This window comes from Nesterenkonia sp. YGD6 (assembly GCF_022565895.1).
Classification (GTDB): Bacteria; Actinomycetota; Actinomycetes; order Actinomycetales; family Micrococcaceae; genus Nesterenkonia.
This window is the reverse complement of record NZ_JAJOYY010000005.1, coordinates 284,046-339,567: the sequence shown is the minus strand read 5'-3', so window position 1 is coordinate 339,567 and position 55,522 is coordinate 284,046. Positions and strand designations below refer to the sequence as shown.

The window sequence follows — 55,522 nt, the reverse complement described above, 5'->3', positions numbered from 1 at the left end:
GGTGCGCACCAACGTGCATCATGTGGGCGGCGCCGAGGATCAGGTCTTCGGCACCCCGGCCTTCGACTGGAAGAACACCGCCGCTGCCGCCCGCCTGGATCTAGCGACCGTGGACAGCGACCTGGAGGACCGTGAGGCGGTGATCGATTCCGTGGTCGACGCCGCCGACGCCTATCTGGCGGTCCAGCAGGATCAGCCCTTCGGCCACCCCTATGCCCCGGAGGAATACGACTGGGGGTCGAACCATATGGTGCTCAACAACGCCGCGGTGATCGCCACCGCCTTCGACCTCACCGGCGAGACCCGGTACCGCGAAGCCGGGATCGAGGCCATCGACTATGTCCTGGGCCGCAACGCGATCAACAACTCCTACGTCTCCGGCTACGGCACGTACTTCTCTGAAAACATGCACAGCCGCTGGTACGCGGCCGATCACGAGCGGCTGCCGCCGTTCCCCGCCGGCAAGCTTGCCGGCGGGGCCAACTCCGTCCTCGGCGATCCCACGGCACAGGGCGATCTCTCCGGCTGCGCGCCGCAGTTCTGCTACATCGACGCGTCTGACTCCTGGTCCACCAATGAGACGACGATCAACTGGAACGCCGCCCTGGCCTGGCACGCCAGCTGGCTCGACGACATGGGTCGCGCAGGCTGATCTAGTATCGGGACCATGTCAGCTGTCGGGGAAGGTCCCATGAAGATCCTGGTGGTGGACGACGAGGCGCCACTGGTCCACCTGATCGAGCAATACCTCATCCGCGATGGGTTCCGCGTCGTGGCGACCGGAGATGGATCCCACGCCGTGGATATCGTTCGCGAACAGAGCCCCGCCGTCGTCATCCTTGACCTCGGCCTGCCTGGCCTGGACGGCGTGGAAGCCTGCCGACAGATCCGTACGTTCTCGGACTGCTACATCATCATGCTCACGGCCCGCGCCGAGGAGGTGGACCGTCTGATCGGACTGTCCGTCGGCGCCGATGACTATGTGACCAAGCCCTTCAGCCCACGAGAACTGGTGCTGCGCGTGAAGGCGATGCTGCGCAGGCCACGAAACGCCTCCGGCTCGGATCTCGTCACCTACCAGCTGGGGGACCTCCGCGTCGATCTGGCGGGACGTGAAGTTCAACTGCGGGGTCAGCTCGTGGATCTCACCTTGACCGAGTTCGAGCTCCTGGCGACGCTTCTCGCGGAACCCGGAGTGGCACAGAGTCGGAGCGCACTGATCACCAAGGTGTGGGGTGATGAGTGGTTCGGAGACAAACACCTGGTCGATGTCCATATCGGGCACCTCCGCCGAAAGCTGGGGGATGATTCCGCGAACCCCCGGTTCATCCACACGGTCCGTGGCATCGGGTACAAGACGGGACCGCCACGTTGATCGGGCAGAGGCGATTCACCGGGCTGGGCACCCGGATCCTGGCGGCGCTCATCCTTGTGCTGGGTGTGGCGGTGGTGACTGCCTGGGTCGTTGCTCTCATCGTGGGACCGGCAATCTTCGATGACCATATGGAGATGGTCGAAACCTCCAACCCCGATCCAGGCATCGTCGCCCACGCCGAGGAAGCATTCGATGCGGCATGGAGACTGTCCCTCCTGCTGGCCCTCCTGACAGCCTTCGGGACTTCCGTCGTCGTCACCGTGATCCTCGTGCGCCGGCTGGTCAGGCCGATCCGCAAGATCCGCTCTGCGGTCGTCGAGATCACGGACGGCGACTACTCCGCGAGGGTCCCGGAGAGCAGCATCGGAGCAGAGTTCACTGAGCTGATGGTCGCGTTCAACAGCATGGCCGCAGAGCTGGACCGCACTGAGCTCACTCGCAAGCGCCTGCTCTCAGATCTGGCCCACGAGATGCGCACACCGGTGTCCACGGTTGACGGATATCTCGAAGCGATGCAGGACGGGATCGCCCACGCCGACGACGAAACCCTGGTCATGCTCAGAGAACAGACCGAGCGCCTCACACGCCTTGCTGAGGACATCTCTCTGGTCAGCGCCGCAGAAGAGGGGTGCCTGGACCTGCGGCTCGCCCCGGTCCAGCTCGGTGAGCTCCTGGATGCCGCGTCTGCCCAGATCCGCGCTCGCTATCAGGCCGCCGGGGTGAACCTCGAGATCAAGATCGGCAACCGCGCAAGAGCCGTGACGATCACCGCGGATCGCGACCGCATCGGTCAGGTCCTGACCAATCTGCTGGACAACGCACTGCACCACACCGAGCGCGGCGACGAGGTGACCCTCAGTGCACGGGCATCCAGATCCCATGTGACCGTCGACGTCGTCGACACCGGCCACGGAATCGACCCGGCACACCTTGCCCACCTCTTTGAGCGCTTCTACCGCGTGGACAGCGCACGCGACCGCACCCACGGTGGATCTGGGATCGGACTCGCGATCGTGCGTTCCATAGTCACCGCTCATGGAGGATCCGTCTGGGCGTTCAGCGAGGGGACCGGAAAGGGAGCCGTCTTCACGGTCGAGCTGCCTCAGGGCACCCAAGACTTGATGAAGGTTCCATAAAGGATCTGATTATCTGCCGCCCCATCGCAGGCGACTCGATATAGTCAAGAGTTGCGTGGTCACCGTCACGGGACTCACCAGCAGATCAGACAGGGAGCCGGAGTGTCGTCTCAGCGAAAGACCTCCACGAAGAGGCCGCCTCGCTCGGGCGCACAGCGGATGCTCGCGCTGGACGCTGCACGCGGGCTGGCGATCATCGGCATGATTGCTGTCAACACTGGTCCCCGCGGCGACGACGAGCTTCTGGAGATGATCTACCGAGTTCCGTATGGTCGGGCGTCCCTGCTCTTCGTCCTGCTCGGCGGAATCGGCGTCTCCTTGATGACGCGCCGCTCTCGCGAACAACACGCTCCGCTCCCCTGGGTGTCGCTGCTCTGGCGCTGTGTACTGCTGCTCCTGGGCGGCCTGGCGCTCCAGGAACTCGCCCACGACGTCTCGGTGATTCTGCAGATCTATGCGCTGCTGATCCTCTTCTCTCTCCCACTTCTCCGGGTCTCCGGTGGCCTCCTGCTCCTGACCACGGGGATCAGCGCCCTCCTCGGCCCGGTGATCTGGATTGCGGTTCAGGCTCAGACCGACGGACGCTTCGATCGAGACCCCGTCTCAGCTTCAGGCCCGCCCTGGGAGATCTTCACCGGCATCGTGCTCACGGGCCCATACCCGTTGATCGTCTGGGCGGCGCCCTTCGTCCTCGGCCTCTGGCTGGGTCGACTGGAGCTCACAGACTCAAGAATCAGCACTCGACTGATCATCTGGGGCGCAGCTGCTGCAGTGGCGGCTCGCCTGCTCTCTGCGCTTCTGGTGGCCGCATTCGGCGAGCCGACGACCCATATGGCATGGGAGCGACTCTTCAGCGCGGTGGCCCATTCACAGATGCCGCTGTGGCTGATCGGCGGCACCGGGTCCGCAGTCTTCGTCCTCGGCCTGTGCCTGAAGATCCACGCGTGGTCCCACCCCATGGTGTCTCCGCTGATCTTCCTGGGTCAGTTGGCCCTGACTGCCTACGTCGGGCACCTGCTGATCCTCGCATTCGTCGTCCGCCCGGGACCGGACACGCTGGTCCAGGGGATGATCGCGAGCACCTGGACCGTGGCCGCGCTGATGGCGTTCGCCTGGCTCTGGCGGAAGCGCTTCAGCCGAGGGCCCCTCGAGGTTCTGCTGCGGGCGCCGAGACTGTCCCGGCGTCCTCGCTGAGAATGCCGGCGAGGTGGAAGGCAGAACATCCGGTCAAGAACGGGTCTGCACTTGATGAAGGTTTCTTCAAGATCACGCTTTCGGGCAATGCCGGGTCCAGCCATGCGGTTGACTCCTCAGCAAGCCACTGGTGATCTCAACATAGGAGGAACCCATGAAGACCACGACATCCGCAGCATTCATCGGCGCGTTCGCACTCACGGTCGCGCTGACCGGCTGCGCCACCGCCGAGGATCAGTCCGACGAGACCCCATCCGATCAGGGAGAGGCTGCAGAGGAGACCGCAGCGGAGTACAACGAGGCCGATGTCGACTACATCTCCGGAATGATCCCGCACCACCGACAGGCAGTCCACATGTCGGAGATGCTGCTGGACAAGGACGATGTGGAGCCGGAGGTGGAGGCCCTCGCCGAAGACATCCGCGAGGCCCAAGGTCCCGAGATCGAGCAGATGGAGTCTTGGCTGGACGCCTGGGGTCAGGAGGAAGCGGGCCCGGACCAGGGGGACATGGGGGACATGGACCACGGCGACATGGGCGACGGCATGGACGGGGGCACTATGCAGCACGAGGGCATGATGAGCGAGGAAGACCTCGACCAGCTCCAAGAATCGACCGGCTCGGCCGCTTCTGAGATGTTCTTGGAGCAGATGATCGTCCACCATGAGGGCGCCGTCTCCTCGGCGGAGCAGCATCTCCAGGACGGGGCGAACCCCGAAGCCCTGGAGCTGTCAGAGGACATCATCGACTCTCAGCAGGCCGAGATCGAGCAGATGGAAGAGCTCCTGGAAGACCTCTGAACCGGGTCCTAGGAGTCCAGCTCAGAGAAGACGTTCGGTGGTCTCCCCGCCGTCGAGGGTGCGAAGCACTGACTCGCCCACGACCAGCAGCACCTCGACGGCGCCGTCGGCAGTCGAACTCGCCCCCAGGGCAGAGACCTCACCGAGGGATTGCTGGCTGACGGTCCAGCTGTCTCCCACGTCGTGGCTGATCAGCAGGTGTCCCTCGACGCTTGCACCCACGATCGTGGTGTCATCGACCCAGGTCAGAAGCCGGATGAGCTGCGGTGTGTCCAGCAGATCCCATGCGGCGCCGTCATCTGATCGCAGGACGCCCGCTTCGGTGGCAGCCAACATCGCTCCTGAGCCCTCGGCGATCGCGACCGATGCGGGCATGGAATCGATAGGCAGGGTCTCCCATGTCCGACCATCCGCGCTGAGTCGCAGTTCGCCGTCGAAGCCGAGCACACGGTCAGAACTGGCCGCCAGTGCGTGGAAGTCAGATTCACCTCCCCGGGAGAGCACCTTCCAAGTCTCGCCCCGGTCGGTGGACTCGATGAGTCCGAGCGGCTCCGGGAGATCCACCCCCGGCCCCGGGTGGCCAGACGCCAGGTAGCGGCCGTCGGGGGTCACGGTGAAGCCCATCAGATCGATCTCGGGGCCGACTGCAATCGACTCCTGCTCCCGGAGCCGAAACAGGCCTTCGTGAGCGGCTAGCAGCACCACTGCCGAATCGGCCGGATCGCGGACGATCGCGTGGATGTGGGAGATGGGGGAGGTTGTGTTCTGGTCTGGGGCTGCCGGCGGAGCCTCCCGCGAGCAGGCCGCCAGGGCTCCCGCCCCGAGCACTCCCAGACCTCCGCCGATGAGGCGTCTGCGGTTCACGAGCTTCATCCGTACATCTCCTTCCCTCGTGGAATGACCAGCCCTCAACCCTATCTGCGCCGCATCGGCGGAGCGCGCTGGATCTCATGAAGATTCCATGAAGCTCGAGCCAGGCGTGGTCCACGCGTCAGGTGGGGTCACGCGCGCCCCGTGGACTCGTTCTACCCGACAGCCACACCTTGACTCATATACCCCCCAGGGGTATAAATGCAGACATGGACAATTCGTCGCGAGCACCCGAGCAGGCTGGACCTGGTCCCGCCGCGGACACCCCGCACCATGGCCATGATCATGGTCATCATCCGAGTCATGACGGCCATGAGGCTCCGTCGAGTCACACCGGACACGAAGGTCACAGCCACGACCATGGGGATCATGTCGGTCAGTTCCGCCGGCTGTTCCTGATCATGGTGGTGGTGGCCGTGCCGGTGGTGGGCTTCAACGAGATGTTCGCGCACCTTCTCGGCTATACGCTCCCAGACGCCCCCTGGGTGTGGTGGGTGTCTCCTGTGCTGGGCACCATCGTCTACCTCTGGGGCGGTCGCCCATTCCTGACCGGAGCAGCCTCGGAGGTCCGCGCCAGGCAGCCCGGGATGATGCTGCTCATCGGGCTCGCCATCACCGTGGCCTTCATCGCGTCCTGGGGTGCGACGCTGGGGATCCTGGACCATGAGCTGAACTTCTGGTGGGAGCTGGCCCTGCTGGTGGTCATCATGCTGCTCGGCCATTGGATCGAGATGCGCTCACTGGCTCAGACCACCTCTGCCTTGGACTCCCTGGCAGCGCTGCTGCCCGATGAGGCTGAGAAGGTCCAGGGCGACGACGTCGTGAAGGTCGCTCCGGCCGCTCTGGCCGTCGGCGATGTGGTGATCGTCAGGCCTGGCTCTTCGGTCCCGGCCGACGGGAGGATCATCGACGGAAGCGCCTCGATGGATGAATCCATGGTCACCGGTGAATCGAAGCCGGTCCGCCGCGGGACCGGCGAGCACGTCGTCGCCGGCACCGTGGCGACAGACTCCGGGCTGCGCGTCGAAGTCGCGGCTATCGGGGAAGACACCGCTCTGGCCGGGATCCAGAAGCTCGTGGCGGATGCTCAGGCTTCCTCCTCCCGGGCTCAGCGCATCGCGGACCGGGCCGCAGGCTGGCTGTTCTGGTTCGCTCTGGGGGCTGCGGTCCTGACTGCACTCAGCTGGGCCGCGCTGGGCATGCCCGAGGCTGCGGTTGTCCGCACGATCACCGTGCTGGTGATCGCCTGTCCCCACGCGCTGGGTCTTGCGATCCCGCTGGTGGTCTCGATCGCCACCGAGAGGGCCGCCCGGGGCGGCGTTCTCGTGAAGGACCGGCTGGCCCTGGAGTCCATGCGCACGGTCAACGCGGTGCTCTTCGACAAGACCGGCACGCTCACCAAGGGGGAGCCCACCGTCACAGGGGTCCACCCCGTGGGGAATCACCAGGACGACGACGTCCTTGCCCTCGCCGCCGCCGCAGAGTCAGACAGCGAACACCCGTTGGCCCGGGCGATCATCGGCGCCGCACGGGGCCGGGACCTGAATGTGCCGCGGGCCAGAGACTTCTCCTCATCTCCCGCCGTGGGGGTCAGCGCCACCGTTGACGGCAGCGTCGTGGAGGTCGGGGGTCCGCATCTTCTGGACCAGCGCAGACAGGACGCGCTCACGGTCACCGAGCAGTGGCGCGAAGAAGGCGCGATCATCCTCCACGTGCTGATGGACGGTGAGGTGATCGGAGCGCTGCGGCTCGCTGATGAGGTCCGACCCGAGTCCCACGCTGCCATCGAGGCGCTCCATGCCCGACGCGTCGAGGTTGTGATGATCACCGGGGACGCCCAGGCAGTTGCCGACACCGTCGCCCGAGATCTGGGCATCGACAGAGTCTTCGCCGGGGTCCGACCCGAGGACAAGGCGGCGAAGGTCGCCGAGCTCCAGGCAGAGGGAAAGAAGGTGGCCATGGTGGGTGACGGCGTCAACGACGCTCCTGCCCTGGCGCAGGCCGATGTCGGCATCGCCATCGGCGCGGGCACCGACGTGGCCATCGGATCCGCCGGGGTGATCCTGGCGAGCTCCGATCCTCGCTCCGTGCTCTCCGTCTTCAGGCTCTCCGAGGCCAGCTACAGAAAGATGAAGCAGAACCTGTGGTGGGCCGCCGGATACAACATCGCTGCGGTGCCGCTCGCCGCGGGCGTGCTGGCGCCCCTCGGATTTGTGCTCCCGATGAGCATCGGCGCGATCCTGATGTCTGCCTCCACCGTGGTGGTTGCTCTCAACGCCCAGCTGCTCCGCCGCCTTGACCTCTCCCCTGGGGCGAGCACTCCGGAGGTCACCGACCACGGCGCATAGGGCGGCGAGGGGAGAATCTGGGAGGACCCCCACCGGGACATACAGCCAGCCTCGATACCATGGTCGATCTGAGGCGGGCCACGCAGCGCTCGCCCCAGGTTCATACGACGGATCGAGAAGGGGCCCATGTTCTGGAGGACCGTATCCGCAGCCGGGTCCCGCACGAGGCGCCTGCAGGTCGGCGACCACGCCGTGGATGTTCACGGGACCTTCGCTCCGCAGCGACCCCAGGTCCTGTTGGTGCATGGACTCGGCATGTCCGGCGAGTACTTCCAGCCCCTGACCGACGTGCTCGCGGCCACCCACGATGTCTACGCGCTGGATCTGCCGGGGTACGGCAAGACGCCCAATCCGGAGCGGGCGCTGAGCATCTCGAAGCTGAGCGAGGTGGTGGCCGGGGTGGTCACCACGCTGGAGCTGGACTCCCCCGTCGTCGTCGGTCACTCGATGGGATGCCAGATCGTCGCCGACGCCGTCGCCACCCACCCGGAGATGTTCGCCGGCTACGTGCTGATCGGGCCGACAGTGGACCCGTCCGCGCGCAGCTTTCTCGCCCAGAGCTCACGGCTGATGCGCGACACCCTGCGCGAACCCCCACGGAACAACTTCATAGTGTTCCGCAACTATGTGCGGATGGGCCCGCTGCGCTACCTGCACACGGTCCGACACATGCTTGCCGATCGGACTGAGGAGTCCATCCAGCGCTGCACGATTCCGGGCCTGGTGGTCCGCGGTGAGAATGATCCGATCGCCTCGGCCGAGTGGGCGCGGCAGCTGGTGGACCTCGCCCCCGACGCGAGCCTGGTGGAGATCCCCGACGCTCCGCATGCGCTCCAGATCCACCGGCCGAAGGAGCTCGCCTCCGCGTGTGCCCCGTTTCTGGCAGCCGTCGACGGCGAGCGCCCGGGCCCGCAGACGACGGCGCCCCGCGCGTGACCAGCCTCCCGGCTTCGGCCACTCCTTCCTCCGGCGCGCGGGAGCGTCTGCGAGGGGCATCCGAGCTTGGCCGCAACCTCGGCGCCTGGGTCCACGACTACGCCTACGCGCTGCGCCGGCAGGCGTCCGGACTGCTGCGTGGGCCTGATCCGAAGGCCTACCGCCGGCCCGAGTCAGGGAAGCCCGCCGTGCTGCTGCTGCCGGGGATCTATGAGACCTGGGCCTTCATGCTCCCGGTGGCCAACGTGCTGCGGGAGCAGGGCTATGACGTGCACGCCGTCGTGGACCTGGGGTACAACGGCGGCACCATCGAGGACATGGCAGACCTGGTGGATGACTACATCCGCCGTGAGGGCGTTCAACGGTGTGTGCTGGTGGCCCACAGCAAGGGCGGGCTGATCGGCAAGCTGCTGCTCACCCGGCAGAGTGACGCTGACCCGGTCTTGGGGCTGGTCACGCTGAACACCCCGTTCGAAGGGTCACAGCTGGCCCGACTGCTGCCGCTGCCCGCGCTGCGGCTGTTCCTGCCACGCTCCCCGGAGCTGGCCGAACTGGGCGCCAGCCGGGACGTGGATGCGGACATCATCTCGATCTATGGTCGCTTCGACCCCCACATCCCCGGCGGGAGCCGCCTCGAAGGTGCACACAATGTGCAGCTGGAGACGCGGGGACATTTCCTGCCGCTGAGCGATGCTCGGGCGCACAAGGCGATCCTCGACGGGGTCCGGCGCATCACGGGTTGATGAGAAGGTACGTGCCAGCGCCGCTCAAGACCTGACCGGCACCGGCACATCGCAGAGCAACGGGCTCGGACACGTCACTGCCTGGGTCGGACCGTGAGCGCCTGGGTCGCTGAGCCGACGGGTCCCTTGAGGTCATGAATGATGGACTGTGTCAGTCCGCGCCCATCGGGTCCGAAGGAGACCGTCGTGTCATAGCCCACCCACTCCCCTTCTGGAGCACGGAAGATCTGGGTGGAGAGCTCCACGTTGGGGAAGAGCACGTCACCTGGGTCTGAGCGGACGGCGACCCCGTTCGCGACGTCGAACAGTCCGACGAAGCGAGACAGATCGCTCACCCGTTCGTCCGCGACGAGGGAGTGGGGGGTGCGGATCCAGGCCTGGGAGCGCCCTTCGCCCAGGACGCGGCGCTTGGATTCGATCGAGCGGATGAGCCCTCCGGGCCAGACTGTGCTCGCATCCCACGGTTCAAAGGTCGCCGGTCCGGGAATCTCCGCCAACGCGGTTCCCTCCAGCCGGGCGGTGTCGAACTGAGCCAGCAGCCAGCCGCGCAGGAGCACCGCCGGACGCGAGTCATGCCTCAGCTCGACCTCCACCAGCTCAATGGTCTTGCCGGGACGCAGCACGCGGGCGACGACGTCGACCTCACCCACCGGCAACGGTCCCAGGATGTCGTAGTGCAGCCCCGTGATGCGCAGCGAGTCCTCACGGCGTTGATCTCTGTCTCGCTCCATGACATGTGCCATCAGCCCCAGCGCAGGCGCGATGTGCTGCATGTCTTCATCCCAGGCTCCACTCGCATGTTCGGTGGCCTGAAACCGTGTCTCGTCGATCCGTTCGAAGTACGCCATAGAAGTCTCCTCGTGTGTTCAGTTCTGGGCGTCCTGGATCAGCAGGGCCTCGCCCTGGCCGACGCCAGACCGACTGCGGCGAAGGCGTCGTTGATCTCGAAGAGATCCAGCTCAGTCGGGTCGAGGGAGCCCTTTCGCTGCTGGAGGGTCACCGGGACGACTTACTCGTCATAGCACCCTTCCGTGATCTACGATCATCACACATGCTAGTGACATATAACGTACGTTATTTATATGTACAACGATATGTCGGTTAACTCTGACTAGAATGACATGATGAGCACCGCCCAGCAGGTCCCAGCGCGCACGCGGCTGCTCCAGGCTGCTGACCACATACTCTTCGAAGACGGCATCCGCGCCACGCCCGTGGACGAGATCCTCCGTCGGGCGCGCGCGTCTCCAGCCACCTTGTACTCACACTTCGGCAGCAAGGACGCGTTGACCGCGGAGGCCCTGCGTATCCGTTTCGCTGACTGGCGGAGCAGCTGGGACGAGCAGGTGATCTCCGCGAACAATGACACCGAGCGGCTGCTGGCCGTCTTCGACGCCTTGGCCGCCTACAGGGAGGACCGGCAGCACCCATCACGCTGGTGCGCGTTCCTCGCAGCCGCCACTGAGCTGATGCCGGAAGCCGGAGAGATCAGGGACGTCCTGGACGCGGACACAGCCTTGTTGCGCACACGGCTGGTTCACCTCTCCCGCCCCCTGGCAGCTGATCGAGCCCAGGATCTTGCCGAAGGAGTGCTCCTGGCCTACGACGGGACCTTGACCGCGTTCCTGCGCGGCCACCCTCGGTCGCCGATCGAGGCGGGTCGTCGTCTGGCCCTCGCAGCGGTTCAGGCCTACACCCAGGGCTGAGCGGGCCGTCGCGCCTGCACCGGTGATGACAGGGCGGGGACGCGGACCAAGCCGGGTGGCCACCACTGTCGGTGACCTTTCATCCGGCTGACTGAGACCCCGTGCTTTGTCCCGGTGCCAGGAGTAGTCTGCGAACGTCTCTACCTGCTCGAACCAGCTACCAGGAGATTGCCATCATGCGCGCAGCTCGTTACTACGATCGCAAAGACATCCGCATCGAAGAGATCGACGAACCTCAGCTGAAGCCGGGACACGTGGCCATCGACGTCGCCTGGTGCGGCATCTGCGGCACCGACCTCCACGAATACCTCGAAGGCCCGATCTTCGTCCCGGCCCACGGACACCCGCACCCCATCTCCGGTGAGTCCGCACCGGTCACTCTCGGACACGAGTTCTCCGGGACCGTCACGGCAGTCGCCGACGACGTCAGCGACCTCACGTCCGGCCAGAAAGTGGTGGTCGAGCCCTACATCATCCGCGAGGACGTGGAGGTCAAGCCCGGGGTCGATTATCAGCTCTCCCCGGACATGAACTTCATCGGCCTCGGCGGTCGCGGGGGCGGGCTCAGCGAGAAGATCGTGGTCGAACGCCGCTGGGTCCACCCGATCGCGGATCACGTCCCCCTCGATCACGCCGCACTGATCGAACCTCTCGCGGTAGGCCACCACGCCTTCGTCCGATCCGGCGGCAAGGCCGGTGGCGTCGCGGTGGTCGGCGGCGCAGGCCCGATCGGTCTGCTCACCGCCGCGGTACTGAAGGCGGAAGGCCTCACCGTCTTCATCTCCGAGCTCTCCGAGGCCCGCAAGGCCAAGGCCCGGGAGACCGGCGTCGCCGACGAGGTCTTCGATCCCCGCGAAGTCGACGTGGCAGCGGAGGTGCGCCGCCGCACCGACGGCCGTGGAGCCGACGTCGGCTTCGAATGCTCCTCGGTCCCGGTGGTCCTGGACATGCTCCTCGATGCGGTGCGTCCCGCCGGAGTCATCGTCAACGTCTCCATCTGGGGGCACAAGCCCGCCGTCGACATGCCGAAGCTGGTGCTCAAGGAGATCGCCCTGCTGGGCACCATCGGCTACGCCAACGATCACCGACGCGTGATCGAACTCGTCGAGGACGGCAAGATCGACCTCGGTCCGTTCATCACCGGCAGGATCGGCCTCGACGGGCTGGTCTCCGAGGGGTTTGAGCAGCTGATCAACAACAACGAGCAGCACGTCAAGATCATCGTCGACCCGCGGGCTTGACCCCCACGCGGACCTGCAGGTGGCCGCCGCGCGCCGAAGCGGACCGGAGGTCTGCGCAGTCACGTTCCACCGCGGCCCACGGGTGCGCCTCGATATCCGCCCCGCCCAGTCGGCACGCAGCCCTGGCCAGCGGGCTCAGCAGCGCGCTGACTCCGCTGGGCCGCTGCATGTCCAGCACCCCCAGCTCCGCCTCGGGCTCCGTCAGCTGCCACATGTTTCCCCAGGCTCGCACCCACGGGTCCATCAGAGACAGCGAGTACGTGGCCAGCCCGACGCGTGAGAGCCCGCTCCCACCAGCCTGCGTCATCTCCTCTGAGACCTCGGCGGCGACCATGGTGGTGGCGTCGGCCTGGATCAGGATCACGTTGTCCCAGCCGTGACGCTGCGCCCGCTTCCTGGCCTGGACGAGCATCTGGGCGCTGCGATCGATGCCCACGATGACCCCGCGCAGGCCCACCCGGTTCTGCAGCGGCCCGAAGTTCAGGCCGGTGCCGCACCCGAGGTCGAGAACCTGGTCTCCCTCGCGCAGTGCGAGTGACTCGATGAGCCGTCGTCGTCCGGCGCCGTAGACGGGTTGCTCGGCGGAGAGCAGATCGTAGAACGGGGCGAAGGCCGTGTACTTCTCGCGGGTGTATCTCTCGGCGCTGTCCTTCTGCAAGGCCCGGCTCCTCTCCCGCGTACGCTATGCACAGCACCTCCCAGGGTATGCGCTGACGCTGACGCCGACCCCTCTCGCCGCCGTTGAAGGAGTTCACCGTGGATGGTCTGATCGATCTGCTGGTCATCGGCGGGGGCACGGCGGGGATCGTGGGGGCTAAGACGGCAGCGCGCCTGGGTGCACGCACCGTCCTGGTCGAGCAGCACCGCACCGGCGGCGACTGTCTCTGGACCGGATGCGTGCCTTCGAAGACCATCCTCTCGGCGGCCGCCCACGCCTCCCTGGTCCGCGAGGCCGCCGACACCGAGCCCGATTTCACCCAGGTCAGGAAGCGGATCCGCGCGACCATCAGCACGATCGAACCCGACGATTCGGCGGAGACCCTGGAAGCCGCTGGGGTGACGGTGCTGCATGGAATCGCCCGGTTCACCGCCCCCGGGGTTGCCCAGATCTCTGGGGTGTCCGGGGGCGCGGGCGAGCGGATCCGCTTCCGTCAGGCCCTCATCGTCACCGGCAGCTTCCCTTCGGTGCCCGAGATCCCAGGTTTGAAGGACGCCGGGCACGTCACCTCCGACACGATCTGGGAGCTGACGCAGCTGCCGCCGCGTCTGGTGGTGATCGGCGGCGGCCCGATCGCCTGTGAGCTGGGCCAGGCCTTCGCGCGGCTCGGCTCAGACGTGACGGTGCTGGCCCGTTCGGGACTGCTCCCCAAGGAGGACCCCGACGCCGCCGCCCTGGTGCAGGCGAGCCTGGAACGCGATGGCGCCACCGTGCTTGTCAATGAGGAGCCCGCCCGCGTCCACCGTCGATCTGACGAAGCCGAAGGGGCCGACGGTGCGGACGGTGCGGACGGACACATGGTCACCACCTCGGCAGGCCGGCGGCTGGAGGCCGACGTCGTCCTGGTCGCCACCGGGCGGACCCCGCGGAGCGCAGGCCTGGGTCTGGAGCAGCTCGGGGTGGAATGTGACGAGGCCGGACACGTGCTCGTGGACGACACGATGCGCACCTCGAACCGCTCCATCTGGGCCGCCGGGGATGTCACCCCGCACCCGAAGTTCACCCACCTGGCAGCGGTCCACGCCAGCACCGCCGCCTCCAATGCGGTCCTCGGCCTGCGGCGCCGAGTCAGCCGCACGGTCCCGCGGATCACCTACACCTCCCCGGAGGTCGCCGCCGTGGGCCTCACCGCTGTCTCCGGCCCGGGCATGACCACCTCGACGGTCTCACCGGAGCACACCGACCGGGCGCTGACCGAGGACTCACCAGAAGGATTCGCCCGACTGGTGATCGGCCGGCGCGGCCGAATCCTCGGCGGCACCCTCGTGGGTCCCCGGGCAGGTGAGTCACTGGGAGAGCTGACCCTCGCGGTCGCACAGAAGCTGAGCACCCGGCAGCTCGCGGGAATCACCCACGCCTACCCGACCTACAACGATGCGCTCTGGGACGCCGCGATCGCCCATGCCCGCGACGGACTGGACTCCCCCGTGGTCAACACGGCGACCAGCGCGCTGGCTGCCCTGGTCCGACGACGACGCCGCGGCCCTGAGTCTCAGCCCAGCGCCCGGTAGCCCACGACCACGCGGTGCGCCGCGCTCAGGCCGACCAGCAGCGCCCACACAGCCGCGATCGGGGCGGCCGCGAAGGGGAAGATCAGCCACAGGCTGTGCACCAGCACGGTCTCGGCCCCCTCCGCCAGGCCACCGATGAAGGAGAGCGACCGGCCGTCGTCAAGCTGCCTGCCGTCCTTCTCCGCGATGGAGGAGAACGCGAGGAAGGCGCCCCCGTTGACGTAGTAGGCGAAGAGCACCAGCAGGAACGGCAGCCACGGGGCGTCGAAGGCCGCGCTCGCACCGATGGCCACGCCCACCACCGTCGCGCCATAGACGATGAAGTCTGCGCAGATGTCCCAGAAGCCGCCCTGCCCGGAAGCCGGGGAGGACCCGCCGGCCCTGCGCCGGGCCAGCGGGCCGTCCAGCCCGTCGGCGACTCGGCAGAGCAGCCACAGGATCAGCGCCGGGATCCATTGCTGCGTCGCCGCGAGCACTGCGCTGATGAGGCCGGCGGCAAGGTTGAGGCCGGTGAGCCGGTTCGGGGTCACCCAGGGCACGTCCAGCACGCGGGCAGCAGCGTCTGTAGTCGGGGCGAGCGCGGACCGGAGCAGCGCATCAAACATCGGCTCTGCCGCTGCTCCCGCGGAGCCGCACCGCGTAGGCGATCCCGGCCAGGGTCAGGACGCCGAGCACCGCGAATGCCAGCTCGGCCTGGAAGCCCGATTCAAAGCCGAAGGCGCCCAGCGCCAGGTAGCTGGCTGTGCCGGGGACGATCCCGATCAGGGTGCCCAGAAGGTAGGGCCACCAGCCCAAGGAGGTCAATCCGGCCGAGTAGTTGATCGCGGTGAAGGGCAGCACCGGGACCAGCCGGACCCCCACGACGGCGGCGAACCCGTGCCGGTCCAGGACGGCTTCGAACCTTGCGACCCGGGTCCCGGTGAACCGCTCGACCGCGTCGCGGCCCAGCCGGCGGCCCAGCCAGAACGCAGCGGAGGCTCCGGCCATCGCGGCGGTGTAGACGATCAACAGACCCGGGCCGAACCCGAAGAGCACCCCGGCACCGATGGAGAGCACGTTCTTCGGCACTGGGGCCAGGGTCAGTGCGGCGTAGGCGATTCCGAATCCGATCGGACCCCACCAGCCCGTGCCGGCGACCAGGTTTCGGATCTCCTCCACCGACGGGAGCGGAAGCAGGAGAGCCGCGGCGGTGAAGACTCCCAGCGCCAGCACCAACAGCGCGGCTTTGGCCACGGCTGCTCGGCGCCCAGACTGCGCCGCCGCGGAGGGTTCCTCCGGGGCCGCAGACCTGAGGCGAGCCGGCTCCTGGTCAGTCACTCTTGAGAGCGTACTGGAGCCGGGAGCCCGAGTGTTCAGGGATGGATCATCCGGCGCTGACTTCCCGCGTGGACAGCGCGGCCCGTGGTAGGAAGGGTCCCATGACTACCCCGCCGCCCGTGGTGCTCTTCGACGTCAACGAGACGCTGTCCGATATGCGTCCCCTGGCGAGCGCATTCGAGGAATCAGGGATGCCTGCTGCTGGGGCCCCGCTGTGGTTCGCGGAGGTGCTCCGCGATGGGTTCGCGCTGACCACCACCGGCGAGAATCCCGACTTCGTGGCGATCGCCCGGGACAATCTGCGCCGCCACCTGGCTGCGGCATCTGGAGCTCGAGACCACGCTGAGGACGTCGATCGCATTCTGGAGGTCTTCACGCACTTCGACCTGCACCCCGACGTCACTCCTGGTGTCACCGCGCTGAGCCGGACCGCGGAGCTGGTCACGCTGAGCAACGGCTCGGCGGCGATCGCGGAGACTCTGCTTGCACGCGGCGGCGTGCGGGAGCTCTTCTCGCAGTGCCTCAGCGTCACCGACGCACCGTTGTGGAAGCCCGCGCGGGACGCCTACGCGTATGCCGCGCAGCAGACCGGACGACCCCTGGATGAACTGATGCTCGTCGCGGTGCACCCCTGGGACATCCACGGGGCTGCCGCCGCGGGACTCCGCACCGCCTGGATCAACCGCACCGGGGCTGCGTACCCGAGCTGTTTCCGGGCGCCGGAGATCGAGGCCGAGCACCTGGTGGCGCTCGCGGAGATCCTTGCGGGAGCGCGGGGCTGACCGTCGACGCCGGTCCGTTCACCGAGCTGGGCCGCGGGCCCAGGAACCTCGATCACACGGCACGCGTCAGCTGGTCTGCTCCTAACATTCTGCGCCGGACCATCGCGCTGAGCTGTTCGGCGAACAGCACCACCACGAGGATCATCAGGATGATTGCCAGTGCCGTATCGAATTGGCGCAGGCTGAACGCCGTGGTGAGTTCGCCGCCGATGCCCCCGGCGCCGACCATGCCCAGCACGGTTGCGCCGCGGATGGATTTCTCCAGGCAGTAGAGGCTGGTCGCGGTGAACGAGGCGAACGAGGCTGGCAGCACTGCACCGACCACGATCGAGATCTCGTTGGCGCCGGTGGAGCGCAGTGCATCGATGGGTCCACGCTCGACCTCTTCGATCCGCTCGGCGAAGAATCGTCCAGCGAAGCCGAGGACGTCCACGGCGATCGCGAGGATTCCCGCCAGGGGTCCGAGGCCGACGGCCATGACGAAGATCAGAGCCCAGACGAGATCGGGCACCGCCCGAAGCGAGGTGAGCACGAATCGCATCGCGTGCGACAACGGCCGCCAGGGGCTGGTGTTCTGCGCGGCCAGCAGTGCGGCGGGCACGCTGAGAACAACACCGATGATGGTGCCGATCAGAGCGATCTCGATGGTCTCGAGCATCGCCTCGGCGAAGTTGGGAAATCGCTGCGCATTCGGTGGGAACGCCCCGGAGAGGAATCTCCACACGTTCTCCGGCGCTCGGAACAGGCGCTCTATCGAGATGTCCATGCGTACCAGTCCATTGCCGGCCAGCGCCACGAGGAGCACCACGATCAGGCTTGTCGACCAGCGCGGGGGCTTTGTTCGTGGGGGCGCCGCCGGGGGTCCCTGGTGGATCGACGTGCGAGGCTTCCGCAAGGTCGAATCGGGGCTGCTGCGGATCATCAGGCAGCCCCCTCGAAGATCCCGCGGGACGGGAACTCCTCCCGCTCTTCGGTGGTGTAGAGGCCCTGAAGCTGTTCATCGGCCACCTCGGACATGACCGTGTCCATCTCCACGGCCCCGTCGCGAAGCGCGATCACGCGGTGACCATAGGCGCGAGCAAGCTCCAGCTGGTGCAAGGTGCAGAGCAGGGTCAGGCCTCGTTCTTCGGTGATCTCCCAGAGGAGATCCATCACTGATCGCCCAGCCCGGGGGTCCAGCGCCGCGACCGGCTCATCTGCGAGAACCACCTGGGGCTGCTGCATCAACATCCGGGCGATGGCGACACGCTGCTGCTGACCCCCGGACAGCTCCTCGGCTCGGCGCTGAGCCACATCGGCCAGCCCCACCCGATCCAGTGACTCCATGGCTTCATCACGTTGGTCTTTCCGGGCACTCATCGCGAACCAGTTCCGCATGCCGCCCACGCGCCCCAGCGATCCGTGGATGACGTTGGTGAGCACCGAGAGTTCGCGCACCAGGTTGATCCGCTGGAACACGACGCCCACCTCGCGGCGCAGTGCGGTGATCTCACGGGTGCCCGCGGTGGTGATCTCGGTGTCGAGAACCCTGACCGAACCATCACTGGGCTCGACCAGCTTCGTCAGGCACTTCTGCAGGGTGGACTTGCCTGAACCATTGGCACCCAGCAGAACTACCGTCTCACCTGTGTTGACCCGGAGGTTGATGTCGGTGAGGGCCTGTGTGCCGTTGGGAAAGCGCTTCGAGAGTCTGGAGACTTCAATGACAGGGGTTCGAGCAGCGGCATCTCGCACGGGCATCAGTTCTCACCGTCGTCTTCGTCGGCGTCACCTGGTTCGTTCTCATCGGGCAGCTGCGAGTAGTCAGAGAAGCCGGCCGCCTCGAAGGACCGGCGAACAGGGTCATAGTCACCGTCTTGGGCGTCGACGAACTCTGAGCCGATGTATTTGTCGTTCTCCCCGGTCCCCACGACGGCCTCCAGGAGCACATCCTGGTTCTCCAACAGGGATGCCTTGAGATAGTCGGCGCACTCTTCGCCGAGACCCGTCCGTGCAACGAAGAGGTCGTTGGGCAGATCCGGGCCTTCCTCAAGCATCCGGACCTCGTCCTCGCCCATCATGTCCTGAAGCTCTTCAAAGTCAGAGATGCCGCTGCCCAGCGCATCGCCGTCGCCGCCTGCGAAGGCCTCCAGCTGGGTGTCTGAGAGGGGAACGATATCGACATCACCGACCGTGGGGTCGAGACCGGCGGAGTCGAGCATCTCCAGCGGGCCGAGGTGACCCGAGGTGGACCCGACTTCCTTGGTGATGATCTGGGCGCCGGCGAGGTCCTCGACCGATTCGACGTCGGAGTCCGCGCGGGTGAAGATCGCCGCCTGGTAGTTCTCCCGGGTGACACCCACGATGGGAAGAGCATCGGCGTCGTGCTTGAGCACCACGTACTCGGCGGGCCCAGTCAGCAGCACGTCGAGGTCATCGAATTCCAGTGCGGTGGCGGCGGCGGTGCGGGAGGACATCGGTTGAAACTCGATGTCCAGCTCTGTCGCTTCCTCCAACGCGGCCCGGAAGTCCTCGAACTCCACCTGGAGAACCTCCAGTCCCTCCACTCCCGTGTCGGAGAAGCGCAGCGGCTCGGTCCCGCAGGCCTCCTGACCCTCCCCTGATGGCTCTGACGCGGCGGCGTCGGAGTCGCCGCTGCAGGCAGTGAGGGTCAGGGCGGCAAGCGCGAGGAGTGAGACGGCTGAGTTCATTCGGGGCGCGGAGAGGTGATGCACGGGGTTCCCTTCGGTGTTTGTAAGGTCTGCCCCGACCCTCACGCACCGATGTGGCCGGAACGTCACCTGGCGGTGAACGAGGATCAAATGGCCGGCCACATCCCCGAGGCAGGACGACTCAGATCACGCGACCGGCGGAATCGTGATCCTGCCAGCATCTACGTCATTCCAGGCGGCCTATCGACCTGAGCTGTTCGACGAACTCGGTGAGAGCCGCGGCCGGCTGAACCTTCCGCTTCACGGCGTCTGTTCCTAGCATCGATCCCATGGCCACTCCCCTGCTCTTCCTCTCCGGCGCCGGACTCCCCTCTTGGATCTGGGACGATGTGCGATCCCGCGTGGAAGCACCGTCCCGCGTCGCCCCGCGCCCGACGACCGGTGAGACTGTGAGCGATTATGCCCGGGCAGCCCTGGAGGCGGCTCCGGCGGAGAGGTTCACGCTGATCGTGCATTCCTCGGGCGGCGTGGTCGCCGCCGAGCTCGCCCGCTCCGCGGAACCTGGACGCATCACCGGGGTGCTTGGCCTCGCAGCCGTCATCCCGCGGGCGGGAGCGTCCTTCGTCTCCTCGCTGCCGTTCCCGCAGCGATTCATCCTGCCGGCGGTGATGCGGGTGGCCGGGACCCGGCCACCTGAGTCCTCGATCCGGAAGGGCCTCGGCGCGGGCCTCGATGAGACCACCACGCGGCGCCTCGTTGCGGACCTCTCACCCGAGCCGCGCGAGTACTTCACCAGTCGCGCCGCGGACCCGGCCGCCCTGTTCGCCATTCCTTCACGGGGATACGTCGTGACCACCGACGACGCCGAGATCCCGAGTGCTCTGCAGCGCCGCTTCGCCGCTCGGCTCCACCCGACCGAGACCTTCGAGGTGCGTGCGGGCCATCTGCCGATGCTCACCCACCCAAAGGTCATCGCGACCGCCATCAACTCACTGGGCGACCGGCCCGGAACATGAGCGAGCACGAACACCGGCAGGAGACGTCCGGCCAGGGCGCCGGGAAGCGATCGCGTCCCGGCGCGGCTGACCCGCAGGCAGGCACCACCCGGGCGCCGAGAGGTTCAGGAGAACCATGAGCAGCATCGAGATCCTCAAAGACATCGCGCGTCGCCCGCTCGAAGAGGTCCACGCGCTGCGCCCAGCGCTGACATCAGAGCTGCTCAATGCACACCCGCATCATCACAACTCCATCGCCTGGCTGCTCTGGCATTCAGCCCGAGAGATCGACGAGCAGCTTGCCAGCCTCTCCGGGCAGGAACCGGTCTGGACGGTGCAGGGCTTCGCTGAGCGGTTCGCCCTGGATCTCGGTGCCCACGACATGGGGTTCGGCCATACCGGCACCCACGCGCGGCGGATCCGGGTCAGCGACCCGGACCTGCTGCTGGAGCATCTGCGCGCCGTCGTCGAGGCACAGCTGTCCTATCTGGACTCGCTGGGCGAGGCCGATCTCGAGGAGATCATCGACACCCAGTGGCATCCGCCCGTGACGCGGGGGGCACGGCTGATCAGCCTCTCGCTGGACGCGGTGGCGCATATCGCCCAGGCCGCCTACGTCACCGGGATGGGTCCTGCCGCGTTTGAGGAACCTCAGGTCGCGGAGCAGCACGGTGAGGAGCATCAGGGCGGGCAGCGTCAGGCGTAGGTCCGCCGAGCTCGGGAGCGCCGGGCCGGCCAGCCTCTGAACGGGCGGCCTCTGAACGGGCGGCACCCGCGCTGCGGCTCGGCACGGCCCCGGTGAGCTGGCGCAGCCACTCCGGGGCTTCGAACAGCCAGTCCTGCCCCAGCCGCTGCGCCACCGCGTAGATCATCAACGGTCCGATCACCCCGCCCAGGGTCGGCAGGGCCACGTGCACCGCGAGGGCCTCCACGCCGAGCATGCCGAGCACGATGCGTGTACTGGCGGTGAAGAAGATGTGCGCCACGAAGATCACCAACGACAGCTCCCCGATGCGGGCGAGCCACCGGGCCCGGTGGCCCATCCGTGCCAACAGCCGCGCCACTGCCAGGATGGCGAGCACGCCGGCGCTCGAACCGATGAACCCGAGTGCCACGCTGGGCGCCGTGCGGATGTCGCCATAGGCGGTGGGCGGGGTGGCCAGCAGCGTGTAGCCGAGGACCACCCACACTGCCCCGGTGACGATCACGACGCCGCCCGCCCAGCCGACACCGAACCGCTGCACCCAGCTGAGCAGGCGCTTCCCGGTGAGCACCACGCCGAGGAAGAAGAAGACCGTCAGCGCCAGCCCCTCGCCGCCGAGGATCCTCCAGTTCAGGCCCCACACCGCGGCAGAACCGAGCGCTGCCAGGCCCAGGGTCACGACGGCCGCCCGCTGGCTGCGCCAGGGCTTCGCGACCGCGGCGAGCAGCATCATCACCGTGATCCAGCCGAAGAACCAGAACTGCTCCTTCGGCTCCCAGATCCGGAGCAGCTCGACCGGATGCACCGGGTCGTTCACCGCCGAGCCCATGCCGATCTTCAGCAGCAGCTGCAGCGTGGACCAGAGCATATAGAGCCAGAGGAAGGTCACCGAGCGTGCTCGGGCGTAGTGCCAGGCGCCATCCCGGCGCATCCCCGAGGCGACGAAGAGTCCCGCCAGGAACGCGAAGACCGACAGGTGAGACATGTAGATGACGGAATCGACCTGTGTCAGAAGGGGGTCCTCCACCAGCTCCGCCGGCTCCAGGGCTCGCCATACATGGCCCAGGACAATCAGGATTATCGCCAGCGCCTTAGCGATGTCGATCGTGGCGTCCCGCGCGGGTTGCACCGAGTCTCGTGTCACGGGTTTATCAAATACCAGGCATCTCTCTTCGGCAAGCCCTTTCTTGCTTTCATGGCGTTCGGCGCGACCTCGGCGGCGGAGAGGCTCGTCGTCATGGTTTAGTGGTGACATGCCCGCGCGCATCATCTCCATCGGCACGGCACTGCCGGCGACCTCTGTGCCCCAGGGAGACCTGCGCGCCTTCTTCGCTGATCAGCCCGACGCCAGCCGGCTGACCCGCCGGCTCATCGGGGCAGCCTTCGACGCCGCCGGCATCGAGACCCGCCACTCGGTGCTCACCGGGCTGGGCGGCACCCCGGACGGGGTCTTCGTCGGCGAGGATTCCAGACTGCTCTCCCCCACCACAGGGATTCGCAATGAGCTCTACCGACGGACCGCCCCAGACCTGGCCGCCGACGCCGCGCGCTCCGCACTGTCCGAGGCGGCGCTCACCCCCAGCCAGATCACTCACGTCGTCACCGTCTCCTGCACCGGATTCTTCGCTCCGGGCCTGGATTTCCGGCTGATCCGCGACCTCGGCCTGCCCGAGACCGTGGAACGCAGTCACCTGGGATTCATGGGCTGCGCCGCCGCCCTTCCGGCGCTGCGCACGGCGTCTCAGATCACCGCCGCGCGGCCCGAGGCCGCGGTGCTGGTCGTCTGCGTGGAGCTGTGCTCGCTGCACATCCGCGACACCGCGGACTCCGAGCAGATCGTCGCGGCCTCGGTCTTCGCCGACGGCGCCGCTGCCGCAGTGGTCACCGCCGACGAACGCCTCGGCACCCCCGGCGGAATCGTACTGGAACGGTTCGCCACCGCGCTGACCAGCGAGGGCGAGTCCGACATGGTCTGGACGATCGGGGATCACGGGTTCAACATGCGACTCTCCGCCGAGGTCCCGAGGATCATCGGCCGTGAGATCCGCGCCGCCGTCGACCGTTTCCTCGGTGAGGAGGGGGCCCCCGCCCGCTGGGCCGTCCACCCGGGAGGCCGCAGCGTCCTGGACCGGGTGGAGGCCGGGTTGGAGCTTGAGGCCACAGCCCTCGATGCCTCCCGCGCGGTGCTGCGCGACCACGGCAACATGTCCAGTGCGACCATCCTGTTCATCCTGCGCCAGCTCCTCGCCGACCCCACGGTCAGCGGCCGCATCGCCGCACTGGCCTTCGGGCCCGGGCTCACCGTGGAATCCGCCCTGCTGCGCAAGACCCGGTGACCCGATGAGCCGGGTCAACCTCTCCGTCCGCGACGCGCAGCTGCGCGAGCTCATGGATGATCCCGACTGTGACCCTGTCCGCCTCGACGCGACCCTGCGACGATTCCACCTGATCAACCGGCTGATCTCGGGCTGGAACCAGGTCTACCGCACCCGGCTGCGCCCGACGCTGCTCAGCCTGGACAGACCGGCACGGGTGCTCGACCTGGGCTCCGGCGGCGGAGACGTCGTCACCCGGCTCGCGCAGCTGGCAGCCCGAGACGGCCTGGAGGTGCAGTGGACCGGGGCGGATCCTGATCCGCGCGCCCATGAGGCGGCGCAGAACACCCAGGAACAGCGGATCCAGAACCAGCGCACGGAGAAGCTCGGTTCCGACACCCCGCCGCAGCCGCCCCGGGTGAGATTCCTGTGCGCCGACGCCGACGCGCTGCTGGACCAGGGCGAGAGCTTCGACGTCGTCCTGTCCAACCATGTGCTCCACCACCTTGACTCGCCTGGCCTGCTCGACTTCACCGGCGCCTCGCGGCGGCTCTCCACCGGCACCGTGCTGCATGGCGACATCGCCCGCGGCCGGCTCGCCTACAGCCTCTACGCCGTCGGGATCACCCCGCTCGCGCCTGGCACCTTTCTGCGCACCGATGGGCTGCGCTCGATCCGGCGCAGCTACCGGCACGAGGAGCTCTCCGCCGCCCTGGGCTTCGGTTGGACCGTGAGCTCTCCGTCGCCGTTCCGGCTGATCGCGGAAGCGCCCGGCCTTGGCTGAGGTGATCGTGATCGGCGCCGGCCCGGTGGGGCTGCTGATGGGTGGCCTGCTGCGCCGAGCCGGGATCGACGTGGAGATCCTGGAACAGCGCGGTCACGGCAGCGGTGACAGCCGCGCCATCGGAGTCCACGCCCCGGTGCTCGCCGCTCTGGAGGGCTCCGGGCTGACCGCAGGGCTGCTTGATCAGGCAGTCCGGGTGACCCGCGGGGAGGCCCGCGCGCAGGGGCGGGTGCTCGGCGAAGTGCGCTTTGATCGACTCCCCACCCGGTTCCCCTTCGTCGCCACCCTCCCCCAGTCCGGCACCGAGGCGGTGTTCTCCGAGGCTGCCCCGGTCCCGCAGCGCGGGGTCAGCGTCGGCGCGCTGCACCCAGGGCCTGAACACGTGGAGGTCGACACCGGCGCCGGGCCCCGTCAGGCACCGCTGGTGGTTCTCGCCGGGGGTCCGCGCTCCCGGGAGCTGGTCTACCGGTCTACGCTCGCGCACACCTACCCGGACCGGTACCTGATGACCGACGCTGACGTGTCTGATGAGCAGGCGTTCGAGCAGCAGGACGCGCGCACCGCCGTCGTCCACCTCGAGCCCGCCGGAGTGCTGGAGTCCTTCCCGCTGCCGCAGGGACGACGCCGGTTCGTCGCCTGGGACTCCCTCGGCACCTCCCAGGACCCCAGCTCTGCGGACCCCACATCTCGTGACCCGGCTGCGCAGCGTGACCGGATGGAACGCACGCTGGCCGCCCACGGTCAGCCGCTCACCGGGCAGGTCAGCGGCTTCGGGGTGCGTCGATTCGTCGCGCCGGCGCTGCGCGATCACCGGCTTCTGGTCATCGGCGACGCCGCCCATGAGGTCAGCCCGATCGGTGGCCAGGGGATGAACCTGGGCCTGCTCGATGCCGCCACCCTGGCCCCGCTGCTCACCGCCTGGGTCCGCACCGGCACCGCGCCGGAGTCGGAGCTGCGGCGCTGGGAACGCGCCCGGCTGCGCTCGGCCCGCCGGGCGGCCCAGCTGGCGGCGCTGAACACCCGGCTCGGCCGGCCGCTCACACCGACGGCGGACTCCGCGCGCCGGGGCGGCGTGCGGCTGATGCTGGGCCCAGGCGCCGGCCGGGCCTTCGCGCACGCCTATGCCATGGGATTCGACGCCGAGGCCTGAGCCTCAGCCGGCCGCCTTCAGTGCGCCGCAAGCCGAGTGCCAGCGGCATCTCAGCCGGCCAGGGATCCTCCCGCCACCACCAGCTGGGCCGCGAGCAGCAACGCTGCCAGCATCACCAGCCGGAAGAGCACCCGACCGGAGCGGGCCCGCGCCGCCAGGCCCAGCGCCAGCAGCGCCACCGCGCTGACCAGGAGGAGGAACACCCAGGAGATCACCGGGACCTGGTCCAGCTGCCACCCGGCGGAGCCTGCGGTCACGGCGACCCCGCCGGCGAGCACCGCCGCCGCGGCCAACCCCGCCGAGGGCCGAGCACCGAGCCGGTGCGGGAGGCCGGTGATGCCGGTGCGGGCGTCGTCGTCGAGGTCTGGGAGCACATTGGTCAGATGGATGGCGGCACCCAGTGCGGCGCCGGCGAACCAGGCCCAGGGTGCGGCGAACGCCGAGGCCGGGGACGCGAGGGTCGAGAAGGAGGGGAACAGCCCGAAGGCGAGCAGGAACGGGGCCAGTGAGAACACGGTGGCCTTCAGCCCGGCGTTATAGGCCCAGGAGGCCGCGAGGAAGACCAGGTGGGCGCCGAGCAGCCCGAGCCCCAGCGGCGCGGAGAGCAGCAGCGCCAGCGTCAGGCAGCTGATCGCACCCGCCCAGGCGGCGCGGACGCTGAGGTCTCCGCGCGCGATGGGCTTGTCGCTGCGCCCGACGGCGCGATCCCGTTCGGCGTCGAAGGCGTCATTGGAGATGCCCACCGAGAGCTGGCCGAGGAAGACCGCGAGCGCGAGCAACAGGATGCGCTCGACACCGAGTCCGGCCGAGACCGCGAGGGCAGCAGTCAGGGTCGTCACCACGACGGTCGGTCCGGGATGAGAGGATCCCCACAGACCTCGAGTCACTTTCAGGATCGCCATCAGGTCAGTCTCTCACCCCGACATCCCACCCCTCGGAGGACCCATGAACAGCACGCAGCGCGCAGCATCGATGGCCGGGCTCCTCGGCGTCGCCGGGGTCATGCACTTCCTGCGGCCGGAACCCTTCGACGCCATCGTGCCGCCGCAGCTGGGGAATCGCCGCCGCATCACCTACGCCAGCGGTGTCGCCGAGCTCGGCTGCGCGGCCCTGCTGGCCGTCCCGGCGACCCGCCGGGTGGGCGGAGTCTGCACCGCGGCACTGATGCTCGCCGTCTACCCCGCGAACATCTATTCGGTGCGGAGGTACTGGCACCGGCCGAGCGCGCGGAACATCGCCCTGGCGCGGCTTCCGCTGCAGGTGCCTCTGGTCCGTGCCGCCTGGCGCATCGCGCGGGGCGAGTAGGCCGCTGCGTCCGCGTCGAGACGTGGATCATCTGGGCGGCGCCATGGATGAGTCACAGGTGTGACCACGGCTGAGACCTGTGGTTCGACAGAGCCCGGGGTCCCATGTTTACCGTGGAGGCACCGGTCAGTCGGGCCCGCCTGCGCAAATGTGAACCCTGCAGGCACGTGAGAGCGGACGTTGTCGTTTCCGCGCAAGGCCCGCTGGCCCCAGCACGTGAAGGAGCAACATATGCGCCACGACGAATTTCTGAAGACCGTCGCCGAGAAGGGCGGCCCCTCGGATCGCGATCAGGCCAGCCAGCTGGTGAACGTGGTGCTGGAGGACCTCGGCAAGCGGCTCAAGGGCGGCGAAGCGAGCAACCTTGCCGCGCAGCTGCCGGAGGAGCTCAAGGCTCCGCTGACCGACAACGCCGGCACAGACACGCTCGATGATGTCGATGAGTTCCTGCGTCGGGTGGCCGGCAAGCTCGAGCAGGGCCTCGGCACCGAGGAAGCTCTTCCCCAGGTCAAAGCAGTGTTCTCCACGCTCTCGGACTCCGTCTCCGAGGGTGAGATCAAGGACCTGCGCTCGCAGCTGCCGACAGGCTTCGCACCGCTCTTCGCCTAGCAGGTGTTCGCCCGCCCGCTCCATGGGCATGTCCCGCTGGGCCACCGGCCCAGCGGGAGGGTGACCTCATCACGATGAGGCCCCTTCACCAACAGCGAAGGAGCACCTGAGGCTGTGTCTGAACCCGCGAAACCGTTCCACATCAGGCTCCTCGCCGATCCCGGTCTGCCCACCCGGCGCGTGAACTCCATCCAGGAAGGCTTCACCGAGGAGGCACGCAAGCTCCTCGACGGGGAGGTCACGGTCTCCTGTGCGACCCGGATGCTGCGCATCCGCCCCGACGCCACCTTGGACATCGACGCGGTGCGCGAGATGGAGGCGGATCATGCCGAGGCTGATGCCGTCATCATGCTCACCGAGATCCCCCGCCACACCAAGGGGCACCCGCTGATCTCGGAGATCTTCCCCGAGCACAACGTCGCGATCGTGTCCTGCCCGACCCTGGGCGCCTGGGCCACCAAGAGCCGCATCCAGAAGGTCTTCACCGGCTCGCTGCTGCGCCTGCTGCCCCCCGGCTCCGGCCCGGATCCGCAGAAGTATGACCAGCGCTGGAGCCAGTGGGAGCCCACCGAACGCGGAGAGGGCCTGGGCCTCTTCGCCCACACCCTCACCGGCGGTCCGCGCACCGTGCTGGGCATGGCGCTGGGCAATGATCCCCTGCGCACCGTCCCGAAGCTCTCCAGCGCGCTGGCCGCAGGTGCGGCCACCGGCGCCTTCGGCATCTTCTACAGCTCCATCTGGCAGATGGCCGATGCGCTGAGCCCCACCCGGCTGATGCTGGTCGGGCTCGCCGCGGTGGTCACCATGATCATCTGGCTGATCATCCGCGACGGACTCTGGGACCGCCCGAAGAACCGCAGCCTCGCCACCGTCGTCACCCTCTACAACGGGTCCACCGCGATCACCCTGCTGGCCTGCATCCTGATGCTCTACCTCCTCCTGGTGGCGGTCATCTTCCTCGCCGGGCTGGTGATCATCGACGCCGAATACCTGGCGACGATCATCGGCGGCGAGGCCAGCCTGCTCAACTATCTGAACATCGCCTGGTTCAGCGCCGGGATGGGCGTCTTCGCCGGCGCCATCGGATCAAGCTTCGACTCCGGCGTGGACCTGCGCCGACTGACCCACGGACAGCGCGAACGCCAGCGCGAATACACGGAGAGCGCATGAACGACCAGCAGACCCTGCAGCAGACCCTGACCGCGATCGACGGCCGGGGGTACGCGTCCTATAGGCAGCTGAGCGGCCGCTACGCCCTGGGCCGCTTCACCCTGAGCGTGGACAAGGTGCAGGTGGACCCGTTCGCGCCGCCCTCGCTGATGCGGATCAGCCTCCGCCGCGACGACGCCGGACTGCCGGCAGAGCTGCTCGATGATCGGCTCGGACGGATCGCCGCCAGCGACTTCCTCACCCGCGCCTTCGCCGACGCCGTCGCCGCCAGTCCCGCTGAAGGGATCAGCATCGGCCGGCCCGGGCAGCAGGTGCTCGAGCGCACCAGCGTGGTCATCACAGAGGAGCTGATCACAGCACGTCTCTTCGTGGCGCTGCCCGCGGCAGGACGCAAGGCGCTGGGCCGCAAAGCCGCCCGGCTGCTCACCGAGACCCTGCCCGGCCTCGCCGAGTCCTCGCTGCTGCACGCCAGCCTGGACCAGGACGCGCTGCGCTCCCACGTCACGCTGCTGCGTGATCAGGAGGACCTGCGCACGCAGCTCACCGCGGCCAAGCTGATCTCCTTCGCCGCCGACGGCTCCGTGCTGCCCCGACAGGCCGGGGATTCCGACCTGCCGCTCGGCGACGGCGCGGTCGAGTTCACCAGCCCCGAGGCGCTTCGCCGCAGCTTCACCCTGCCCAGCGGCCGAGAGGTCGCCGGAATGGGCGTGCCCGAGGGTGTCACCGTCATCGTCGGCGGCGGCTATCACGGCAAGTCGACCCTGCTGCGCGCCATCGAGCGCGGGGTCTATCCGCATATCGCCGGGGACGGCCGCGAATGGGTCATCACCGGCGCCTCCGCGGTCTCGATCCGGGCCGAGGACGGCCGCAGTGCCGCCGGCGTCGACATCTCCCCCTTCATCTCCGGGCTGCCCTCCGGTGCGGACACCCGCAGCTTCTCCAGCACCAACGCCTCGGGTTCGACATCCCAGGCCACCAACCTGGTCGAGGCCGTGGAAGCCGGAGCCCGGGCCCTGCTCATCGATGAGGACACCTCGGCGACGAACTTCATGATCCGCGACGACCGGATGCGCCAGCTGATCCCGGCCGAGCGCGAGCCGATCACTCCGTTCGTGGACCGGGTCCGCCCGCTCTTCACCGAGCGCGGAGTCTCCACCGTGCTGGTGGCCGGCGGCTCCGGCGCCTTCTTCCAGGTCGCCGACCAGGTGATCGCCCTGCAGGACTACACGCTGCGCGAGGTCACCGCCGAGGCGCACCGCATCGCCGAAGACCACCAGACGACGACGGCGCGCCCGGCAGCCTCGAGCACCTCCGCGGCGGCCACAGACCCCCCTGCCGCGGAGCTCCCGGTCGAGACGGTCTTCACCGACGTCCCGTCCCGAGTTCCGCGCCGCGCCTCGCTGCATCCGGCGAAGAAGACCAAGCCCGCCCGCAGCCGCGGGCACCGGATGATCCAGTACGGCCGCGAAGATGTCGACCTCACCGCTGTGGCCCAGCTGGTGGACCCGGCGCAGACCGAGGCGCTGGCCAAGGCGCTGGACCGCCTCGCCGAGCAGGCCGACGGTGAACGCGACATGCCCACGCTGGTCACCGAACTGGTGGACCGCATCGACGCTGAAGGTCTGGATGCCCTCTCCCCGCGCCGCGGGCATCCCGGCCATCTCGCCCGCCCACGGCCGCACGAGATCCACGCCGCGATCAATCGGTACCGCGGCCTGATTCTGCACTGAGCAGTGCCCGCTGGGCTACCCTGAGATCCAGTCCGGCATCAGGGCAGGTCCTGATCGTGCCGGGATCACAGGGGGTGCAATGGCCATCACCATGCGGCGGTTCACCGCCGACGGGGCGAGCTCCGAGGTGCAGTCCCCGACCGGGGCGCCCGATACCAGCCCTGCGACGGTGCTGCTCTGGGTAGACCTCAGCGGGGAGGACATTCCCGATTTCGAGGACACCGCCGCCGCGCTGGGGCTGCGCGAACCACAGCTCGAGTTCCTCTGCGGGAATCGCAGCCGTCTGCCCATTCCTGCCGCCTCGGCGGAATCAGTGGCCGCCGTGCTGCACCGGGTCTCCACCACCATCGATGAGCCGAACCAGGTCACAAGGTTCCGCTTCTCGGAGCTGCGCGTCCTCGCCGCAGAAGGACTCGTGGTGACAGTCCAGGCCGACGAGCCAGGTCAGGCGCCGCTCGGCATGCAGGCGCTGCGGGAGAGCACCCGCTTGGCCCATCCGAGCGTCTCTGTGACCTCCTCCCATGCCATCGCAGGCCTGATCGGTGCGGTGCTGAGGGAGTACCCGGTGGCGCTGGATGAACTCGAGAATGCCATCGAGGCGATGGAGGGCGTCCTGTTCCAGGAGGCCCGGCTTGATGCGGCGCTCTCGCATCGGATCTATCAGCTGCTGCAGAAGGTGCATCGCTTCGACTGGGCGATGCGGCCGCTGGAATCGGTGGCCACCGAACGCGGCGCAGAGGCCGCCGAGTCCAGTGCACCCGGGGAGGAGTCCTCTACCTGGACCGATCTGATCATGCGGACCCGGCGGATGCGGGACCGGGTGGAGCTGCTCCGCTCGCATCTGGAGAACGCCGTCGCGCTGCATTCGACGCTGCTGACCATCGAGCAGAACGATGCCACCCGCCGCCTGGCTGACGCCTCCTACGCCCAGGGAGAGCAGAGCAAGAAGATCTCCGGCTGGGCGGCGATCCTGTTCGCGCCGACGCTGATCGCCTCGATCTACGGGATGAACTTCCGGCACATGCCGGAGCTGTCCTGGGCCTGGGGCTACCCCGTGGCGGTGGCGCTGATGGTCGGGCTCAGCCTGACGCTGTGGACGGTCTTCAAGCGGCGACACTGGCTCTGAGCCGACGCAGCCCTGCGGCGAGCACCAGCCCCCAGACCAGCAGCATCGGATACCAGAGCAGGGCCTGACCCAGCCGCGCCGTCGGGTCCTGCAGATCCAGCCCGGGCCATAGCAGCAGTCCGGCATTGATCCCCAGTCCGGCGGCGCCATAGAGGATCAGCCCGGCGCCGATCAGCCGGGAGAGGTTCCACCACAGCGCCGGGCGTGGCCGGCGACTGCGAGAGGTCAGCCGTTGGGACGGCAGCGGGCTGGACGTCAGCAGGCGCGCCGCCACGAGCGGGATCACCACCGCGAGCGTCTTGCCGAGGCCGATCCCGAGCAGCGCGAGGCTGGTCAGCACCGGCATATCGGTCCGCAGGGTGATCAGCCACTGCCCGATGGTCTCCAGCAGCGCATCACCACCGAAGGCCCAGTAGTAGCTCGGCGCCGCGTTGAGCAGGCCGAGCAGACCTGCGCACCAGATCAGCGCCGTCGGCTTCTTCATCACACCGGCTGGGTCTGGACGGGTTCTTCGACGCTGAGCAGCGCTTCGGCGGCGCGGCGGGCCTTGAGCGCCATCGAGGAGTCTCCGGTGATCGCGGCAGTGGTCTGTGCGCCCTCGGCGAGCAGCATCAGCTGATCTCCGAGCTCCTCGGAGAACCCCGCCTCGACCGCGAGCCGCTCCATATAGCGCCGGAAGTCGCGCTTGTGTTCCGCCGCCTTGGTGGCCACGGCGGGGGATTCTGTGGCCAGCTCGCCGAAGGCATTGACGAACACGCAGCCGCGGAAGGAGTCTGAGCGGAACCACCCGGCGAGGTAGTCGTAGATCGCCAGCAGCCGGCCGCGCGGCGTGGCCTCCTGCGCCACCGCGGCGGCGATCTCATCGGCCCACATCCGGTGGCGGTAGTCCAGGACTGCGAGCACGATCGACTCCTTGGACGGGAACACCGTGTAGAGGCGCTTCAGCGAGACACCGGCGCGCTGGCTCAGCGCGTCCATGCCCACGGCGCGGAAACCCTGGGCGTAGTAGAGCTCGTCCGCCGCCTCGACGATTCTCCGGCGGAGCGGATCAGCAGACTTCTGCAGGTGTGCGTCCCCCTGACGGGTCATCGCAGCCCTTCCCATAGAGTTTCGGTGACGCAGAGTTCCGTGGTCGCAGCGCTGCGGTTGTCTCAGCGCTGCGGTGTCCCAGCGTTCTGCGCACCCGCACGTTTGCGTGCTCTTCATGGTGCTTTCATCCCAGTGTACTTGCCAGAGAACGGTGGTTCTCCTAGGCTGAGGCGAAGGGAGAACGAACGTTCTCCGAACCTCAAGGAGGAACTGACATGTCACGCGTCACCGTCGGAACCGAGAACAGCACAGACATCTCGCTCTACTACGAGGATCACGGCGCGGGTCAGCCCGTCGTGCTCATCCACGGCTACCCCTTGGACGGCTCCTCATGGGAGAAGCAGACCGCCGCGCTGCTCGACGCCGGCTACCGCGTCATCACCTATGACCGTCGCGGGTTCGGGAAGTCCTCCCGCCCGACCACCGGACACGACTACACCACCTACGCCGCCGACCTCAACACCCTGATGGAGTCACTGGACCTGCGCGACGCCGTGCTGGTCGGCTTCTCCATGGGCACCGGCGAGGTCGCCCGCTACCTGTCCGACCACGGCTCGGACCGAGTGAGCAAGGCGGTCTTCCTGGGTTCGCTCCAGCCCTTCCTGCTGCAGACCGAGGACAACCCCACCGGCGTGCCGCAGGAGGTCTTCGACGGCCTCCTCGACGCCGTCAGCACCGATCGCTACGCCTTCTTCACAGCGTTCTTCGACGACTTCTTCAACACCAAGGACACCCTCGGCAGCCGACTCAGCGAGGAGGCCCTGGCGGCGCACAAGAACCTCGCCTACGCCGCCTCCCCGCACGCCTCGGTCTGGGCCCAGCCGACCTGGCTCACCGACTTCCGCGAGGACGTCGCCGCCGTCGGCCGCTCCGGCGTCTCCACGTTGATCGTCCACGGCACCGCAGACAACATCCTGCCGATCGACTCCACCGGCCGGGTCTTTCACAAGGCGCTGCCCAGCGCGGAGTATCACGAGATCGACGACGCCCCCCATGCCATGCTCTGGACCCACGCCCAGGAGGTCAACGAGCACCTGCTGACCTTCCTGCGGTCCTGATCACCTCCACCAGAGCAGAACCCCGTCAGTGCCGGCCACGGCTGACATGTCCAGGAACCATCCGGACACAGCCGCGAGACTGACGCTGAACCCATCAGCCCTGCGCAGACCAACTCAGCGGACACGCACCCTGCGCACCCACACTCAAGGAGACTCACTATGCCTACACGCACAGCACGCACCGCCTGGAACGGATCACTCGAAGAGGGCTCCGGCCAGGTCGAGCTCAGCAGCTCCAAGCTCGGCACCTACGACGTGTCCTTCCCCAAGCGCTCGGCCGACGAGGCCAACGGCAGCACCAGCCCGGAGGAGCTGATCGCCGCAGCCCACACCTCCTGCTACGCGATGCAGCTCTCAGCCGTCCTCTCCGGCGCCGGTGGCACCGTGGAGGCCCTCGACGTCCGTGCCGACGTCTCCCTGGGCGCCGATCCTGCGGGCGGCTTCAAGCTGACCGGGATCAAGCTCACCGTCAACGGCGAGGTCAGCGGCATCGACGAGGACACCTTCCTGAAGTCCGCCGAAGAAGCCAAGACCGGCTGCCCGGTCAGCAAGGCGCTCACCGGAGTCGAGATCACCCTGGACGCCACCTTCCAGAGCTGAACCCGGCAGGACCTCCTGGGGTCCAGCACACTGCTGCAGGGTCGCGGCGCGCATCCATTGCCCGCCGCGGCCCTGCGCCGTGTCCACCTCTCTTTCCACCAGCTTTAAGGAATCACCCTTCATGACCACGACGATCACTGCACTTCAGGCCGACAGCGCCGAGTCCAGCTTCACCACACGCACCCTCGAGCGCCGCAGCCTGGCCGCCGATGACGTTCGGATCGCCATCCGTTACGCCGGAATCTGCCACTCCGACATCCACCAGGTCCGCGACGAATGGGGCGGCACCACCTTCCCGATCACCCCGGGCCACGAGATCGTCGGCGACGTCGTCGAGGTCGGATCGTCGGTCTCGAAGTTCAGCGTCGGCGACACCGTGGGCGTGGGCTGCTTCGTCGACTCCTGCATGGAGTGCGAGGCCTGCAAGGACGGCGAGGAGCAGTTCTGCAGCCAGGGCGTGGTCGGCACCTATAACGGCCAGGACAAGTTCGGTGAGAACACCCACGGCGGCTACAGCCAGCAGATCGTGGTGCGCGACCACTTCGTGCTCACCATCCCCGAAGGCATGGACCCCGCATCCACCACCCCGCTGCTCTGTGCGGGCATCACCACCTACGCACCGCTCAAGCGCTACGGCGCCGGCCCCGGCGTCAACGTGGGCGTCATCGGCATGGGCGGGCTCGGCCACGTGGCAGTGAAGATCGCCGCCGCCATGGGCGCCGAGGTCACCGTACTCAGCCGCACCGACAGCAAGAAGGAAGACGGCCTGGCCTTCGGCGCCACCGCCTACCGCGCCACCGCAGACGGCTCGGCGTTCAAAGATCTCGCCGGCAGCTTCGACCTGATCATCAACACCGTCGGCGCCTCGGTCAGCCTTGACTCCTTCCTCGGCCTGCTCGGCCGCGGCGGCACCATGGTCAACGTCGGTGCACCGAGCGAGGAGCAGTCCTTCCAGATGTTCTCGCTGCTCGCCATGCGCCGCAACTACGCCGGCTCGATGGTCGGCGGACTTCCCGAGACCCAGGAGATGCTGGACTTCTGCGCCGAGCACGGCATCACCTCGACGATCGAGCTGATCAGCGCCGACCAGGTCGATGAGTACTACGAGAAGGTCGTCTCCGGTGACGTGCGCTACCGCGCCGTCATCGACATCGCATCACTGGAGCAGGCCGACGCCGCCTGAGCACACTGAACGACCCGGGTGCCACCGCAGCCGGGTCACACCGAACGCCCCGCCGCGCAAGGAGCTCACAGAGCGCTCCCTGCGCGGCGGGGCGTTCGTCATGGCGGTGAACGGCTGCCTGGGTGATCGCTCCAAGCAGCTCGCAGACAGCACCCGTAGGCTGGGGAGCACCCGATGACCCCGGGAACGAAGGAACAGTTGTGAGCTCACCCGCCCAGACCCCGTCCACGCTTGATGCCTCCGCGGACACAGCCCCAGCCCCAACCGCAGCCGCAGCCGCGGAGGATGTCGCCTCGGCCTACGCGCTTGGGCACCAGGACGTGCTGCGCCGTCTGGAGGTCGAGTCCGAACAGGGCCTCAGCGCCGAGGCGGCCGCGGCCAGCCTGGAGAAGCACGGCCCGAACCGGCTCCCGGACCCGGATCAGGACAACGCGTTCATCCGGTTCATCAGGCACTTCCACGACGTGCTGATCTACGTGCTCATCGGCGCCGCCGGACTCACCGCACTGCTTCAGCACTGGGCCGACACCATCGTGATCCTGATGGTCGTCGTGATCAACGCAGTCGTGGGCTTCCTGCAGGAGGGCCGCGCCGAACGCGCCCTGGAGGGCATCCGCAACATGCTCTCACCAAGCGCCGATGTCCGTCGGGAGGGTTCCTGGACCACGGTGGACGCCGAGCTGGTCGTCCCCGGCGACATCGTGCGGCTGCGCACCGGGGACAAGGTCCCCGCCGATGTCCGGCTGATCGACACCGCCGACCTCGCGATCGAGGAATCGGCCCTCACCGGCGAATCCGTCCCGTCCGAGAAGACCACCGAGCCCAGTGAGGAGGGCGCACCGCTGGGGGATCGCACCTCCATGGCGTTCTCCGGCACCCTGCTCACCTCCGGCACCGCGACCGGCGTCGTCGTCGGCACCGGGGAGGACACCGAGATCGGACGCATCAACACGATGATGTCCGAGGTCGAGACCCTTCAGACCCCGCTGACCCGACAGATCGCCCGCTTCGGCAAGGTGCTCTCCCTGGGCGTGCTGGTGCTGACGCTGCTGCTGGTCGGGCTGGGCTGGGGCCTGCACGGCACCCCGATCACCGAGCTGCTCCAGGCCGCCGCCGGATTCGCCGTCGCCGCGATCCCCGAGGGACTCCCGGCGCTGATCACCATCACCCTGGCGCTGGGCGTGCAGACCATGGCCAAGCGCAACGCGATCACCCGCAAGCTCTCCGCGGTGCAGACCTTGGGCAGCGTGACCACCATCTGTTCGGACAAGACCGGCACGCTGACCAAGAACGAGATGACCGCCGAGCGCGTGGTCCTCGCCGATGAGACCCTCGAGATCTCCGGCACCGGTTACGTGCCCGTGGGTGAGGTCACCCGGGACGGCGAACGGATCAGCCTGGACCACCCGGGACTGCATCGGTTCGTGGAGATCATGAGCCTGACCAATGACACCGAGCTGATCCGCAACGACGCCGGCGGCTGGGCGATCGCCGGGGAGCCCACCGAGGGCGCACTGAAGTCCCTGGCCGGCAAGCTCGGCTTCGACGACTCCTCCGGCTCACGGCTTGCCACACTGCCCTTCAGCTCGCAGAACAAGCTCATGGCCACCACCGCGCAGCTGACCGAGGACGAGACCCTCGTGCTGATCAAGGGCGCCCCGGACCGGCTGCTGGCCCGCTCCGCCACACAGCTCACCGCGCAGGGCGAGACCGAGGAGCTCGACACGGCCGCGTGGCATGAGCACATCGACGCGCTCTCAGCAGACGGCCTGCGCGTCCTCGCGGCCGCCTACCGTCCCGCTCATGCGCAGGACAGCGAGTCCCTGAGCGTGGAGGACCTCGGCGAGGAGCTGATCTTCGTCGGGGTGGTCGGGATCGTGGATCCTCCGCGGCAGGAGGCGATCGACGCGATCAAGGTCTGTCACGACGCCGGTATCCAGGTCAAGATGATCACCGGCGATCATGCCGGCACCGCCACCGCGATCGCCCGGCTGATGGGGATCGACAATGGTGAGGGGGCCATCTCCGGGACTCAGCTGGAGGCCACCGACGACGAGTCGCTGCGCGAGCTTGCCCAGCGCCATCACGTGTTCGCCCGCACCTCCCCGGAGCACAAGCTGCGCCTCGTCCGCGCCCTGCAGGCCGAGGGCGAGGTGGTGGCGATGACCGGCGACGGCGTCAACGACGCCCCCGCGCTGCGCCGGGCCGACGTCGGCGTCGCCATGGGACTCAAGGGCACCGAGGTCACCAAGGACGCCGCCGAGGTGGTCCTCGCCGATGACAACTTCACCAGCATCGAGACCGCGGTCGAGGAAGGCCGCAGGATCTACGACAACCTGCGCAAGGCGCTGGTCTTTCTGCTGCCCACCAACGGCGCCCAGGCCACAGTCGTGCTCTTCGCCGTGGCCTTCGGCTGGACCCTTCCGCTGACCCCGCTGCAGGTGCTCTGGGTCAACATGGTCACCGGCGTCACGCTGGCCTTCGCGTTCGCCTTCGAGCCCGCCGAGGACGGGATCATGCGGCGCAAGCCGCGGGATCCCAATGCCGGGATCGTGGAGGCCCGCCACGTGGTGCAGATCGCGGTGGTCTCACTGCTGATCGCCGCGGTGACCATCATCGTGTTCCGCTGGCGCATGGACGTCGGTGACGATCTGGAGGTCGCCCGCACCCTGGCCACCACGGTGCTGGTGGTCTGTCAGGTCTTCTACCTCTTCAGCGTGAAATCGCTGGAGAGCTTCAGCCTGCGACCCTCGGTCCTGTTCAAGAACAAGATCGCCTGGTTGATGGTCGCGGTGCTGACCCTGCTGCAGGCCGGGTTCATCTACCTGCCCTGGCTGCACACGATCTTCGACACCGCGGTGTTGGATCCGTTCTACCTGCTGATCACCGTGGGGGCAGGGCTGGTGGTCCTGGTGCTGACCGAGCTGCTGAAGCTGGTGCTCTACGCGGGTCGGCGTGCACCGAGACTTCGCGAAGCGCCCGGCAGCTAGACACGATGCACACCGCCTGGCGTGTGCACCTGCCCTGATGCTCAGGTCGGATCGGCTCATGGGGTGAATCTTGGTTCTCGGCGGCACCACCCGGACCCGGAGGATCAGGGCCGGCGCCGAGGCAGAGCCAGGACCTAAGCTTCGGATCGCGGTGACACCCGGCCCCGCGGAGAGCCTAGACTCAATCTGGTGACAGCCCACTCCGCTCAGCACCCGCACGTGATCGTCGTGATTCCTGCCCACGACGAGGCTGGAGCCATCGGTGCCGCAGTCACCGCGGTCCGCGCTTCAGCACATCACGCGGATGTTCAGCTGCGGCTGATCGTCGTCGCCGACGCCTGCACGGACGACACGGCCGCGATCGCCCGCTCTGCTGGCGTCGAGGTGCTCGAGATCGGCGCCAACAACGTCGGCGCTGCCCGGGCGGCCGGATTCGAGCATGCACTGACCGGCCTGGCAGACGTCACTGACGCCCCGCTCGGGGCGGAACAGTGGCTGGTCACCACCGACGCCGACAGCCATGTCCCACTGGACTGGTTCGCCAAGCAGGCCGAGCATCGAGACCGCGGCGCCGACGTCGTCGTGGGCACGGTGATGCTGGCCCCCGTACCCGGGGCCGACCCGGTGGGCCTGGCCTGGGCCGCCGAATACGCCGAGAAGATCACGGGGCGCCGACACAGCCACATCCACGGTGCCAATCTGGCGTTCACCGCCCGCGCCTACCGGGCAGTGGCGGGATTCCGAAGCCTCGCCGATGACGAGGATGTGGACCTGGTGGCCCGGCTGCGCCGCAGCGACGCCGTGGTGGTCACCGCCACCGATATGCCGGTGATGACCTCACGGCGCACCACCGGCCGCGCCCCGCGCGGATTCGCACAGACCCTGGGAGCCCTGCACGCATGACCGATCTTCTCCGCGAGGTGCACGCCCACCTCCGCCAGCCCATGCCTCCGCTGCCTGGGCGTGGTGAGACCGCCCGGCGCTGGCGCCGACTCGCAGAGCTCACCGCGCAGAACACGGTGGCGGGCAGGCTCTATGAGGCCCACGCCGATGCTGTGGCGATCAGCACGGACCTGGGCCGGCCAGAGATGGTCTCCGCCGGCGAGCTCTGGGGAGTATGGGCCGCAGAGCCACCGGCCCCGGTGCTCACCGCGACGCGCAGCGGCCAGGGCTGGACGCTGACCGGCACCAAGCCCTGGTGCTCCGGGGCCTCGCTGTGCAGCCATGCACTGGTCACCGCGACTGTCTTCACCGCGGCCGTGGCGTCGGACGCCGCGGGTCCAGTCCAGGATTCAGCCGCCGGCGCCGCGCAGAAGATGCTCTTCGCGGTGGACCTCTCCTCCCCCGGCGTCTCCCCGGTGCCCGACACCTGGCAGGCGGTCGGGATGGCCGCCAGCGACTCGGGCTGGGTGTCTTTCGAGCAGGTGCCCGCAACCGCGCTGGGCACCCATGCCGACTACCTTGACCGTGCCGGCTTCTGGCACGGCGGCATCGGGGTGGCCGCCTGCTGGTACGGCGCCGCCCGCGCCGTCGCCGCCCCGCTGCTCACCCGGGCCACCACGCCCAGCGCCTCACCGATCCTGCGGGCCCACGCCGGGGCTGCAGCCGCCGCACTGACCGCTGGCTGGGCGCTGCTGAGCAGCACCGCCCGCGCCGTGGACGCCGACCCGCACAACCTGCCGCTGGCGAAGGCGCAGGCCTTCGCGGTGCGCACCTACATCGACCGCCTGGCCGCCGAGATCATCGACCGCACCGGCCGCGCTCTGGGACCCGGACCGCTCGCCTCGGATGCGATCCACGCTCAGCGGGTCGCCGATCTCGGCGTCTACATCCGGCAGTCCCACGCGGAGACCGATGAGGCAGCACTCCCCGCGGTCATGGCCGAGGACGGGCTGAGCTGGGACCACCTGATCGGGGACGGTCATGACACCTGGTGAGACCCCGCGGACCTTCCACGGCGCTCAGGCGCCGCACAACACCCGTGCCGCGCTGGTGAACTATGACGCGGACGTGCCGGAATGGGGCATCGGCGAGATCGACGCCGCGGGACGCTGGATCCCCCAAGACCTGCCCGGGCTGCTGGTTGTGGCTCCGCACCCCGATGATGAGGTGCTCGGAGCGGCCGCGCTGATCGCCGCCGGACTGCGCAGCGGCTCACCCGTGCGGGTCCTGGCCGCCACCGACGGCACCGGGTCCCATCCTCCCAGCAGCATTCCCGCAGATCAGCTCGCCGAGATCCGCACCGCCGAATCCGAGGCGGCCTTGGATGAGCTGCGCGGACTCACCCCGGGCCCGCGCGGTCCAGGCAGTCTGCAGCGCATCCGGCTGCACCTGCCCGACGGCGAGCTCGCCGCCCACCGCGAACCGCTCGCCGAGGCGATCGGCGCCGCCCTGCAGGACATGCCCGGCGGCACCCTTTTAGCGGCTCCGCTCTCTCGGGATGGGCACCCGGACCATGACACCTGCGGCGAGGTGGCTGTTGCCGCCGCGGCGCAGCGCAACGCCGCGCTGGTGCAGTACCCGGTATGGCTGTGGCTGCACAGCACACCTTCGGACTCGACGTCAGAGCCCGGCCGTCCGCCGGAGGTTCCGTGGACCGCGGCGCGCTCCATCCCGATCGACCCCGAGCTTGCGCAGGTCCGGGGCCGCGCGGTCGCCGCCTTCGCCTCTCAGCTGGGGGCCGAGCATGGCACGCCGGTGGACCGGAACCCCGGTGAGCCCGTGCTCACCCCGAGCATGCTGGACACTGTGCTGCGGGATCAGCAGATCGTCTTCCCGGGGACACCGCTGGACTTCGAGGGCCTCCATGCGCGGGGATCGGACCCGTGGGGAGTCACGACCCGCTGGTATGAACAGCGCAAATACGGGCTGACCATGGCCGTGCTCCCCCGGGCTCGCTACAGCCGAGCGTTCGAGCCGGGCTGCTCCATCGGCGGGGTGACCGAGCTGCTGGCGCAGCGATGCGATGAGGTCCTCGCCACCGATATCTCCGGCTCAGCGCTGCACGTGGCGGCGCAGCGGGTCGTGGCCGAGAACGTGACGTTCCGGCACGCCAGCATCGAGGACTGGCCCGCCGGGAGGCTCGATCTGATCATGATCAGCGAGCTGGCCTATTACCTCAGCGACTCCCAGTGGGCTGCGGTCCTGGCACGAGCATCGCAGACCCTGGAGTCCGGCGGCCATCTGGTGTCGGTGCATTGGCGCCACCCCGATGCCCAGGCGTTCCGCTCAGCGCAGCAGATCCGGGCCGACCTGCGGGCGGTGCCCGGCTGGGCCGTCCAAGGCAGCTATGAGGATCTCGACATGCTGATCGACGTGCTCGGCCCGGCGGGCCCGAGCGTGGCCCAGACCGAGTTTCTGCACTGAGGTCAGGGCTGGTGAACGGCTCGGCTCCCGGCCGGAATCTCCACCGTCGCGGGGACCGGACGGCGGAGCTCCACGGTGGCGGTCCAGATCCCCGCGAGGATCAGCACGGGCACGGCGAGCACCACGGCAGCCAGAAAGAATGCATTGAACGTCTGGATCAGCGTGGTGTCCATGGCGGGCTCCTCAAGAAGGTGTGGCGGTGAGTTGTTATGGGAGGTGGCCGCGCTCAGGCGGCGCTGCAGAGGCTTCGATTGAAGTGCAGCCGCCGGGAGGCGAACTCGGTGCCGAGCATCCGCTCGATGTTCGAGATCACGCCTTGGGAGATCGTCTCCATCAGATCGGAGGGATCAGAGTCGGCATTGATGGTGCAGCTGAGCTGGAAGACCAGACCGGCGTCGTCGCCGGAGATCTCCACGATTGCGGACTCCACATGTGGGTGAGCCATGAGGCCGGCGGATGCCGCCTTGGCCATCTGGTCGTAGCGCATGCAGCGAATTCGCTGGGCCGCTTCCTGGGTCACATGGCCGTGCGTCTCCCGCGGGACGGGCTGAGGCGTCGTGTTTCCCGGCGTGATCGTGCTGTTGGGGAATGCTCGTGCGCTCATCTGATTTCTCCGGACCCTTTGGCGGCTGCCCCCCTGTTGCAGTAACGCATCTGCCTCTTCATCAACCTTACTGTTAGAAGGTATAACTATTAACGGATCTAACGCAAAATGAGAGTCAGTGTCATCAGCCTCTGACGAGGTGAGACGGCTGTTTCTCCACCGTCTCCTGATCCAGGTCGGGGCGGGTTCTTGATCTGTAGGGTGGGCAGGACGCCCTGACCTGAGAGGTTCACTCCATGACGCCATACACCCCCGCCGAGGTGCGCAGCACTCCCGCGAAGCAGATCTCCACCCCCCTTGCCGGCGTGGACGCCTGCGTCTCTGGGACCCGGGCCGCTTTCAACAGCGGCCGCACCCGGTCGATGGACTGGCGCCGGGACCAGCTCAGGGGCATCCTGCGGCTGCTCGAGGAGCGGGCACCGGAGATCCATGCGGCGATGGCCGCGGATCTGGGGAAGAACGACGTCGACGCTCATCTCACCGAGGTCCTCTCGGTGAAGTCCGAGGTCAAGCACGCGGTGAAGAACCTTGAGCGCTGGACCCGGGATCGGAGCACCTCGGTCCCGTTCATCGTGGGCAGCGCTCGCGCGCATGTGCAGCGCCAGCCGCTGGGCACGGTGCTGATCATCGGCCCCTGGAACTACCCGTTCCACCTGTTGCTGATGCCGCTGATCGGCGCGCTGGCGGCCGGAAACTCGGTGGTGCTCAAACCGAGCGAGCTGGCTCCTGCGGTCTCGGCGACCGTGGCGGAGCTGATTCCGGAGTACCTCGACGCCGAGGCCGTGCAGGTGGTCGAGGGCGGAGTCGAAGAGACCACCCGACTGCTGGAGCACCCCTTCGATCACATCTTCTACACCGGCAACGGCACGGTGGCCTCGATCGTGATGGCCGCCGCGGCGAAGCACCTGACCCCGGTGACGCTGGAGCTCGGCGGCAAGTCCCCGGTCTGGATCGACTCCTCGGCTGATCTCACCGCCACGGCTGAGGCGCTGGTGTGGGGCAAGTTCAGCAACTGCGGCCAGACCTGCGTCGCGCCGGACTACCTGCTGACCACTCCCGAGCTCGCCGAGCCGCTGGCGCTTCAGATCGCACGGGTCACGCGCCGCGCCTTCGGCTCCGATCCCGCACGCGCGGAGAACTACGGGCGGATCATCAATGAGCGTCACGCCGAGCGCCTCGCCGGGCTGCTGGGCTCCGGCCGCGCGGTCATCGGCGGTTCGGCGGAGGTCTCTGCCCGGTACATCGCACCCACGGTGCTGCTGGATGTGGAGCCTGACTCGGCGGTCATGCAGGACGAGATCTTTGGTCCGATCCTGCCGATCCTCACGGTGGCGGACCACCACGAGGCCATCGAGTTCATCAACGCGCGGCCGAAGCCGCTGGCGCTCTACGCCTTCACCGAGCACCCTCTGGTGCGCGAGGACTTCCTCGAGCGGACTTCATCCGGTGGCATCACCTTCAACACCGTGATGACGCAGCTGGCGGTGTCCACCCTGCCTTTCGGTGGGGTCGGCGCCAGCGGCATGGGCCGCTATCACGGCGAGTACAGCGTGGCGACCTTCAGCCATGAGCGGGGCGTGCTGCGCAAGCTTCCCGGCTTCGATCCGACCCGGCTCGCGAAGGCACCGATCTCCTGGGGCATGCGCCGGATCCTGCTCAAGGGTTGACGCCGGGCTCGCGCTGCCCGCCCTCGGTCCGCGTTCTGCCCGACTCGAAGGCCGAACCGGCTGCTCAGGCGTGACGGTAGGTGGGCAGCACCGCGTTGGAGGTGACGATGACCTTGCCCAGCGGCATCAGCGAGACCGGGATCAGCTTCAGGTTCGCGATGCCCAGCGGGATCCCGATGATGCTGATTAACATCGGGATCGCGGTGAGCACGTGGCCGATGGCGATCCAGATGCCCGCCACCAGGATCCAGATCACGTTGCCGATGGTGGTGAACAGACCTGCACCCCGAGGGCTGCGGTCAACGATCGTGCGGCCGAACGGCCACAGCGCGTAGGCCCCGATCCGGAAGGACGCGAGGCCGAAGGGGATCGTGATGATCAGCAGGCAGCAGATGATCCCGGCGATGAAGTAACCCAGGGCCAGCCACAGGCCGCCGAAGAGGAGCCAGATGACATTGAGAATCGTAGAGATCGTGGAGTTCATCTCACTATTCAATAGCATCCGCGGCTGCGCTCAGAAGGGCAGCGGTCCTGCTCTGCTTTCGCGCTTGTCGTCTCTACACCCAGCGACCCCTGAGCACACCGCCCTGGCTCCCTCGCAGGGGGCGGTTCTGGGCAGGCTCGACTGCCCTGATGTCGGTAGTCGTTGAATGCCCTCTTCGGGGTGAGGTCAGATGAGGAAGTCGCCGATGAAGCCGTCTGGCTGACACCCGGGCGGCACGGCGAAGACTGCGCTGCCGACAGGGGTGGTCCACTCGTTGAGCCGGTCCCCTTCCGCAAGGCGCCTCTGGATGGGCAGGAACTGGCGGTCGACGTCGGCCTGGTAGGAGATGAAGATCAGACCGCTGTTGCTGATCTGTTCACCGGACGCCGGATCGTCATAGTTGTAGCCGCGGCGCAGGATCTGCTCCTCGGGCCCCACCTGGTGGGCGCGACGGATATGGGCGAACTCCTCGATCACCGGGAAGCCCAGCGCGCTGGTGGCCTCGAAGTCCGGATCCTGGTGTTCGCGGGTGCCGGTCAGCGGTGCTCCGACGCTCAGGTCCCGCCCCACCGAAGATTCCTTGCCGCTGCGGGCGAGCTCATCCCACCCGTCCATATCCATCTGGATCCTCCGGATCACCAGCGATGTGCCGCCCTCCACCCACGGGGTGAGCGCACCGGCAGAGCCCGACGGCGGGTGGCCCCAGACGGCGAACTCGTTGCCGTCCCCGCCGCGCTCAGGCTGGACGGTCTCATCCACCTGACCGAAGAGGTTTCGCATGGACGATCCCTGCTCCTGGGCCCCATGTGCTGAACGAAAACCGTTCTGGATCCACCGGGGCCGCGCCTCGCTTCGCGCGCTCTTGAGCATGATCCTGCGCGCATGAGCCAGCGAGATCGGGTTGTTGCCGCAGAGCTGGAGCAGCAGATCTCCGCCGCACAGCGCGGGCTCGAGCTCGTCGATCTCGAAGTCCGGCAGATCCTTCAGCCACGCGGGCGCGGCTCGAGGATCCAGCCTGTCGATGAGCCGTCGGCCGAAGCCGAAGGTGACCGTCATGCTCGCAGGATTACCAGCGAGCTCCGGCTCCGTGTCCGCGAGCGCCGGCCGACCGGCGGTCAGCCTGGAGGCGTCATCGCTGAGCAGCCGCAGCAGCCGCTGGATGCCTTCGGCATTGCGGGGTTCTCTCAGATCAAGCGCGATCAGGAGCGCATGAGCCTGAGCGGGGGTGTCGATGCCCGCCTGCCGCTCCCCGAAGAACGGCACGGTCTCGGAGCCGTATCTGCTGGTGCGCACCTCGGGCTCAGGGTCGCCCCAGCGCAGCCCGCTGCCGATGCTGGCCGCCGCGGCCACACCTGCTCCGCCGACCCCGGCGCCGAGCAGGAGGCCGCGGCGAGAGAAGCCATGCCGGGAGGCTGCTCGGTCGGAGCCTCTGAGCCCCGAGTCCGTCCGCGCAGAGTCGGTCTCGTGCGGCCCCTCAGCGTTCATGATCATCGGACTCGTGATCGCGTTCATGACCGCTGGCGTCACCGTGGCTCGCGGGGCCGTCGCCCTCGGAGCCGTTCCCGTGGTCCATGGGATCCATATCGCCGCCGTGCTCGTAGGGCTCGTCCTGACCGCCGTCGTCACGGACCATGGCCTTGATGCTCTCCTGCGTGCCGTCCTCGAACTCCAGCGAGATGTCGAACACCTCTCCGGGCAGCAGCTCCTGCTGCAGGTCCATGAGCATCAGGTGATCGCCCCCGGCCTGCAGCTCCAGGGAGCCGGAGGCCGGGATGATGAAGCCATCCTCGATCTCCTGCATGATCTGTCGGCCGTCCTCCTCCACGATCTCGTGGAGCTCCGTGATTCCCGCGACCTCGGAGCTGGCGGCCACCACCGTGAGGTCCTGATCGGTCAGGTTCTCGATGGTGCCGAAGACGCTGGTCATCTCGGAATCGGTGGCGCGCGCCCACATGTCGTCCTGGCTGCTCTGGATGCGCGCATCCTCCTTCGCTTCGGCCTGGGCTGCTTCGGTCTGCGGGCTCTCGGACGCTGTGCTTTCTGATCCGCCTTCGCTGCAAGAGGTGAGCGTCAGTGTTGCGGCTGTCGCCAGGGCAGAGAGAGTCCAAATGGGATTCTTCATGACAGTGGTGTTCCTTCCGGGCGCATGGCCCTTCAACCCGAACGCGCACTCGTGCGCGGTGGGCATAGATGTCTTGGGTGGGAGAGCGATCCACGGGAAGCGGGTCGCTCAGCTGGACCTGACCGCGGGGAAGCGGCAGGCCGGCGGGAGCCTGATCAGAGGCTGCGCATCAGCAGCGCTGAGTCAGGCGTGCGCGTTCGGGCTCGTGGAGGCGCGCCGGGGTCGGGCGCGGCGGATCAGGCGGATCAGGCGCGGGGCGTCTTGCGCCCGCGCAGAACAGCCATCGTGATCGCAGCAAGCAGACCGAGCACCGTGAGAGCACCGACCACGACGGCCCAGACCGGCAGGCCGGGGTCCTGCTGGGTGTCCGCAGCCGCGTCCCCCGTCACCGGTTCATCCGCCTCGGCGGAGTCCGTGGAGGTGGAGTCGGCGACGTCGTCGTCCTCTGCCGGAGCAGCAGCCTCAGTCTCGGTCTCAGCGTCGGCGTCGGTCTCGGTCTCAGTCTCGGCGTCGGTCTCGGTCTCAGCGGGAGTTGAAGGCTCCGGCGTGGGCTCGGGATCCGGCTCTGCCACTTCGAAGTCGAAGGAGCTCTCCTCGGCGTGCCCATCGGAGTAGACCACTCGGTAGGCGACCGTGTAGTCGCCCCCGGGAAGCTCCGCGGGGAGCTCGGTCCACATGGTCGCACCCTCGATCTCGGTCTCGCCCTCCCAGTTCTCACCATCCTCATCGCTGACCGCGATGATGTTGGTGATGGACTCACCGGTGGTCAGTCCGCCGCCGGAGAACTCGAGGGTGACCTCCTCGGGGCTCGCCTCGAGGAGGTCACCGGCTTCCGGAGAGGATGAGATGAGTGAATCGTGCGCCCAGGCGGGAGCCGCCATGGTGGTGACGGCCAGGCCGAGCGCGGCGGTCGCGGAGAGTGCGGTCACGCGGCCGGCGCGCTGGCGCCAGGTGGTGGATGTGCGGTGTGCGGGGGTGCGGGATGACATGAGTTCAGTGCTTTCCGTCGTGAAGTGACTGGTCCCCGGCGTCGAGCCGTGGAAACCATATGGCGATGTCAGCTCACGAGGACCGGCGGTCCGCGCAGGGTCTGCGCGCCGCCGCCGAGCCAGAGGTCCCGCAGGATCACCGTGGAGAAGGAATCGTGCGCACGGATGGCACGGGGCCCGGTCAGCGAGACCGGACGCAGGAACAGCAGCAAGACCGGGCGCAGCAGCAGCAGGGCGGCAAGCGCCTGGAGAATGAGTTCGCCGCGGCGGATCACCCCGAAGCTGAAGATTGCGGCGCACACGTGGGCGATGATCATCGGCGCATCAGGCAGCACCTGAGCGACCGTGCTGGTCTGCGCCGCACCGACCACCGTGACGGCGTGATCATGGGCCGCATGCCCGGCGTGAGCTGCCGCGTCGCTGTTCACAGTCGCGCTGGCGGAGGCCCCCGTGGCAGGCAAGAGCGCGAAGAGACCGTGCAGCACCGCCTGGCTGAACCCGACCGCGGCGCCGAGCCGGGCCCGACTGAGCCGCACGGCGGAGAGCGAGGCACAGACGGGAAGGCTCACCGCGAGAGCCAGGACCAGCACGATCCAGTGCGGCATGTGGTGGCCTGCGGCCGAGTGGGAGATCGCAGCGGAACCGATGGCCAGGGTCGCGGCCAGCAGCCCGCGGGTCAGCCGAGCGGTCCCGGTCACGGGACGCGGTGAAAGGGTGAAGTCCGCGGCATTGACCACAGGATCCCCCTTCCCTCGGCTGATGCGGGCGAGTCTACTACAGCGTGTAGAACTCGGGGGGGGGGCGTGGGTGGCGGGGGTGGATTCCGCTGGACGAGATCGCCTCAGCGAGGCCCCCCATAGAGACGCTCTCAATTCCTGGCCTGGGCCGCCTTCGTGATCCCCGACTCGGCCGGAGCCTGGTTCGGGTGGCGGGCCGGGGGCCGGGAGTGCTGGTGGACCCGGCTGCGTCAGCCCTGACCACCCAGCCTGCATCTACTGGGCGATTTGGGGGATTTTCGGACCGAATCCCACCCGGAAACTCCCTCAAATCGCCCAGTAGATGAAACGCGGCGGCGCAAGGAGCGCCTGCTTCAGCGGTCCAGCGTCGTGGCCAGCGGCTTCTCCTCCACGAAGAGCAGCATCACGGTGGCGATCAGCGCGAGCGGCACCATCCAGAGGAACAGCGGCACCAGCGCCTCGTTATAGGACTCCACGACCACCGCCTGTATCGAGTCCGGCAGCCCGCGCACCAGCTCCGGGGTCAGCGAGTTCGCGCCCACCCCGCCGGCGGCGTCGGCGGGCAGCCGTTCGGTGAGCATCTCGGTGAGCCGGGTCGCGAAGAGCGAGCCGATCACGGCCGCGCCCAGCGTGGCCCCGACCTGGCGGAAGTAGTTCTGTCCCGCCGTCGCGGTGCCCACATGGCGCAGCGCGAAGGAGTTCTGCGCGACCAGGGTCAGCAGCTGCATCGTGCAGCCCAGCCCGAGCCCGAGCACGCCGAGGTAGAGGCATTCGAGGATCACCGGGGAGTCGGCGCTGACCGTGGAGAGCAGCCCCAGGCCCAGCGCGGTGATCACGCTGCCCACCACCATCGTGCGCTTATACCGCCCGGACTTGCTCACCCTGCGGCCGACGACGACCGAGGCCACCAGCAGCGTGCCCATCATCGGGATCATCAGCATCCCCGCCTGGGCCGGGGTGTAGCCGGTGACCATCTGCAGGTAGGTGGGCATATATCCCAGCGCGCCGAACATCGCCACACCGGTGATCAGTCCGGCGACCATGGTGAGCACGAAGTTGCGGTTGCGGAAGAGCATCAGCGGCAGGATCGGTTCGGGGGTCCGGTATTCGATCCAGGTGAAGAGCAGCCCCGAGACGACCATCGCGGCGAGCAGGCCCAGGATCATCGGCGAGGTCCAGGCGAACTCTCCCCCGCCCCAGGTCGCGATCAGCACGACGGCGGTGGTGGCCACTCCCAGCAGCACCATCCCCCACACGTCGATCCGGCCGCGCGCCTCGGGTGGTCGCGGCGGCAGCTTCAGCAGCAGCACGATCCCGATCAGCGCGAGCGCGCCGAGCGGCACGTTCATCCACAGCGTCCAGCGCCAGCCTGGACCGTCGGTGAGCCAGCCGCCCAGCAGCGGACCGGCGACCGAGGCGAATGCGAAGACCCCGCCCATCACGCCCATATAGCGGCCGCGCTCCCGCGCCGGGACGACGTCGGCGATGGTCGCCTGGGAGAGGATCATCAGTCCACCGCCGCCGATCCCCTGGATCACCCGGGCCCCGACGAGCTGGGCCATGCTGTCCGCCGCGCCCCCAAGTGCGGAGCCGATGACGAAGGCGATGATCGCGAAGATGAACAGCGGCTTGCGCCCGAACATGTCTCCGAGCTTGCCGTAGACCGGCATCATCACCGTCGAGGCGAGGATGAACGCGGTGATCACCCAGGCCATGTGCTCCACGCCGTCGAGCTCACCGACGATGGTCGGCAGCGCGGTGGCCAGCACGGTCTGACCCAGTGCGGCCATCAGCATGGCGAGGATCAGGGCGCTGAAGATCCACTTCAGGTGTCCGGTCTCGGGCGGGGAGCTGGCGTCGGCGCCGGCCGCGTCGGGCTCCGCAGCACCGTTGGGCGCCGCGGCCTCGGCGGTGGCACTCGCCTCGGACGGCGGGGTGAGCTTCGGCGTCGAAGAGGTCTCGGGGCTGGTCATCGGGTGGTCTCCACGACTTGTCTGAACAGGGCGATGCTCTCGCTGATGAAGGGATCCAGGCTCTCCGCGCCGGCCTCGTGATAACGGGTGAAGGCGAACTTGGTGATGCCGCCGGCGAGCGCGAGCAGCGCCTCGAAGGCGTGGGTGCCTGCTCCCTCGGGCAGGTGCATCCCGCCCTGGTCTGCCTCGGCGTGCACGGCCGAATACACGAGCCGCTCCACCTGCGCGAGCAGCTCGGCGAGCCTGGCGCGCAGCTGCGGGTGCTCCGCGATGATCGCCCGGCGCTGCGCGGCGGTCTCCTCGGGCAGGCAGGTGCGCACCACGGACACGAAGAGATGCACCACGCGGGTGAGTTCATCCTCGGTGGAGGCCTGGAAGCGTTCGACGACGGCCGGGTCCAGCTCCGCTGACCGGGTCCCCAGCACCGCGTCCTCCTTCACCGGGAAGTAGTTGAAGAACGTTCGGCGGGAGACGCCCGCCCTGGCGGAGATCTCATCCACGGTGACCGCGCCGGGTCCCTCGGACGAGGCCAGGGCGAAGGCGGCCTGGTGGATGGCGTTCCAGGTGTCGCGCTGATTGCGCCTGCGCTGCGTCAGATTTTCTTGCACTAGTGCATCTTATGCACCGATACAACTTTGCACAAGTGCAAGGAGATGTGGACAAGACTCTCCACGGATCACCCCTCGGGCTGACGCAGCCCGGGCGATACTCCGAAATACTGAGGCAATGCTCGAATCACTCACACTTGCCACCGACGTCGCCACCGCCGTGGACGGGGACAGCTGGGTCGCAGACCTGCAGAACTGGACCCAGGGCCTGCCAGCGGCACTTCAGTGGCTCGGCGTCATCCTGGTCTCCGCCATTCCCTTTGTGGAGTCGTTCTTCGGAGCTCCGATCGGAATCCTCGCGGGCATGCACCCGGCGGTGGCGCTCATCGCCGCCGTCGTCGGCAATATGCTCTCGCTGATCCTGGTCGTCTACGTCGCCCACTGGGTGCGCACCGCGATCCTGCACAAGCGCCCGCAGCAGATGGACCCGGAGAAGTCCGCCAAGCGCGAGAAGGTCCGGCGGATCTTTGATCGCTTCGGCGTGCCAGGGGTCTCGATCCTCGGGCCGCTCGCGCTGCCGAGCCAGTTCACGGCCCCGCTGATGGTGTCCTTCGGCGCCTCACGTCACGCGGTGATGGCCTGGATGCTGGTCTCGGTCATCCTCTGGGGCGCCGGGTTCGCGCTGCTCACCGTCTGGGGACTCACCCTCATCGCCTAGGGAGCCCAGCGCAGAGACCGGAAGCACCTCAGCGCTGCTCCGCGTCCTTGGGGTAGCGCTGCAGCTCTCGGGATCCCTGGGTGAGGTTCTTCAGGTTCACGCTGTCGTCGAAGTTGGCCCCGATGGCGCCGGCGAAGGTGCCCAGCGAGGCCGAGAGCCAGGCGATCTCCACGTAGTTCATGAAGCCGGTCTCCTGCCTGAGGACGTCGGCCATGAACCCGGGTTCGATCAGCAGCAGCCCGACCACCAGGATCGAGACGAACAGCACGAAGTACAGCGCGGTGACGCTGGTCAGCAGGCTCACCACGGTGGAGATGTTGTACATGGCCGCTTCCCGGGCACCGCCGACGACGGCGGACCGGTCCCAGAGCCGGTTGCTGATGATCAGCCAGGCGCTGACGATGCCGACCGCGGCCACCGAGACGATGGCCAGCCGCCAGTGCGGCAGGAAGCTCGCCATCTCCCAGATCGTGGTGAAGAAGATGCCGAACGCGCCGGTGGCGGCGGCGGCGGCGAAGACGCCGGAGAGTTTGGGCAGGGACCAGAGCGGCTCGTTGGCCGCAACCATGCCCAAGGTCATCCAGAGCCGCCCGGGGAACAGCATCCCTGGGGAGATGAAGAACGTGTCGTCGCCCTTCTGCTCCTCGACATGGGCGTAGTAGCCGCCGTACTGGCGCGCGGCATCCACCGACTCGTTCAACAGCGCGGTGACCACTCGATGCAGCTCCCGTCGCAGCGAATGCATGATGAACGCCGGTCCCAGCGCGGGCAGCGAGATGATGGCGAGCCTGTCCGCGAAGTGCAGCTCCGCCGTCTTGGGCCGCTCCCCGGCCATGCGGGGGATCTCGGTGACGATGACCGTCATATCGGCCTCGGCCTCGCGGGCCCAGCGCTTGGCCACGACGAGGTCCAATGTGGCATCTTCGCGCAGCGGGATCAGCACCTGCTCCTGGGTGACCTCTGCGCCGCGCGCCCAGCCGGAGTTGCGGCCGCGCTGGGGCTGCTGGAGCATCTTGCGCACGAGCAGCGAGGTGCGGCCGGGGTCGGAGTAGACCACGATGCTGCCGTCACGGACGGGCAGATCCGTTGCGCTGTACTGGTCGACCTGGCCCTGGTTCTGCGTGTCCTGCTCCCCTGGCGCCGTTCCCGTGCTGTGTTCCTCATGCGTGTCTTCGTACGTCTCCTGCGATGCCATGTCATCACAGTACCGTTCTGCTCCGAGGCAATGTCAGCGCGCTCGCGGCGCGCTGACACTGCCTCGGCGTGCTCAGGAGTCGCTGAGCATGTCCAGCACCAGAGGTTTGACCCGGGTGCCGTAGAGCTCGACGGCGCTCATCATGTGTTCGTGCGCCAGGCTGGCATTGCCGTACTTCATGCCGAAGCGGCTGTTGCCCAGCAGCTTCTGGGTGCGCGCGATCTTCTTGGCCACGGTCTCTGGGGAGCCTACATACAGGGCTCCCTGGTGGACCTCCTGCTCGAACTGCGCCCGGGACGGATGACCGTTGCCCCAGCCGCGCTCACGGCCGAGCTTCGCCATCGATTCGGCCCAGGACGGGTAGAAGACGTCGAGCGCCTCCTCGTCGGTGGGCGCCACGAATCCGTGGGAGTGAACGGCGATGCGACGGTTGCCGCTGTGACCAAACTCATCGAGCGCCTTCTGATAGAGCTGGGCCAGCGGGCGGAAACGCTCCGGGGCGCCGCCGATGATCGCCAGCTCCAGTCCCAGGCCATGCCGTGCGGCCCGGACCACCGAATTGGGGGTGCCGCCCACGGCGATCCAGGTGGGCAGACCGTGCTCGTGATCGGTCTTGGGGTAGATCTCCTGGTTCTTCAGCGGGCCGCGGGTGCTGCCCTGCCAGCTGATCGCGGTCTCGGAGCGCAGCCGGGTGAAGAGCTCGACCTTCTCCTCGAAGAGCTGCTCGTAATCGGAGAGGTCATAGCCGAAGAGCGGGTAGGACTCGATGAAGGAGCCGCGGCCCAGCGAGACCTCGGCACGGCCATTGGTGAGCCCGTCGATGGTGGCGAAGCGCTGGTAGACCCGCACCGGGTCGTCGGAGGAGAGCACGGTGACCGCAGAGGTGAGCTTGATCCGTTCGGTGGCGGCGCCGATCGCGGAGAGCACCACATCGGGTGCCGAGATCGCATAGTCCGGGCGGTGGTGCTCGCCGATGCCGATGACGTCGACCCCCGAGGCGTCGGCCATCCTGGCCTCTGCCAGGACATTGCGCAGCACCTGAGGCTGCGGGACATCCTGCTCACCGTCGAGGGTCTTGGTGACGTCTCCGAAGGTGTGCAGGCCGAGTTCGAACTGGTCGCTGTGGCGCTCTGTGCTGATGCTCATGGCTGGTGCAACACCACTCATTCCCGCTCCATTCCTCAAAATTTTAAAGACTTAGAGGTTGTTGGATCCCTCGCGGCTCAGCGCCTCAAGGCCGGAACCCTCAGCACCTCCGGGCCGGGACGCTCAGCTCATGCGCGCGGCGGCCCGGCGCACCGCGGCGGTCAGTCGATCCATCGCCGAGGTGGTGCTGGACCAGTGCTGCCAGTGCAGGGTGGTCTCCTGCAGTCCGATCTCCTCGACGATCACCAGATCCCGGTGCGCCCCCTCCATCACCCCGGGCGGCATCATCGACTCGGGAATCATCCCCCAGCCCAGCCCATAGCCGACGGCTGCGTTATAGGCCTCCACCGAGGGGACCATATGGGTCGTCGGGGTTCCGGAGACCCCAAGTCGGCGCAGACCGGTGCGCTGCAGCGAATCCCGGATGCCGTATTCCACCAGCGGGACCCGCTGCCAGTCCACCACCCCTGCCGCGGAGCGGTGCCGGTCCAGCAGCTCGGTGCTGGCCACCGGCCAGTAGCGCATGACCCCCAGCACGGTGGAGCGGCACCCGGAGACCGGCGAGGGATTCTCCGCCACCGCGGCGGCCACCGTGCCGTTGCGCAGCAGCTCGTGGGTGTGCTCCTGGTCCTCGGCGTAGAAGTGCAGCTCCACGTCGTCCCAGGTGGCGGCCTCCTGCAGCACCCGCAGGAACCAGCTGGCCAGGGAATCCGCGTTCACCGCCACAGAGAGGGTCACCGTGGGCGCCGCCTCGCCGGGGATCCGGTGGAAGCCGAGGCTGCGTCGCGCCTCGTCCTCCAGCATCACGGTCTGCCGGGCGATCCGCAGCAGCTCCGCCCCGGATTCGGTCGGCACCACCGGGACCGTGCGGGTGACGAGCACGTGGCCCACCTCCTTTTCCAGCGCCTTGATCCGCTGGGAGAAGGCGGATCCGGAGATCTGCAGCAGCGCGGCGGCGGACTCGAAGGTCCCCTCATCCACCGCCGCGACGAAGGCTCGCAGGTGATCAGTGTTCATGGGTCAAGTCTACCGGCATATCTGAAGCATTGCTTCAGATAGTGAAGGATCCTGAGCTGGTGCGGATGATGGTACAGACTCCAAGATGGAGCCATGACCATCTTCCTCACCGGACTCCTGACCTGCCTGGCCCTCATCGTCGCGATCGGCCCGCAGAGCGCCTGGCTGCTGCGCCAGGGCCTGCGTCGCGATCGCGTGCTGCTGGCGGTGGCCTGCTGCGTCTTCGGCGACATCCTGCTGATCGCGCTGGGCACCGCAGGCGTCGGCGCGGTGCTCGATCACGCGCCGTGGCTGATGGAGGTGCTGCGCTGGCTGGGCGTGTCCTACCTGACCTGGTTCGCCTACCGCTCCTTCCGCTCGGCCCGCCGCGCGGGGCAGGCGCTGAAGCCCGGGGTCCATGTCGAACTCTCCAGCCAGGACGCCGACGACGACGGCGCGCCCGGCTCCTCCGGCGCAGGCGGCACCGCCGTGAAGCAGGCGCAGCAGGTCCAGGTCACCCGGATCTCCTCGATCGCCGCCACCGGGCTCAGCGTGAGCATCCTCAATCCGCACGCCTGGGTCGACACGATGGTGGTGCTGGGCACCATGGCGAACACCTTCGGGGATCAGCGCTGGCTCTTCGCCGCCGGTGCGGTGATCGCCTCGATCGTCTGGTTCAGCTCGCTGGCCCTCGGCGGGGCGGTGCTCTCCAAGTGGCTCAACCGGCCGCGCACCTGGCAGGTGCTCGACATCTTCGTCGGTGCCATCATGGTCGTGGTCGCGGGGCTGCTGGCCTTCAGCGGCTTCTGATCCCGCGCCCAGTCAGCGCTGCCCAGTCAGTGC

General features: G+C 68.1%; 56 protein-coding genes (1 of these 56 running past the window's edge). 32 read left to right on the top strand and 24 right to left on the bottom strand.

The features are described 5' to 3' along the window. The 5 genes from LTI14_RS10465 to LTI14_RS10445 all read left to right on the top strand — a co-directional run. On the top strand, positions 1–652 hold the 3' portion of the coding sequence (locus tag LTI14_RS10465; protein WP_241476452.1) for a glycoside hydrolase family 9 protein. The gene continues 1,394 nt to the left of window position 1, outside the view; 652 of the gene's 2,046 nt are visible here — the last part of the coding sequence; the start codon falls outside the window, past its left edge; its stop codon occupies positions 650–652. 15 nt (positions 653–667) lie between these two features. After that, positions 668–1,375 (top strand): response regulator transcription factor, encoded by a 708-nt coding sequence (locus tag LTI14_RS10460; protein WP_241465853.1) that lies wholly within the window; start codon positions 668–670, stop codon positions 1,373–1,375. Continuing rightward, positions 1,372–2,511 (top strand): sensor histidine kinase, encoded by a 1,140-nt coding sequence (locus tag LTI14_RS10455; protein ID WP_241476451.1) that lies wholly within the window; start codon positions 1,372–1,374, stop codon positions 2,509–2,511. The genes LTI14_RS10460 and LTI14_RS10455 overlap by 4 nt, the downstream gene beginning before the upstream one ends. Positions 2,512–2,613: 102 nt before the next feature. Continuing rightward, positions 2,614–3,705: a DUF418 domain-containing protein gene (locus LTI14_RS10450; RefSeq protein WP_241476450.1), complete on the top strand. Its 1,092-nt coding sequence runs from the start codon at positions 2,614–2,616 to the stop codon at positions 3,703–3,705. A gap of 154 nt (positions 3,706–3,859) precedes the next feature. Then, positions 3,860–4,504, top strand: a complete 645-nt coding sequence (locus tag LTI14_RS10445) for a DUF305 domain-containing protein (protein WP_241476449.1) — start codon at positions 3,860–3,862, stop codon at positions 4,502–4,504. Positions 4,505–4,525: 21 nt separating this feature from the next. On the opposite strand, the gene LTI14_RS10440 is transcribed toward LTI14_RS10445, so the two are convergent. Next, complete coding sequence (locus LTI14_RS10440; protein ID WP_241476448.1) at positions 4,526–5,377, bottom strand: F510_1955 family glycosylhydrolase; 852 nt, start codon at positions 5,375–5,377, stop codon at positions 4,526–4,528. Positions 5,378–5,583: 206 nt separating this feature from the next. On the opposite strand from LTI14_RS10440, the gene LTI14_RS10435 reads away from it, so the two are divergent. The 3 genes from LTI14_RS10435 to LTI14_RS10425 all read left to right on the top strand — a co-directional run bounded on the left by LTI14_RS10435 (position 5,584) and on the right by LTI14_RS10425 (position 9,401). Next, positions 5,584–7,722, top strand: coding sequence for a heavy metal translocating P-type ATPase (locus LTI14_RS10435; RefSeq protein ID WP_446740388.1), 2,139 nt, complete (start codon positions 5,584–5,586; stop codon positions 7,720–7,722). A gap of 126 nt (positions 7,723–7,848) precedes the next feature. Beyond that, positions 7,849–8,658, top strand: coding sequence for an alpha/beta fold hydrolase (locus tag LTI14_RS10430; RefSeq protein WP_241476447.1), 810 nt, complete (start codon positions 7,849–7,851; stop codon positions 8,656–8,658). Next, entirely contained in the window at positions 8,655–9,401 is a 747-nt protein-coding gene (locus tag LTI14_RS10425; RefSeq protein ID WP_241465844.1) for an esterase/lipase family protein, read from the top strand. The genes LTI14_RS10430 and LTI14_RS10425 overlap by 4 nt, the downstream gene beginning before the upstream one ends. Positions 9,402–9,475: 74 nt before the next feature. Here LTI14_RS10425 and LTI14_RS10420 read toward each other — a convergent pair whose 3' ends face one another. After that, the gene (locus tag LTI14_RS10420; protein WP_241465842.1) at positions 9,476–10,249 is read right to left on the bottom strand and encodes a thioesterase family protein; all 774 of its coding nucleotides are present in this window, start codon (positions 10,247–10,249) and stop codon (positions 9,476–9,478) included. A 276-nt stretch (positions 10,250–10,525) separates the two neighbouring features. On the opposite strand from LTI14_RS10420, the gene LTI14_RS10415 reads away from it, so the two are divergent. Both LTI14_RS10415 and LTI14_RS10410 read left to right on the top strand, forming a co-directional pair. Continuing rightward, entirely contained in the window at positions 10,526–11,107 is a 582-nt protein-coding gene (locus tag LTI14_RS10415; RefSeq protein WP_241476446.1) for a TetR/AcrR family transcriptional regulator, read from the top strand. Between the two features lie 176 nt (positions 11,108–11,283). Next, complete coding sequence (locus LTI14_RS10410) at positions 11,284–12,348, top strand: 2,3-butanediol dehydrogenase (RefSeq protein WP_241476445.1); 1,065 nt, start codon at positions 11,284–11,286, stop codon at positions 12,346–12,348. Here LTI14_RS10410 and LTI14_RS10405 read toward each other — a convergent pair. Further along, on the bottom strand, positions 12,326–13,006 hold the full coding sequence (locus LTI14_RS10405) for a class I SAM-dependent methyltransferase (RefSeq protein WP_241470722.1): 681 nt from the start codon (positions 13,004–13,006) through the stop codon (positions 12,326–12,328). The genes LTI14_RS10410 and LTI14_RS10405 overlap by 23 nt on opposite strands. Positions 13,007–13,104: 98 nt before the next feature. On the opposite strand from LTI14_RS10405, the gene LTI14_RS10400 reads away from it, so the two are divergent. Further along, positions 13,105–14,577 carry a dihydrolipoyl dehydrogenase family protein gene (locus LTI14_RS10400; protein ID WP_241476444.1) on the top strand — a complete coding sequence of 491 codons (1,473 nt, stop codon included), beginning with the start codon at positions 13,105–13,107 and terminating at the stop codon, positions 14,575–14,577. Here the strand turns inward: LTI14_RS10400 and LTI14_RS10395 are convergent. After that, on the bottom strand, positions 14,559–15,182 hold the full coding sequence (locus tag LTI14_RS10395) for a CDP-alcohol phosphatidyltransferase family protein (protein WP_241465835.1): 624 nt from the start codon (positions 15,180–15,182) through the stop codon (positions 14,559–14,561). The two genes, LTI14_RS10400 and LTI14_RS10395, sit on opposite strands and share 19 nt — an antisense overlap. Continuing rightward, positions 15,175–15,894, bottom strand: coding sequence for a TVP38/TMEM64 family protein (locus LTI14_RS10390; protein ID WP_241476443.1), 720 nt, complete (start codon positions 15,892–15,894; stop codon positions 15,175–15,177). Before LTI14_RS10390 ends, LTI14_RS10395 begins: the two co-directional genes overlap by 8 nt. Before the next feature lie 101 nt (positions 15,895–15,995). On the opposite strand from LTI14_RS10390, the gene LTI14_RS10385 reads away from it, so the two are divergent. After that, complete coding sequence (locus tag LTI14_RS10385) at positions 15,996–16,676, top strand: haloacid dehalogenase type II (RefSeq protein WP_241465832.1); 681 nt, start codon at positions 15,996–15,998, stop codon at positions 16,674–16,676. Positions 16,677–16,728: 52 nt separating this feature from the next. Here LTI14_RS10385 and phnE read toward each other — a convergent pair whose 3' ends face one another. From phnE to LTI14_RS10370, 3 genes are read right to left on the bottom strand one after another with little or no spacing between them, the layout of a single operon-like run. Then, positions 16,729–17,598, bottom strand: a complete 870-nt coding sequence (gene phnE / locus LTI14_RS10380) for a phosphonate ABC transporter, permease protein PhnE (RefSeq protein WP_255727455.1) — start codon at positions 17,596–17,598, stop codon at positions 16,729–16,731. Next, complete coding sequence (gene phnC, locus LTI14_RS10375) at positions 17,598–18,416, bottom strand: phosphonate ABC transporter ATP-binding protein (protein WP_241476442.1); 819 nt, start codon at positions 18,414–18,416, stop codon at positions 17,598–17,600. The genes phnE and phnC overlap by 1 nt, the downstream gene beginning before the upstream one ends. Next, the gene (locus tag LTI14_RS10370) at positions 18,416–19,366 is read right to left on the bottom strand and encodes a PhnD/SsuA/transferrin family substrate-binding protein (protein WP_241470729.1); all 951 of its coding nucleotides are present in this window, start codon (positions 19,364–19,366) and stop codon (positions 18,416–18,418) included. The genes phnC and LTI14_RS10370 overlap by 1 nt, the downstream gene beginning before the upstream one ends. A 290-nt stretch (positions 19,367–19,656) precedes the next feature. Here LTI14_RS10370 and LTI14_RS10365 point away from each other — a divergent pair, with 290 nt between their 5' ends. Both LTI14_RS10365 and LTI14_RS10360 read left to right on the top strand, forming a co-directional pair. Further along, positions 19,657–20,343: an alpha/beta fold hydrolase gene (locus LTI14_RS10365; protein ID WP_241470730.1), complete on the top strand. Its 687-nt coding sequence runs from the start codon at positions 19,657–19,659 to the stop codon at positions 20,341–20,343. Positions 20,344–20,458: 115 nt separating this feature from the next. After that, positions 20,459–21,028, top strand: a complete 570-nt coding sequence (locus LTI14_RS10360) for a mycothiol transferase (protein ID WP_241476441.1) — start codon at positions 20,459–20,461, stop codon at positions 21,026–21,028. On the opposite strand, the gene LTI14_RS10355 is transcribed toward LTI14_RS10360, so the two are convergent. After that, complete coding sequence (locus LTI14_RS10355) at positions 20,940–22,169, bottom strand: acyltransferase family protein (RefSeq protein ID WP_241476440.1); 1,230 nt, start codon at positions 22,167–22,169, stop codon at positions 20,940–20,942. The genes LTI14_RS10360 and LTI14_RS10355 overlap by 89 nt on opposite strands. Positions 22,170–22,278: 109 nt before the next feature. On the opposite strand from LTI14_RS10355, the gene LTI14_RS10350 reads away from it, so the two are divergent. The 3 genes from LTI14_RS10350 to LTI14_RS10340 are packed head-to-tail and all read left to right on the top strand — an operon-like array spanning position 22,279 to position 25,274. After that, positions 22,279–23,361, top strand: coding sequence for a type III polyketide synthase (locus LTI14_RS10350; protein WP_241476439.1), 1,083 nt, complete (start codon positions 22,279–22,281; stop codon positions 23,359–23,361). A gap of 4 nt (positions 23,362–23,365) precedes the next feature. Next, the gene (locus LTI14_RS10345; protein ID WP_241476438.1) at positions 23,366–24,124 is read left to right on the top strand and encodes a methyltransferase domain-containing protein; all 759 of its coding nucleotides are present in this window, start codon (positions 23,366–23,368) and stop codon (positions 24,122–24,124) included. Position 24,125: 1 nt separating this feature from the next. Then, positions 24,126–25,274, top strand: coding sequence for an FAD-dependent oxidoreductase (locus tag LTI14_RS10340; protein WP_241476475.1), 1,149 nt, complete (start codon positions 24,126–24,128; stop codon positions 25,272–25,274). Between the two features lie 50 nt (positions 25,275–25,324). Here the strand turns inward: LTI14_RS10340 and LTI14_RS10335 are convergent, their stop codons facing one another. Further along, the gene (locus LTI14_RS10335) at positions 25,325–26,176 is read right to left on the bottom strand and encodes a UbiA family prenyltransferase (RefSeq protein ID WP_241470735.1); all 852 of its coding nucleotides are present in this window, start codon (positions 26,174–26,176) and stop codon (positions 25,325–25,327) included. Between the two features lie 43 nt (positions 26,177–26,219). On the opposite strand from LTI14_RS10335, the gene LTI14_RS10330 reads away from it, so the two are divergent. From LTI14_RS10330 to LTI14_RS10310, 5 genes are all read left to right on the top strand, one after another. After that, a complete protein-coding gene (locus LTI14_RS10330; RefSeq protein WP_241470736.1) occupies positions 26,220–26,579 on the top strand; it encodes a DoxX family protein in 360 nt (119 codons plus the stop codon). A 231-nt stretch (positions 26,580–26,810) separates the two neighbouring features. Next, on the top strand, positions 26,811–27,188 hold the full coding sequence (locus LTI14_RS10325) for a DUF2267 domain-containing protein (protein WP_241470737.1): 378 nt from the start codon (positions 26,811–26,813) through the stop codon (positions 27,186–27,188). A gap of 114 nt (positions 27,189–27,302) precedes the next feature. Beyond that, positions 27,303–28,358, top strand: a complete 1,056-nt coding sequence (locus LTI14_RS10320; protein ID WP_241465819.1) for a hypothetical protein — start codon at positions 27,303–27,305, stop codon at positions 28,356–28,358. Beyond that, a complete protein-coding gene (locus LTI14_RS10315; RefSeq protein WP_241476437.1) occupies positions 28,355–30,088 on the top strand; it encodes an ABC-ATPase domain-containing protein in 1,734 nt (577 codons plus the stop codon). Before LTI14_RS10320 ends, LTI14_RS10315 begins: the two co-directional genes overlap by 4 nt. Positions 30,089–30,167: 79 nt before the next feature. After that, positions 30,168–31,214 carry a CorA family divalent cation transporter gene (locus LTI14_RS10310; protein ID WP_241470740.1) on the top strand — a complete coding sequence of 349 codons (1,047 nt, stop codon included), beginning with the start codon at positions 30,168–30,170 and terminating at the stop codon, positions 31,212–31,214. On the opposite strand, the gene LTI14_RS10305 is transcribed toward LTI14_RS10310, so the two are convergent. Next, a complete protein-coding gene (locus tag LTI14_RS10305) occupies positions 31,192–31,698 on the bottom strand; it encodes a DUF3995 domain-containing protein (protein WP_241476436.1) in 507 nt (168 codons plus the stop codon). The genes LTI14_RS10310 and LTI14_RS10305 overlap by 23 nt on opposite strands. Beyond that, the gene (locus LTI14_RS10300) at positions 31,698–32,303 is read right to left on the bottom strand and encodes a TetR/AcrR family transcriptional regulator (RefSeq protein WP_241465814.1); all 606 of its coding nucleotides are present in this window, start codon (positions 32,301–32,303) and stop codon (positions 31,698–31,700) included. The genes LTI14_RS10305 and LTI14_RS10300 overlap by 1 nt, the downstream gene beginning before the upstream one ends. A 215-nt stretch (positions 32,304–32,518) precedes the next feature. Between LTI14_RS10300 and LTI14_RS10295 the strand changes: the two genes are divergently transcribed. From LTI14_RS10295 to LTI14_RS10265, 7 genes are all read left to right on the top strand, one after another. Continuing rightward, the gene (locus tag LTI14_RS10295; protein ID WP_241476435.1) at positions 32,519–33,361 is read left to right on the top strand and encodes an alpha/beta fold hydrolase; all 843 of its coding nucleotides are present in this window, start codon (positions 32,519–32,521) and stop codon (positions 33,359–33,361) included. A gap of 159 nt (positions 33,362–33,520) precedes the next feature. Further along, positions 33,521–33,961 carry an OsmC family peroxiredoxin gene (locus LTI14_RS10290; protein WP_241465812.1) on the top strand — a complete coding sequence of 147 codons (441 nt, stop codon included), beginning with the start codon at positions 33,521–33,523 and terminating at the stop codon, positions 33,959–33,961. 121 nt (positions 33,962–34,082) lie between these two features. Beyond that, positions 34,083–35,144, top strand: a complete 1,062-nt coding sequence (locus tag LTI14_RS10285; protein ID WP_241465811.1) for an NAD(P)-dependent alcohol dehydrogenase — start codon at positions 34,083–34,085, stop codon at positions 35,142–35,144. 200 nt (positions 35,145–35,344) lie between these two features. Beyond that, entirely contained in the window at positions 35,345–38,134 is a 2,790-nt protein-coding gene (locus LTI14_RS10280; RefSeq protein ID WP_241476434.1) for an HAD-IC family P-type ATPase, read from the top strand. Positions 38,135–38,323: 189 nt separating this feature from the next. After that, complete coding sequence (locus LTI14_RS10275) at positions 38,324–39,037, top strand: glycosyltransferase (RefSeq protein ID WP_241476433.1); 714 nt, start codon at positions 38,324–38,326, stop codon at positions 39,035–39,037. Then, a complete protein-coding gene (locus tag LTI14_RS10270) occupies positions 39,034–40,071 on the top strand; it encodes an acyl-CoA dehydrogenase family protein (protein WP_241476432.1) in 1,038 nt (345 codons plus the stop codon). The genes LTI14_RS10275 and LTI14_RS10270 overlap by 4 nt, the downstream gene beginning before the upstream one ends. Continuing rightward, positions 40,058–41,500 carry a bifunctional PIG-L family deacetylase/class I SAM-dependent methyltransferase gene (locus LTI14_RS10265; protein WP_241476431.1) on the top strand — a complete coding sequence of 481 codons (1,443 nt, stop codon included), beginning with the start codon at positions 40,058–40,060 and terminating at the stop codon, positions 41,498–41,500. The genes LTI14_RS10270 and LTI14_RS10265 overlap by 14 nt, the downstream gene beginning before the upstream one ends. A 2-nt stretch (positions 41,501–41,502) precedes the next feature. On the opposite strand, the gene LTI14_RS10260 is transcribed toward LTI14_RS10265, so the two are convergent. Then, on the bottom strand, positions 41,503–41,673 hold the full coding sequence (locus LTI14_RS10260) for a hypothetical protein (protein ID WP_241470747.1): 171 nt from the start codon (positions 41,671–41,673) through the stop codon (positions 41,503–41,505). Between the two features lie 53 nt (positions 41,674–41,726). Next, positions 41,727–42,104 (bottom strand): hypothetical protein, encoded by a 378-nt coding sequence (locus tag LTI14_RS10255; RefSeq protein ID WP_241470748.1) that lies wholly within the window; start codon positions 42,102–42,104, stop codon positions 41,727–41,729. 236 nt (positions 42,105–42,340) lie between these two features. On the opposite strand from LTI14_RS10255, the gene LTI14_RS10250 reads away from it, so the two are divergent. Continuing rightward, positions 42,341–43,771, top strand: a complete 1,431-nt coding sequence (locus tag LTI14_RS10250) for an aldehyde dehydrogenase family protein (protein WP_241476430.1) — start codon at positions 42,341–42,343, stop codon at positions 43,769–43,771. A gap of 64 nt (positions 43,772–43,835) precedes the next feature. Here LTI14_RS10250 and LTI14_RS10245 read toward each other — a convergent pair whose 3' ends face one another. From LTI14_RS10245 to LTI14_RS10215, 7 genes are all read right to left on the bottom strand, one after another. Beyond that, the gene (locus LTI14_RS10245; protein WP_241476474.1) at positions 43,836–44,243 is read right to left on the bottom strand and encodes a YccF domain-containing protein; all 408 of its coding nucleotides are present in this window, start codon (positions 44,241–44,243) and stop codon (positions 43,836–43,838) included. Positions 44,244–44,441: 198 nt separating this feature from the next. Further along, on the bottom strand, positions 44,442–45,740 hold the full coding sequence (locus LTI14_RS10240; protein ID WP_446740389.1) for a Dyp-type peroxidase: 1,299 nt from the start codon (positions 45,738–45,740) through the stop codon (positions 44,442–44,444). Next, complete coding sequence (locus tag LTI14_RS10235; protein WP_241470750.1) at positions 45,730–46,377, bottom strand: copper chaperone PCu(A)C; 648 nt, start codon at positions 46,375–46,377, stop codon at positions 45,730–45,732. The genes LTI14_RS10240 and LTI14_RS10235 overlap by 11 nt, the downstream gene beginning before the upstream one ends. Positions 46,378–46,622: 245 nt before the next feature. Continuing rightward, the gene (locus LTI14_RS10230; protein ID WP_241476428.1) at positions 46,623–47,366 is read right to left on the bottom strand and encodes a copper resistance CopC family protein; all 744 of its coding nucleotides are present in this window, start codon (positions 47,364–47,366) and stop codon (positions 46,623–46,625) included. A gap of 68 nt (positions 47,367–47,434) precedes the next feature. Next, on the bottom strand, positions 47,435–48,064 hold the full coding sequence (locus tag LTI14_RS10225) for a hypothetical protein (RefSeq protein ID WP_241465797.1): 630 nt from the start codon (positions 48,062–48,064) through the stop codon (positions 47,435–47,437). Between the two features lie 392 nt (positions 48,065–48,456). Then, entirely contained in the window at positions 48,457–50,076 is a 1,620-nt protein-coding gene (locus LTI14_RS10220) for an MDR family MFS transporter (RefSeq protein WP_241476427.1), read from the bottom strand. After that, positions 50,073–50,684, bottom strand: a complete 612-nt coding sequence (locus LTI14_RS10215) for a TetR family transcriptional regulator (protein ID WP_241476426.1) — start codon at positions 50,682–50,684, stop codon at positions 50,073–50,075. Before LTI14_RS10215 ends, LTI14_RS10220 begins: the two co-directional genes overlap by 4 nt. Before the next feature lie 118 nt (positions 50,685–50,802). Here LTI14_RS10215 and LTI14_RS10210 point away from each other — a divergent pair, with 118 nt between their 5' ends. Next, a complete protein-coding gene (locus LTI14_RS10210; RefSeq protein ID WP_241476425.1) occupies positions 50,803–51,342 on the top strand; it encodes a small multi-drug export protein in 540 nt (179 codons plus the stop codon). A 28-nt stretch (positions 51,343–51,370) separates the two neighbouring features. On the opposite strand, the gene LTI14_RS10205 is transcribed toward LTI14_RS10210, so the two are convergent. From LTI14_RS10205 to LTI14_RS10195, 3 genes are all read right to left on the bottom strand, one after another. After that, the gene (locus tag LTI14_RS10205; RefSeq protein WP_241476424.1) at positions 51,371–52,537 is read right to left on the bottom strand and encodes a hypothetical protein; all 1,167 of its coding nucleotides are present in this window, start codon (positions 52,535–52,537) and stop codon (positions 51,371–51,373) included. A 72-nt stretch (positions 52,538–52,609) separates the two neighbouring features. After that, complete coding sequence (locus tag LTI14_RS10200; RefSeq protein WP_241465772.1) at positions 52,610–53,683, bottom strand: LLM class flavin-dependent oxidoreductase; 1,074 nt, start codon at positions 53,681–53,683, stop codon at positions 52,610–52,612. A 123-nt stretch (positions 53,684–53,806) separates the two neighbouring features. Continuing rightward, complete coding sequence (locus LTI14_RS10195) at positions 53,807–54,700, bottom strand: ArgP/LysG family DNA-binding transcriptional regulator (protein WP_241476423.1); 894 nt, start codon at positions 54,698–54,700, stop codon at positions 53,807–53,809. A 93-nt stretch (positions 54,701–54,793) separates the two neighbouring features. On the opposite strand from LTI14_RS10195, the gene LTI14_RS10190 reads away from it, so the two are divergent. Then, complete coding sequence (locus LTI14_RS10190) at positions 54,794–55,489, top strand: LysE/ArgO family amino acid transporter (RefSeq protein WP_241470756.1); 696 nt, start codon at positions 54,794–54,796, stop codon at positions 55,487–55,489. The last annotated feature ends 33 nt before the right edge of the window (positions 55,490–55,522 follow it).

Excerpts from the sequence above, each read along its gene's own strand:
- LTI14_RS10460 (WP_241465853.1), top strand. The coding sequence starts at position 668 with ATGTCAGCTGTCGGGGAAGGTCCCATGAAGATCCTGGTGGTGGACGAC.
- LTI14_RS10445 (WP_241476449.1), top strand. The coding sequence starts at position 3,860 with ATGAAGACCACGACATCCGCAGCATTCATCGGCGCGTTCGCACTCACG.
- LTI14_RS10440 (WP_241476448.1), bottom strand. The coding sequence starts at position 5,377 with ATGAAGCTCGTGAACCGCAGACGCCTCATCGGCGGAGGTCTGGGAGTG.
- LTI14_RS10435 (WP_446740388.1), top strand. The coding sequence starts at position 5,584 with ATGGACAATTCGTCGCGAGCACCCGAGCAGGCTGGACCTGGTCCCGCC.
- LTI14_RS10430 (WP_241476447.1), top strand. The coding sequence starts at position 7,849 with ATGTTCTGGAGGACCGTATCCGCAGCCGGGTCCCGCACGAGGCGCCTG.
- LTI14_RS10420 (WP_241465842.1), bottom strand. The coding sequence starts at position 10,249 with ATGGCGTACTTCGAACGGATCGACGAGACACGGTTTCAGGCCACCGAA.
- LTI14_RS10415 (WP_241476446.1), top strand. The coding sequence starts at position 10,526 with ATGAGCACCGCCCAGCAGGTCCCAGCGCGCACGCGGCTGCTCCAGGCT.
- LTI14_RS10410 (WP_241476445.1), top strand. The coding sequence starts at position 11,284 with ATGCGCGCAGCTCGTTACTACGATCGCAAAGACATCCGCATCGAAGAG.
- LTI14_RS10395 (WP_241465835.1), bottom strand. The coding sequence starts at position 15,182 with ATGTTTGATGCGCTGCTCCGGTCCGCGCTCGCCCCGACTACAGACGCT.
- LTI14_RS10385 (WP_241465832.1), top strand. The coding sequence starts at position 15,996 with ATGACTACCCCGCCGCCCGTGGTGCTCTTCGACGTCAACGAGACGCTG.
- phnE (WP_255727455.1), bottom strand. The coding sequence starts at position 17,598 with ATGATCCGCAGCAGCCCCGATTCGACCTTGCGGAAGCCTCGCACGTCG.
- phnC (WP_241476442.1), bottom strand. The coding sequence starts at position 18,416 with ATGCCCGTGCGAGATGCCGCTGCTCGAACCCCTGTCATTGAAGTCTCC.
- LTI14_RS10370 (WP_241470729.1), bottom strand. The coding sequence starts at position 19,366 with ATGAACTCAGCCGTCTCACTCCTCGCGCTTGCCGCCCTGACCCTCACT.
- LTI14_RS10365 (WP_241470730.1), top strand. The coding sequence starts at position 19,657 with ATGGCCACTCCCCTGCTCTTCCTCTCCGGCGCCGGACTCCCCTCTTGG.
- LTI14_RS10360 (WP_241476441.1), top strand. The coding sequence starts at position 20,459 with ATGAGCAGCATCGAGATCCTCAAAGACATCGCGCGTCGCCCGCTCGAA.
- LTI14_RS10350 (WP_241476439.1), top strand. The coding sequence starts at position 22,279 with ATGCCCGCGCGCATCATCTCCATCGGCACGGCACTGCCGGCGACCTCT.
- LTI14_RS10345 (WP_241476438.1), top strand. The coding sequence starts at position 23,366 with ATGAGCCGGGTCAACCTCTCCGTCCGCGACGCGCAGCTGCGCGAGCTC.
- LTI14_RS10335 (WP_241470735.1), bottom strand. The coding sequence starts at position 26,176 with ATGGCGATCCTGAAAGTGACTCGAGGTCTGTGGGGATCCTCTCATCCC.
- LTI14_RS10330 (WP_241470736.1), top strand. The coding sequence starts at position 26,220 with ATGAACAGCACGCAGCGCGCAGCATCGATGGCCGGGCTCCTCGGCGTC.
- LTI14_RS10325 (WP_241470737.1), top strand. The coding sequence starts at position 26,811 with ATGCGCCACGACGAATTTCTGAAGACCGTCGCCGAGAAGGGCGGCCCC.
- LTI14_RS10315 (WP_241476437.1), top strand. The coding sequence starts at position 28,355 with ATGAACGACCAGCAGACCCTGCAGCAGACCCTGACCGCGATCGACGGC.
- LTI14_RS10310 (WP_241470740.1), top strand. The coding sequence starts at position 30,168 with ATGGCCATCACCATGCGGCGGTTCACCGCCGACGGGGCGAGCTCCGAG.
- LTI14_RS10305 (WP_241476436.1), bottom strand. The coding sequence starts at position 31,698 with ATGAAGAAGCCGACGGCGCTGATCTGGTGCGCAGGTCTGCTCGGCCTG.
- LTI14_RS10300 (WP_241465814.1), bottom strand. The coding sequence starts at position 32,303 with ATGACCCGTCAGGGGGACGCACACCTGCAGAAGTCTGCTGATCCGCTC.
- LTI14_RS10295 (WP_241476435.1), top strand. The coding sequence starts at position 32,519 with ATGTCACGCGTCACCGTCGGAACCGAGAACAGCACAGACATCTCGCTC.
- LTI14_RS10290 (WP_241465812.1), top strand. The coding sequence starts at position 33,521 with ATGCCTACACGCACAGCACGCACCGCCTGGAACGGATCACTCGAAGAG.
- LTI14_RS10285 (WP_241465811.1), top strand. The coding sequence starts at position 34,083 with ATGACCACGACGATCACTGCACTTCAGGCCGACAGCGCCGAGTCCAGC.
- LTI14_RS10270 (WP_241476432.1), top strand. The coding sequence starts at position 39,034 with ATGACCGATCTTCTCCGCGAGGTGCACGCCCACCTCCGCCAGCCCATG.
- LTI14_RS10265 (WP_241476431.1), top strand. The coding sequence starts at position 40,058 with ATGACACCTGGTGAGACCCCGCGGACCTTCCACGGCGCTCAGGCGCCG.
- LTI14_RS10260 (WP_241470747.1), bottom strand. The coding sequence starts at position 41,673 with ATGGACACCACGCTGATCCAGACGTTCAATGCATTCTTTCTGGCTGCC.
- LTI14_RS10255 (WP_241470748.1), bottom strand. The coding sequence starts at position 42,104 with ATGAGCGCACGAGCATTCCCCAACAGCACGATCACGCCGGGAAACACG.
- LTI14_RS10250 (WP_241476430.1), top strand. The coding sequence starts at position 42,341 with ATGACGCCATACACCCCCGCCGAGGTGCGCAGCACTCCCGCGAAGCAG.
- LTI14_RS10240 (WP_446740389.1), bottom strand. The coding sequence starts at position 45,740 with ATGAACGCTGAGGGGCCGCACGAGACCGACTCTGCGCGGACGGACTCG.
- LTI14_RS10235 (WP_241470750.1), bottom strand. The coding sequence starts at position 46,377 with ATGAAGAATCCCATTTGGACTCTCTCTGCCCTGGCGACAGCCGCAACA.
- LTI14_RS10230 (WP_241476428.1), bottom strand. The coding sequence starts at position 47,366 with ATGTCATCCCGCACCCCCGCACACCGCACATCCACCACCTGGCGCCAG.
- LTI14_RS10220 (WP_241476427.1), bottom strand. The coding sequence starts at position 50,076 with ATGACCAGCCCCGAGACCTCTTCGACGCCGAAGCTCACCCCGCCGTCC.
- LTI14_RS10210 (WP_241476425.1), top strand. The coding sequence starts at position 50,803 with ATGCTCGAATCACTCACACTTGCCACCGACGTCGCCACCGCCGTGGAC.
- LTI14_RS10205 (WP_241476424.1), bottom strand. The coding sequence starts at position 52,537 with ATGGCATCGCAGGAGACGTACGAAGACACGCATGAGGAACACAGCACG.
- LTI14_RS10200 (WP_241465772.1), bottom strand. The coding sequence starts at position 53,683 with ATGAGCATCAGCACAGAGCGCCACAGCGACCAGTTCGAACTCGGCCTG.
- LTI14_RS10195 (WP_241476423.1), bottom strand. The coding sequence starts at position 54,700 with ATGAACACTGATCACCTGCGAGCCTTCGTCGCGGCGGTGGATGAGGGG.
- LTI14_RS10190 (WP_241470756.1), top strand. The coding sequence starts at position 54,794 with ATGACCATCTTCCTCACCGGACTCCTGACCTGCCTGGCCCTCATCGTC.